The sequence below is a fragment of the Streptomyces sp. NBC_00464 genome, from assembly GCF_036013915.1.
Classification (GTDB): Bacteria; Actinomycetota; Actinomycetes; order Streptomycetales; family Streptomycetaceae; genus Streptomyces.
Window position 1 is genome coordinate 3767620 of the sequence record NZ_CP107899.1, and the last position, 53806, is coordinate 3821425.

Genomic DNA, 53806 nt, shown 5'->3' on the forward strand with positions numbered 1-53806 from the left:
GGCGGGTCTGCAGGGTGGCGTGCCCGGTCCCGAGGCGCTGCAGAGCGCCGGTCGTGGCGGCCTGGATGGCCGCGGTGCGCTTCATGCGGTCTGCCCGTTGGCGAGGTCGCGGGTCGCGGTTGCCCTTCCACCAGGGCCTGGCGTTGCCCCACATGATGCCGAGGGCGGTGGCGACCCCGGCGAGGCTGAGTGCGGTGGCGTTCATCGGTGGACTCCGGTGAGGATCGTGACGATGTCGAACGGGTCGATGGCGCCGACCAGGCCGGCCAGGGCGACGGTGATTCCCCACACGCGCAGGAGGGTTCCGCCGTGGCGGGCGGTGCGGGCGATGCCCCAGGCGAGCGGGAGCAGCGCCAGGACGTAGCCGTGGGTGGCTCCCCACTCGTCGCGGGCCTGGCCGAGGGCGTACGCCCATGTCGTGGCGGCGCTGAATCCGGTGCCGGGGATGGGGATGACGGCCAGGAGAGGCGCCCCGCAGACCTGCCACGGTTTGCCGATGCCGCGGACTCCGGCGACGAGGCGCTGCCACCGGGTGGGCTCGGGCTCCTCGTAGTAAGGCTCGGTCTGAACGGTGACGAACACTTGCAGCGGGCGCTGCTCAGGCTCCGGGGCCGGAGCCGGGGTGGGCGGGGGCGGCTGTGCGGGCGGGGCGGGCTGCTCCCACCACGGCGGGAGTTCGCCGGGCTCGGGCAGGCGGTCGGGCAGCGGCGCACCCGCCGGGATGATGCGCGTCGGGGTGATCGGGCGATCGGTCACGGGGTGGCCTCCTGATCGAGGAGTGCGCGCATCCGCTGGGCTCGGGCCTGGCCGATGCGCATCCCCGTCTGAAGTGCGCGCAGCCCGGCGGGCCGTCCGTGGCGGGTGCTGTGGGCGGAGTCGATGAGGCGTGCAGCGGGCAGGAGTGCACGGTCCGCATCCGCATCCGGGGCGTCCTCGCAGTCCGCATCCGGTTCGTCGTCGGGCGACTCCCCTGCGTCGGTGCCGTCCCACGTGGCGTGGACGGCGAACAGGTTCTGAGCTGCGGCGGATGCGCTGTTGAGTGCGCGCGGGTGCGCGGATGCACTGGCGCGGAGTCCGATGGAGACCTGTGTCTCGGAGACGATCACGCCGTGGTCGAGGAGGACCTGGCGCAGTTCGTCCGGCCCGAGGCTGGGGTGCGCACATGCCGCGGTGACGACCGCGTCGAGCGGCTGCATCTGGCGCAGCTGCTCGTACGCCACGACGGGGGCCGGCCGGGGCGGTGAGGCGGGCTCGCGCATCTCCCACGGAGAGGGCAGGTCGAGGCTCGCGAGTGCGGTCGAGTGCAGCCGGGCGGAGAGGAGTTGCAGGAGTGCGCGCCGCTGCTGCGGGTGCGCTCCGACCTGAGCGCGGCCGACCGCGCGGGAGAGGCGGCGTTCGAGGCGGGCGGTGTACCAGGCCCAGCCGGTGGGGCGGTGCGCGAGGCGGGCGGCGAGGTCGACGGCGCGGCCGGTCCAGCGGTCGCGGGTGATCTGCTCCGCGGTACGGTCCCGGGTCGCGAGGCCAAACCGGGACAGCAGGCGCTCGCGGAGCTCCCGGCCGATGATCGCGGGCAGTCCGGTGGACAGGGCTTCGGGTCGGGCGACGCGGATCTCCAGGCCCATGGCAAGGTGCCAGAGGAGTCCGGCCATGATGGGGCCGAAGAAGGCGCGGACGGTACCACCGACCGGGCCGGACTCGGTGAACGCGGGGATGACCTGGACGCCGGTAACGACCCAGACGAGGATGCCGGGCACCCCAGCGGTGCCGGTCGACCCGTCGATGGCGGTGGCGGCCTTGTTGCGGCGGGCCATCGCAGCGCAGGCGCCGAGGGCAATCTCTCCGGCGGCGAACATGAACGCCCGCTCAGTGCTGTCCGTCATGCCGAGGCGGTGCTCGGCGAACCGCCAGGAGGTGTCCGCGCTGTAGGCGGTGCACACCATCGCGCCGAGTCCGGCCATGAGGATCGAGCCAGGTGGGAGGGCGAGGCGTCGCGCGGCGCGGGCGGCGGCCCACGCTGTGGCGATGAGGGTGGTGAGGGCGGCCGCGGTAATGCCGGCGGTCGGCCACGGGTGGGCGACCGCCCAGGTGATGAGCTGGTCTGTGGTCACGCTGCTACTCCGGGTGAGTGCGGGTGGCCGGGCCTGCGATGGGGGCGCAGGCCCGGTGACGGAGTGGGGGTCAGCCGTTGCGGCGGCGGGTGCCGGTGCTCACCGGGTGCCGCCTGCCTCGTTCCCGTGGATGCGGGCGGTGGCCAGGGCGGTGCGGGCGCTGGACGTGGAGCGGCAGGCGTAGTCCGCGCGGGCCTGGCGGTGGAGCTCGGCGACCCGCTCGGTCGGGGTGGCGCGGCGGCCGGCGCGGCCGCGGAGGAGGAGCGCGTACTCGCCGCGGCTGATGTCGCGGTCGTCGACCTGCGGCATGTGGCGGAGGAGCTGCTGCTCGGCGGTGTTCGTCTCGGGGGTGTCGAAGCCGTGCTGCTCGGTAGCGAACCGGAGGGCGAGGGCGAGGCGAGTGACCTCGCGCATGGCGAGGCTGGGGCGCTCGGTGCTGAGGCGGGTGGCGATGCGGAGGAGCAGGGTTCGGGTGGTGGTGTCGGGCTCGGCCTGGGCCCGGCGAAGGCCTTCGTCGGGCTGGGTGCGGTCGGTAGGCTCGGACAGGGTCATACCTCCTGGTGACACAGGGGGGATGGCTGGCCTCGGCCGGAGTTCGTACCTCTGACCGGGGCCGTAGTGCATCTGACAGGAACGACCGTAGCGAATAGTTGCGTCCAACGCAACTATTCAGAGAGGATGGGGCATGCCCGAGAAGACGCCGCGGAGGGAGGAGCAGCGCACGATGCTGACGTTCGCGCAGGCAGCCGATCGGCTTGTGGACGAGGAGATCGTCCGGAGCATGACGCCGGAAGGTCTGCGAAAGCTGGCGCGTACAGACCCGGAATGGCCGGTGTCGGACGACGACTATGCCACGGTCGCTGGTGCGCGCACCCTCCCCTACGAGCTGCTCGTCACGTACATGGCGACGCGCAGCAAGCGGCGAGGACGCGGGCCTGATCGCGCACCCCGGACGGGGCGCCCCAAGGCTCAGGAGACGACTGATGGCGCGGGAGATGATCCAGGGCCCGATGCCCCAGCCGGGAACGCAGGCTAGGGGTGGCGAAGAAGTCGCGGTGTACCAGCTCTTCGACGCGGGCGGACGCCTGCTGTATGTCGGTCTGGGTCGAAACCCAATGGGCAGGTGGTCCTCTCAGGCGGATCAGCATGAGTGGTGGCCCAAAGTGACCTGGCATGCGACCCGCGGAGAAGCGGCGGCCGCGGAGAAGCAGGCGATCCGGAGCGAGGCACCGGTCCACAACATCCACAGCGCTGTGAGGCACGGGCTGGCCACGGGGGCGGGCGTACGTAGTGCGCTCGGCGGCCGTCGGAACTTCGCCGAACTCTCCAAGGGCGTTTCTGAGTAGCGCCAGCGCGTCGGGTCCCCGTTCTCCTGCCCGGTGGGCGGGGGCTTCATGCTGTGGGTTAAGTCGTCTGTTGTGGCGTATGGCGCTCTATCAGTAACAAGGTGTGTTCTAGCGGTCGTTGGACATGCGAGGTGCCTGGCGGCATGCTGATCGACCATGTCGAGCAGCGGTGAAACGCCCCCTCAATCCACCCAGCGCAGGTCTCTCCGCAGCACCGTGCGGCGTAGTTTCCTCGGCTTCGTTATCGGTGGCAGCGTCGTGATCGCAGTGATGCTGGGTGCCCTTGTGTACGGCGAAGTTAACGGCAATCCCCCGAGCGCCCTGGTGCTGCAAGCTCTGACGGCTGCGCTGGGCCTTGCCTACATGATCTGGGCCCGGCCGGAACGGCTGGAAGACGAAAGCATCGATGAGAGTCGGCGACGGTTGACTCGGGCCGAGGGAGACCTGGAGCGCGCTCTGCGTAACGACGTCGTTGCTACTCATGGCGTTGTGATCCACGGCACAGTGCAAGGCGACCTGGTGCTGGGGCCGCGACAAGCGGAGGGGGATGTGGATGCCGACGACGGCGGCTCGCGGGATGGATCGGCCGTACAGGGTGTCGGCACGCAGCACCTTGCCTTGGCGGAACTGTGGGCTGCCACGCATGCGCGGCTGGAGCTTTATCACAAGATCGCTACCAGCCAGGCTAAGCAGTCGTTTCTCAATGCGCAGGTGGCGATGGTGGTCGGGTTTGTGCTGCTCGTTGCGTTCGTTGTTGTGGCGCTGCAGGCGAGTACGACAGCAGGCAGCGTTATTGCTGGTGGCCTTGGCGCCGTCTCGGCTGCGCTTGCCGGTTTCGTAAGTAAGACCTTCGTGCGATCGCAAGAGGCGTCTGCGAGTCACCTGCGGTCGTACTTTGATCAGCCGCTGGAGCTATCCCGATTTCTGGCTGCAGAGCGGTTGATCGCTGACAGCAAGTTGAGCGACGAACAGCGAGCGGAAGTGTTGATGGTGTTGGTGCAGGCGATGGTCGCGGGTCCTCCGCAGCCTGGGGAAGCCGGCCCGGAGGTTCCAGCCGCGGCCGGGCGCTGATCCATGCGCAGCCTGCTGTGTCACCTCGCGGGCTCTGTGGCGGTCGTGTCCTGGCCGCCGGGCTTCGTGCTGCTCCCCCCGGTCGTACACTCGAACATGTGTCCGAAGATTTCTCGAAGGTTGAGCAGCTCCAGTTTCTGGTCCGTGTCCGGGAGCAGGACCTGACCCGGGCCCGTGGCTGGCTCGACGCTGAGGAGCGGCGCCTGGCGGAGCTTGCCGCGCGCCGGCTCCCGCCTCCGCCGCCGGACTGGGTGGTCGAGCAGGGCATCGGCGTCGGACGCCGAACAGTTGCTGTGCATCAGGGCTGGTGCACGATGGCCGGATCCCGGACGAAGGCGATCACACGGGACCAGGTACTGCGGCTGCTCGCGGAGGATGGCCGGCTCGCGTGCCAGCAGTGCCGGCCGGACACCGAGCTCGGCGTGCTGTGACCGCCTGGCCGACGCACGATGGAGACATGCGCTCCGCACCGATCGTCGTGCATCGGCCATCACCCAGCGGCGGCCGCCGTGTCACCGCGTACGGGACGATCCTCGGCCTGGCCCACGACGACCACGACCTGATCGAGTTCCTCCGCAGGGCCGGACTACCGGACTCGGAGACGCTGATCGACGACCCGCGGTGGGTTGAGTGGCGAGGCGGCCGCGCCCACCAATGGGACGCGGCCTGACGCAACTACGTCCCCCTCCGCGGTATCGCCGCGGAGGGGGACGTGGTCGTCTGGCGCTACTGCCCGCGAACCTTGCGCAGGGCGCGGCGCGTCAGTTCGACGGCCCACTTGATGGCCTCGTCCGAGGTGAGGGGGCAGTTGACCACGTACTTGTGGCCCTCACGTACGTCGCGGAAGTGGATGCAGTCCGTGCTGATGTCGGCGACGTCGTCTCGGTTCAGCCGGAGCGTGAGACCACCGTTCGCCGGCTTGACGTACGCGACTGCGCCGTAGCGGCGCTGTCCGGCATCACGAACCATGAGGTAGTCCGTCTGCCCGTCCTTCGTTCGTACGGATGTCCCGGTCACAATCTCAATTCTGCCGAGTTCGCGGACGGCCTTGAGGTACGCCAGCACTCCTCGGCTGGTGTCGGCGCTGCGTTCCCTGCTCTCGACGTAGAGCTCGATCTCGAACGTGTCCATGTCGGTGCCGGAGACCGGGGTGTCGGCCATTTCGGACTCGGATGCAGCCGAGTTCTCGGTGCTCTGTCCGCCTCCTTTCTCGGTGAGGCGGAGAAATTCTGCGATCTCCTCGGGCGGTCCTTCCAGGTGCGTGTACTTCATCACTAAGCCCCCTCGTCAGATGGCACGCTCATGCGTGCACATCCTGACTGTAGTGACACTTGCGCGTGAACACCAACACTCACGCGCGTGAGGGTTCTACTCACGCGTGAGTCCGAGGTGTGCACTCATCGGGTCCAGGTGCGGCCGCAGTTGTTGCAGTGGCGGTGGGTGCTGTGTCGGCACTGCGTTGGAGGTCGAGGGGGCCACCGCGGATCGAGGCGGTGGAGATGCCTGTCGTTGCTGCATCGGACCTGCCATCCGTAGGACGCAGCCTGACTGCTGCTCGTAGTCTCCCGCCATGAGATGGGGAGACGTGGGCCGGACGGTATGGGCGTGGCCATGGGCAAACATCGGCGCTGGGCTGGCTGTTGTGTTCGCCGGAGCGGCCCTGATAGTCAGCTGGCGAGCGGCACGGGATGGGAAGCGGTCAGCGGACGCATCCGTGAAGTCGGCGGACGCCGCAGTCGCCTCCGTCGAGGAGGCTCGGCTGTCACGAAGGTTGGCGGAGCAGGCTCTTCTCGACCAGCGACAGGAAGCTGCTGAGCGCCGGATGGCTGAGGCTGAGGCCAACCGGCCCAAGCCGTTCTTCGTCATTGAGCGCTCATCCGCTCAGATCTTCTACCTCCGCAATACAGGGACGGGGCGGGCGACGGGCGTGACGCTGAGCGCGAGAGAGGCGCCCTACATCTTTCAGGGCGTCACGGATGAAGACATGGCCCCGAACGTAGGCGTGAAGTTCAGCATGGTGGGTGCCGCCGGTAGGCCCATTCCGGCAACGCTGTATCTGACTTGGGACGGCCAGAGCGAGGAAGAGGCCGTGGCCGTCCCAAGGTGATCCATTAGCTCGGTGGCTGGGTCCAGGTGCGGCCGCACTTGGCACAGCGGACGACAGGGGCGGCGCCGGCTCCGCCGTGGAGGTCGAGGGGGCCGTCGCAGATCGGGCATCGGATGTCGAGGCGGGCTCGGTTGTCGCCGATGTCGAGAGCACGCTCGACCAGGCGGGCGGACATGGCGGCGACGACGTCGATGCGGTGCTGCTCCTCGTCGGTGAGGGGTCGCCACGGTCCACGGACGCCTTGCGTGCGGGCGAGGAGCCAGAGCGCGGCCAGGGGCGCGGTGCGCTGGCCGGTGTAGCGCCAGCGGCGGGGGTCCTTTGCTTGGCGGAGGGCGAGCTGGTTGCGGCGGCGGTCGTCTGATTCGGCGGTGCGGCGGGCGCGCGGATCGTCGGGCCAGGAGCGGCGGGCCGGGGCGGGGGTGATCGGGGCGTGCTGGATGGCGGCCGCGGTCTGGTCGGCGAGCTCGATGAGCCCGGCCTCGACGGTTCGGATGGTGTCGAGGACGTCGATGCGGAGGGGGGCGGCGGTCCAGCCGACTTGGTCGGGGGAGCGTTCGAGGGCGCGGAGGGCAGCGGCGCGGTAGCCGGCGGCCTCGCGTTCTTCGTCGGTCTGGGCGCGGGCGGAGATGATGCCGATGCCCATGGTGGGGGGCCAGGTGGTGGGGCGGGTGGCGAGGGCGTCGTTGAGGTCGCGCCAGTGGTAGACGACGGTGAAGAGGTGCTGGTCGGTGCGGGTGTTCTGGGTGGTGTTCATCGTGCGCTCCGTGGCGGGGTGGGGCGTAGGGTGATCAACACCTGGGGGCGCACCCGGTCTTGGCGGACGGTGGGTGCGCCCCTACTGCATGCTCAGCTCGGGGCGGGGTCTGCGCCGGATGCGCGGCGGCAGTCGGGGTAGTCGCGGGACAGGTGGTAGCGCGGGACCAGGTACTCGTCCTCCCCGGGCGTCGGCATGGGGCCGGTCCAGGTGATGCCGGTGCTGGTGATCGGCTGGCCGCAGTGGGCACAGGCGCGCGGGCGGCTGTCGATGTCGGCGATCCACGCGGCGCAGACGGCGGCAACCTGAATCAGCTCGGCGCGGAGCTTGGCCGGGTCGGACTCGGCAAACGCCTCCATGACCTCTTCGATGAGGACGTGCATCCAAGTGCCGTCGCCGCGCGCGAACGCTGCCTGGCACCCCTCGCGGGCCTTGTCGGCTTCCAGCGCGAGCGGCAGGCTTCCGGTGCCGTCGGGATGGTGCTGGTCGCCCCACTTGGCGAGCTGCGCCTGGCGCTCGGTGTCGATGAGGCGGGCGAAGCGGAGCAGGCGGGGAGTGGCGAAGCGGAGAGGGTGGTACGTCGTCGATGCCGGGTCGGTGTCGTCCACGTGGTGCTCCTCGAAGGTGAGTTGGTCGGGGCCTGTGGTGCGGCGGCCGCGGGGCAGGTGGAACTTCTCGGTGCAGAAGGGGCCGATGCCGGCCGCCCTCGACTCGGGGTCGAGGAGCGGCCGGTGGCACACCCCGCAGGTGTCCGTCATGGGGCGAGTGACCCCGTCCAGCTGGCGAGCTCCTCGGTGGTGGCGGTGTGCGCCTGGACCAGGTCCTCGCGCTCAAGGAGCAGGTCCTGCAGAGCGGTCCAGCTGGTGCGGGGGTCCGCGGTGGGCAGCAGCGCCCGGATCTCGGCGAGGCGGGCCTCGGTCAGCTCAGGCACCGGCGGTCTCCAGCTGCTGAGCGAGGTGGGCGGCGCGCTGTTCCGTCTTGCACTGGCCGCAGTAGGCCCGGCCGTCCGACTCGTACTTGCCGTGTTCGGCCTGGTCGTGGCCGTGGACGCATTCGGCCGGGCGCTTCTGTCCGCCGGCCAGGTAGCGCAGCTGCTCGCGGGTGAGCTGGCGGCCGGGCTCGTCGTCCACGTGGTCGGGTGAGACGCAGTGGAAGTAGCCGCACTCGGAGTAGGCGTACCCCTCCGGGGCTCGGCCGGTGCGCAGCCGGAAGGCGATGGCGGCCGCGGTGTGGCACTGGTCCTTGTAACGGAGGACTGGGGTTCGGGAGGTCGACCCGTGTTCTCCCGTCCACGCGAGGTGGCCGCCTTCGACGGGGCGCGTCTTGCTCCGCCACTTCTGTTCGAGGGTGAGCGGTTGCGGCTGGACGTTGGGGAGGCCGAGCTCGCGACGGATGCGGCCGACGCGGTGCTTGTCGACGCGGAGGGTACGGGCGATGCCGCTATTGGAGAGCTGGCCTCGGCGGAGAAGGGCGGTGATCTCGTCGTCGGTGGCGTTCATCGGCTGCCGTCCGGGTCTGCCTGGACGCTGGCACGGAGGACGTCGTCGACTGTGACAGAGACCGGTCCGTCCTCGGCTTCGTGGACCAGGCGCCAGCGCTTTGCGGTGCGGTCCCACTCGATGTGTTCGTCGCCGGTGCTGTTGCTGATGTGCCCGTCCGGCTCGATGTGGAAGAGCACGCCGGCGTCGACGAGGGCGTTGAGTCCTTCGACGGCGCGCTCCCAGGGGCCGGCGGGCGGGAGGCCGAGCTGGGTACGGGCGGCTGTGGGGTAGTGGCCGGTGGCGTCGAGCAGCTGCTCGGCCAGGAGGCGGGTGATGCGGCGCTCCTTGTCGAGGGCGTCCGTCGCGGTGTTCCTCGCGCGGATCGTCTCGATGTGGGAGTTGATCTCCTCGGTGAGCAGGTTCTCAGCTTCGAGGCGGGCGCGGATGGTGGTGAGGTGTGCTTCGACCTCGGCGGTGAGGCGGGCGTGGGTGGTGAGTCCGAACATGGTGGGTTGCTCCTGGCTGCGTGTGCCGGGGGCGGGCGCCCTATCGGCGCCCCAAGTCCGGTCGGTGTTGGTCAGGTGGTGGGTGGCGGGAGTTGATCGAGGGCGTCGCCGATGTCGTCGGAGATCTGGCGCCAGCGGTTGGCGAGGTCCGGGGCGGTGGCGTCGCGGACGGACGCGGCAACGAGAAGGGCTTTGACGATTTCGGATGCGTCGCGGGTGCCGCCGGGGAGGCGGAGGAGGGCGGCCATCAGAACGGGGGCTCGTCGCTGTATCCCTGGCCGCCGCGCTGGCCCTGGGGCTGGTTGGTGTAGCCCTTGGCGTTGTCGACGGCCCAGGGGTCGTCGGCCGGGGGCTGCTGTCCCTGGCGGGTCTGCGGGGGCCGGGTCTGCTGGGCCTGTCCGCGCGGCTGGCTGCCCGCCTGCGCCCCGTTCGTGCTGTTCGTGGCCTTGGTGACCTGGGCGGTGGCGAACGCCAGCGACGGGCCGATGCTGCGGATCATGAGCGCGGTCCGCTCGTGCTTGACCCCGTCCTTCTCCCACGTCTCCGTGCGCAGGTCGCCGGTGACCACGACCTCCATGCCCTTGGTCAGGGTCTCGGCGACGTTCTCCGCCAGGCGCTCCCACACGGTGCCGCGGACGTACATCACGTCGCCGTCCTCCCACTGCTGCGTCTGCTGGTTCAGGCGCCGGGAGTTGAAGGCGAGGGGGACGGAGGCGACGGCCTTCGAGGACTGGGTGAAGCGGAGCTCGGGGTCCGCGGTGAGGCGGCCGACGCCGGTCAGGGTGGGCAGTGCCATGAGCTGATCTCTCTTTCGTGAGGGGCTATCGGGGGTTGCTGACCGGAGTGGACTCGCCCGTGGGGGTGTCCTTCTCCGTCGCGATGGAAGTGGGGTCGGGCCCGTTGCATCCGAGCTGGGCCCGCAGGGGGCCGGTGTGCCGGGGGTTGGTGCAGGGCGGCTCGGCCGCGGCGCGACGCTGCTCGGCGCAGCTCTCGCAGAAGTCACCGCCGCTGTTGCACTGCCAGCGGAGCGCGGTGCGCACGTGGGCGCGGACGACCTCCAGGCGCTCGGCCTTGGTCATGGTGTCGGTGACGATGAAGTCGCCGCGGAACTCGGTGCCGCAGCTGTCGCAGAAGACGCCGAGTCCGCACGGGTACTTCTGGCCGGTCGGGGTGTCGCCCTCGACCGGGCCGCAGTCGGGGCCGGAGCAGTCCTCGCGGGCGCCTCGGTGAGTGGTGAGCCCGCCGTGAGATGGGTCGGGCCCCTCGTTCGCCTCGGCCGGGGAGTTGCATCCGGTGGCGCAGGCGTAGACGAGGGCGCCGAGCGGGGAACGGTGGCCGGTCGGGGTAAGGCCGTGGCCCGCCCCGCACCTGCCGCATGCGGGGCGGGGCAGGTCGGCGACGTGGTCCGGGCACGGTTCGCCAGTCGAGATGGCTCGGCCGCACATGGAGGGTGTCACCATCCGCTGCTCCTCGGTGAGCATGTGGCCGATGTGGTCAGCGGCCCATCGAACTCCGGCGCCGCGTTCGCTGCTCGGGTTGGCCACGGCCCGCAAGGCAGCGATGGCGTCACGGAATGCCGCGGAGCGGATGACCGGGGCTGCTGTGGCAAGAACGGCATCAGCGAGTGACTCGTACGGCGCCATGAATGTGGTGCTCGGGTGGTCCTTCACGGCCTGGATGGCGGCCGCGCGGGCGGCGGCGGGGACGTAGGTCATCGGTTCTTCCTTCTGCCGTGGTCGTCGAGTCGGGTGACTCCGACGGGGAGGGCCAACTGCTCGCGGCGGGCGGGGCAGGTGGCGATGTGCGGGAGGTGGAGGCGCTCCCACCCGTTCAGCGGGAGGTCGTCGGTCGGGCGGCGGGACCGGAGCGTGCCGGTGCCGTCCCGCCAGACCGCGGCGTTCCCGGCGGGGTCTGGGTCGGGATCGACGGCGAGGTTCCGGCCGGCCTCGGTGCGGGTCCAGCGGATCGGGTGGTGGCAGTCGGGGCAGTGCGCGGCTGGTGGGGCCATGGCTGTGTCCGGTTGTGGGTGCGGGTGTGTGCCCGGTCTGCGGCGGTGGTCCGCTCCGGGTGGGGGGCGGCCAGCGGGATACGGATCCCACCGATGACGGCGAAGCACTGGCTGCTTGGGGCGGCGGTGCAGGCCGGGCAGAGCGTCGTCTCGGTGATCCAGTCGATGCGGCGGACATCGTGGGTGGCAGTGCGGCGCACGGCCCCGGTGGCGGGGTTCGTGCACAGCTCACCGGCCGGGGCGTTGCACCAGGAGCAGACGACGTTGAGCTGGGGAAAGCGGGCGCTGGCAGCCATCAGGTGACGTCCTCGTAGGTCGGGGCCGGCTGCTCGGCGGAAGCGGCGAGCGCGGCGGCGGCATCGCGGATGCGCTGCTCGGCGGCCAGGTCCTCGGCCGGATCGGTCGGGGGCAGGCCGGCGGCGAGGCGGCGGGCGTCGTCGAGGCGGGCGGGGTGCACGTCCTGGCGACGGCGGCCGCGGGTCGTGCAGCTGGTGCCGGGCAAGGCCTGGCAGATGCGGCAGCTGATCACGCGGGGGTTCGTGACGCCGGTCGTCGCCTTCGGAATGGCTTGCCCAACGGCGGCGCGGACGGCTGCTGCCCGTCCGGTGTACGGGCCGGACTCGCCGGGCGGGAGAGCGAGGCGGGTGGCGGCGCCGAGGACGGCGGCCGGGGTACGGGGCGGCAGGATGCCGTCGCCTGCGGCCTTTGTCAGAGCGCGGATGGACCGGGCGGACTCAAGGCCGGTCTCGCCCGGGTCGCCGTCGTAGACCAGGCTCGCGGCCTCGATGCGATCGGCGCGGCGGGCCTTGATCTCGGTGATGATCTCGGCAGGGCTGATGAAGGGCTGGCGCGCGGCGACGACGGTGATGGCGGCGCGCGCCTCGATGACGTCGTACGGGGCGAGGATGTCGCCCCAGACGTCCGGGGTGTGTTCGTTGAAGCGCTGCTGCGGGCAGGCGGCGGCGACGTACTTCGCGATCAGGATCGCTTCCTGTGGTGTCACTGTCCCTCCAGCTGGGTGCGGGCGTTGGCTCGGGCCAGGGCGCGGTCGAAGATGTCGGTGCCCGTGTTCGGGTCGAAGCCGGGGGCGGTTGCAGCAGATGTGCGGGTGGGCGTCGGAGTGGTGTTCATGACCTGGTTCACCACGCTGGGGAGCGTTGAGGGGTGGAGACCCTTGGCCATCCAGTGGGCGATACCTCGACGGATGTCGTCGGGATCGATGCGGTCCTCATCGAGGAGGACTCGGATGTGCTTGGCGACTTGGCCGATGACGGAAGAGGGTGGGCGTTTCGCGGCACGGGCCAACCACTCGCCGACGACCGTCTGCGCGGTGACAGGTTCGGGGTTCGCGTCGTCTTCTGGGGCAGCTGTGGCGGCCGGTTCGTTGGCGACCTCTGGCCACGCAGAAGGTTCCTGGTGGTTGGACTGGTGGTTATTGGTGGTTAGGGGGGCACTGAGTGCGTGACATGCGGACGCAGAGTGCGTGACATCACGCATTTCAAGTGCGTGACTCACGGACTCAGAGTGCGTGACACACTCCTCTGTCACGTCGTCAGAGTGCGTGACATCTGGCTTCGTCACAGACTCTCCGTGTGTGACCGTCACGGACTCGGGAGGCGTGACGCGCCTCTGACGTGACCGGCGCTGTCGCTCCGCCGCCTGCTTCTTCGCGTCCTCCGCCTCGGCCTCCAGCTCCGCCCAGTCGAAGGCCGGCCGCTTTGCTGACAGCGCCAGCCGCCACTTCGTACGGCCACCAACCGACCCGTCCCGCTGGATCAGACCCGACTTCTCCAGACGACGCAGCGCACGCTGCACCGTCCGCTCGTCGTAGCCGGTGCGGTACTGGATTCGCAGAACGGACGGGTGGGTGTTGCTCCCGTCAGGGCGGGCGTGTTCGGCCAGCACCTGGAGGACATGACGTGCCGTGCTGTCTGGCCGACCCTTGCCGGTCCGCAGCATGGGGGCGTCGTCCATCGCCCAGGTCACAGCCTCTGTGCTCACAGCTCGCCTTCGGTTCGGGGGGTGGTGCGGCCGGCCGGGGAGACCAGCCGCACCAGGGGTGGATCAGCGGGAAGCCGAGGCGCCGTTCAGCACGGCCATCGGGACGTCCGAGTCGATAAGCGTTCGGATGTCGTTGAAGGCCGCGGTGAGGATGTCCTCGGGGCGCTCGATCTTGAAGCCGAGGCGAAGCTCGCCCTTCTGGCGGTCGAGGCGGTACTTGAACCGGGCGGTGACCTTGTACCGCTCGGTGCCCTCGAACGGGGCCAGGGCCAGGACCAGCGTGGCTGGGATGGTGATCTCGCCCTTGTGGCCGGCCTTCGCCTGGACCTCTTCGGCGTACGTGAAGGTCCGCTGCCCGGAGTCGAGGCGCTGCGAGCTCTGGAACTCGGCGGAGGTCGTGGCCTCGAAGGACTGGGCGAGCTCCAGCATCGTCGCGGAGTCCGGCTCGACCAGGTCGACGAGGTTGTCCTCAATGAACTCCGCGAACTGGCCCTGTGTCACCAGCTGGTTGTCCGCCGAAGTCCACGCCCGCCAGGCCGAAGTCTCGCGGAGGCGGAGCTCCAGGCGGTGGCTGCCCCAGCGGGCGTCCTCGGCGGTGTGCGCGTCGAGTACAGCGGTGATGGTGCGGCGCTCGACGTCCGCGTACACCTCGGTGTTGTTGTCGCCGTGCTTGTCGAAGTAGGCGAGGAAGCTGTCGACGTCGCGGACGACGGTGGTGCCCGTCTTCCGCGGGGGCTTCCCGGTGTGCTCCGGGGCGGTGAGGTCGATCTGACGGAACTCACCGCGGCCCAGGGCGATGACGTGGACCTTGCCGGGCTCCAGGATCTGGGGGGCGACGGCCGCCTGGGCGACATCGATGATGGCTTGGGCGCCGCCATCGGACTTGCTGTCGAGGGTGGTCGAGTACGTCATCAGTTCGCGCTCCTGAGCTGGGACTTCGGGGTGGTGGTGGGCTCGACCTCGCGGAGACCCGTGATGACGGGCTGGCGCGGGTCGGTGCGGGAGAGGTTGCCGTCGTCCGTCGCGAAGAAGATCGACTTCGGGCGTTCGGTCTTCGGGAGCCGGGCGGCGACGGTGTCCATGACGGTGAGCGTCCGGCCGTCCGTCCCGGCGATCGGCTTGATGTCGATCTTCAGCGAGAGCGAACCGGCCTTGCCGGTCTCCCGGATCGCCTCGATCAGCTCGTGCAGCCTCGTGCTGAGCTCGTCGTGCAGCTGGCCGCCGGACTGCTCCTGGAGGAACGAGGCGAACGGTCGGATGACCGGCTCGGTCTCCTCGGCGACGGGCTTCGTGGTTGTGCTCATGACTTCCTTTCGCGGACTGCGTGCTGTGCTGCGCGGTAGGTGGAGGCGGAGGCTCGGCGCTTGCCGGAGGCGACCGCCCGCTGGTCGAAGAGCGCGGACGCGCTCTGGGGTGACGGCGTGGACCAGGCGCCCGCCGGCCAGCCCGGCCCCGGCGGTGACTCCGCCCGGCCGCCGAGTGCGGCCGGTGTGTGGAGCGGGCACCGGGGACCGGTCAGGTACGGGCGGACCGCGTCGAGGGCGCGGCAGTATCGGCGGGCGTCGCCGATCCAGTGCCTGCACTCGGGCGGGGTCTCCGTCACCGGGGGTCCTCTCGGGGTGGTGGGTGAGTGGGTGGCCTGGTGCGCGGCCGGTGTGGGGTGGCACGGCCGCGCACCAGGAGTCAGGCGGCGCGCTGCTGTTTCGGCTGCGCGCCGGGGCGGCGTCGGGCCAGCGCGTACCGCTGTTTGCCGGAAAGGCCTCCGCGGATTCCGTACCGGCCGGACTCGCCTCGGCCGTTCTCCTCCGCCATGGCCGAGTCCAGGCAGCCGGAGCGGATCGGGCAGATCAGGCAGGTCTGCTTCGCTGCACGCCGGTCAGCGTTGGAGGTGGAGTCGGTTCCCTCGACGAACCACAGCTCGCGGTCGCAGCCCAGGCAGAGCGCCTTCGTCCAGTTGATGTCGGTCATCGGGTGCCGTCCTCTCCGGCGTGGGTGGGGGCGTCGGGCCAGATCGACCAGCAGTCAGTGAGGTCGGCGGACGGGTTGCCCGGGGCGGTCTCGATCCGGGCTTCAGCGATCGCTACGCGCAGCCGATCGAGGCCCTCGACGTACCCGGCGGCGAACAGCACCGGCTGCTCGTCGGCGTCGTCGTCCTGCATGGCGACGCGGCACAGACCGACGGCGCAGAACAGGGTCCCGGCCCAGCACACGGCGAGCACGATCCCGACCCACTCAGCGATGCTCATGCGGCCACCGCCGTGACGCTGTCGACCCAGGCCAGGGCCTCGCAGTCGAGGACCTGCCGGGCCCGGGTCACCGCGACGTACGCGAGGCGCCCCTCCTCCCGGGGGAGGAGCACGTGGCCGGTCTCCGGCTGCGGCTTCGGCGCCCGGAAGTCCGAGTGGATCCGCACCCGGTTCCACTCCCGGCCCTTCGCCTTGTGCGCGGTGGAGACGACCAGCTCGGCGCGGTCCTCCGCCACCAGCGCGTCGGCCGCGGTGAGGATCCGGCCGGTGCCGTGCTCATCGATGAGCCGGACCAACACCTTCAGCGAGCCGTCCTCCTCCTCGGCGTACTCGCGGACCGCGTCCCACGACGGGAAGCCGAGCAGCTCTGGGTGGTCGGTGGGCTGGCCGGACTGTAGGGATTCCGCAGCCCAGGCCAGGCGCTTGATGTCCGAACCGCCGCCGACCAGCGCGACGTTGCGCCCGGCAGCCAGGCCCTCCAGGACGATGCCCATCGCGCCGCCGTTGGTGCGGCAGAGGATCGCGTCGGGGTTCCCGACCGGGCCCACGGTGGAGTCGGCCTGGTCGTAGCCGGTGAGGCGGAGCGGGGCGCCGATGACGTGCAGCCACCGGTTCGCCTCGTCCGCGATCGCCGGACCGAAACGGAACGACTGGGAGAGCGTGAGCTCCGGGGCGCCGAGCTCCCGTACGAAGGTGGCCAGGGCGTCGTTCGCGCCGCGCCAGCTGTAGATCTGCTGGGCAGAGTCGCCGACCGCGATCCGTTGCGCGTGCTCCTGGTCCAGGAGCACGGCGGACAGGACATCGTTGGTGTCCTGTGCCTCGTCGAGCAGCACCACATTCGTGCTGAGCTTGGGCCCGGACAGCGCCCACATTTTCAGGTAGTGGTCGTGGCTGAGCTTGAGCACACCAACCTCGTCGCACAGGTCGGCCCACGCAGCGTGCGCTACCGGCAGGACCAGGCCGAGCAGGGCGCGGCGCGGCTCGTCGGTGGTCAGGCCGTCGTACTGCGGGACGTGCTTCGCGAGGATCTCGGGGTCAGAGCTGTGGCACCAGCGGGTGATCGTGTCGAGCACGACACGCATGATCAGCTTCGACGTCATCGCCTTCGGGGCGGTCCCGGCGTCGGTCGGGATCGCCGGGGGCGAGCCGATGATGCCGAGGATCTTTCTGACGTCGAGGGCCTGACCGGCCTGGTGCGCGGTCTGGCGCGGCATGTTGAGGCGGGGCAGGTGCCGGGCGTCGAAGGCCAGGCCGTGCCCGGTCTTGCACAGCACGGTCGACGGGAACGAACGGGCCGCGTCGGCGGCGATCGCCTTGTTGTACGCGACGTATGTCATCCGGCGGCGCGGGTCCGACCGGGCGATCATCTTCAGCGTGCTCGACTTGCCGCATCCGGCGCCGGCCTGGAGCACCAGGTCGATGCCGTCGCCGTACGTGTCGATGGCGTCGCGCTGTTCCGGGGTGGGGTCCACCACTGGGGGTCCTCCTCTCTGGGGTGGTGCGGGCCCGGCCGGGTGACGGCGGCCGGGCCCGCGGATCGTGGTGGATCAGGCGGTCTGAGGGGCGAGCCGGTCGCGCCCAGACTGCTGGGCGACGTCGTCCTCCAGGCCCTGGACCATGGCGGCGAACTCGGCGGCCGGGTTGTCCATGTCGCCGTAGGCGCTGAGCGTGTCGAGGAGCGTCGCGGCCTCGTCGAACGTCAGCTCGTTCGCGGACTCCACCTGGCGGCCGACGATGAGACCGGTCGCGTGCAGCCGCTCCTCGCGCTGGTCCTTCGCCCCGAGCCCGACCTTCGAGAAGCAGGCGTGCATCATTCGCATCTGCGGAGCTGAGACCGGCGACGTGCCAGACGGTGCAGCCGACTGCTCGGACTGTGCGGCGGGAGCAGCACTCGGCGCGGTCGGAGCCGGTGTCGGCGCAGGGGCGGGCTGCGGGCGGAGAGCCGCCCCGTACTCCGCGATCACCTCACCGAGCTTCGACGGCTCCCCCGATTTCGGGTGCAGGAGGTCAACCCCGAGGAGGTTCCGCGCCTTCGCCTGGCCGTGCAGCTCCAGCGCCCGGCTGTACGTCAGGCTCTCGCCGATCAGCTCATCCGTGATCGCCTGGACCGGGTCGACGCCTTGGCCCAGCTGCTCAAGGATCACATCGGCGAAGTCCTCGCCGGGGTGGTGCACGCTGACGTTGTAGAGCGGCTCGTACCGGGTCTTGGTGACGGTGCCCGTGCCCTCGATCATGTCGATCACGACATCGAACTCGTACTCCGAGCCCTCACGCTGGACGGTTTTCACGCCGACCTTCGTGACGGTCTTGCCTTCCATCGAGTAGTCGTTCTTCGTCCGCATCGTGACGATGACGTGCCCGGGGAAGTTCAACAGGGCGTCGAGCATGTCCTGTTCGAGGTCGTTGACCGGCGCCCAGGCGGTGAATTTGCCACCCCGGTTCGTGGACTTCTGGGACTCTGCCTCGACGCGAGCGAGGAGGCCGCCCTTCCCCGCCCAGAAGTGCGACCAGGAGTCGAGGACGAGAACGGCGAGCCGGGCTTCCTCGGCAGCGCGGACTGCCGCGATGAGGTTCTCCGGTGAGCAGAAGGCCATCGGCATGTGGCCGAACTCGTGCCCACCCAAGTCGGGGCGGCCGGGGACGACGGCGTACTTCTTCGCGGAGCCGCGCTCAGTGTCGACGACGCCGATGGTGCCGCCGTCCGCGAGCCGCTCCGCCATGCGGAGGGCGGTCTTGGTCTTGCCGGACCCGCCGGGGCCCTGGAGGGCGATGCGAGCCTTGGCAGTTTCGCGGGTGGCGGGGGCGAAGGTGAACGTGCTCATGCGGTGCTCCGGTTGTCGCGCTGCTGCGGGGTGGTGGTGAGACGGCCGGTCGTGGTGGCGGCGGTGATCCAGGCGGCGGCGTCCTTGGCGGCGCCAAACCGGGCGGTGCGGCGGCGGTTCACCGAATGGGAGTCGGTCGGCTTGGCGCCGTACTTCTCGGCGGAGCGAGCGATCAGGCCGGCGGCCAGCTCTTCGCCGAGCTCGCGGCGGAAGTCTGCGAGCAGGGCGGCCGCGTCGGGGGCGGGCATGCCGCCTGCGACGAGACCCCGGTAGGCCTTCGAGTACGCGCTCATCGGGCACCGCCAACGCGGAGCTCGGCGAGCGCGGACCCGTACGACGCACAATCCCAGGAGCAGAACAGCCGCTTCGGCTCGCTGCTCCCGACGACCTCGATCACGACCCAGCCCGGGATGCGGCGCACGCCGCCCGGCTGCGCACCGCAGCCGGCCGTCGCGCACCGGGCCGCGGTCTGAACCTGCTGGGGCGGCTTCGGCTCGCCGGTCATCCCCATGTTCCAGGCCTTCGCGGTCTTGCTGGCAGCCATTAGGCACCGTCCTTCTGGACGAGGAGGAAGTAGCGGCCGTCATGCGGGCCGTGGACGGTGAGGAGGTTGAGAGCGGCGAGCTCGTGCAGGCAGGCGCGGGCGCTCGTACGGCGGCCGCGCTTCGGGTAGCCGAGGTCGGCGTAGACCCGGTCCGCCTTGCCCGTCGACCACCGATGGGTGGGCAGAGTTCGGATGTGCGCGAGCAGCTGCTGCGCCTGGTAGCTCAGGCCGCTGCGGTCCAGCGCAGCCGCAATAGCCGATTTCGGGTTGAGGGGAGCAGGCAGATTCCCCGTCTCCCGCAGCGTCTCCAGCCACGTGGCCGGGTACGACAGATGCCGCCACTGGATCTTCATGAACCGCTGCGGACCGCCGTAGCCCTTCGTCTCGACGGTGACGTTCACCGCCTGCGCGACGTCGGGAATGCCCGGAAGGTCGGCGCGCACCATGTGGTTGGTGCCGTGCCCGATCGTCGGCTCCCAGCCCTGGGGCAGCCACCCGCCGATCTGCATGTAGCTGTGCCCGTAGTAGTCGGGCGCGAGTTCTGTCAGCGACCAGTCGGTGAGGGCCACCGTGCCGTCGATCAGCTCGACCATCGCGGTCGTGTCCATGGCGGTCATGCGCTCTCACCGCCCGCGACGGTCAGCAGCTCACGAACCGGCGACAGCGGACCGGAGAACTCGACGATGTTCGCGAGCGAGCACCGCTCCGGCCGACCGTCGACCGACAGCAACGGCATCCCCTCGGACGACTCGCCCTGGAAGTACCAGGTGTCCCCCTTGATGTCGCGGTACGGGAGCGCCAGGTCGTAGACGACACCGCCGTACCGGCACGGGCGCTTCGCCTGAGCGGCCGCCGCAATTTCGAGCTCGGGTACGTCGTACGCCAGGACGCTGAGCGGCACCCCGCCCCACGACGTCCGGCCGCACGACACGTAGTCGAGGCCCGTCACCTGCGCCTCGGTCAGCCCGAGCGTCTCCATCCACGCTGCCCACCGGGCGCGGTCGGTGATGTGGAGGCTCATGACCACGGTGTCGCCGTCGACCGTCACACCAGTGACGTCCGGCTCGGCCGCGTACTGGGAGCCCATCGCGGCCGCCAACTCACGGGCCCGGCCACACGCGTCGTCCCACGCACGAGCCTGGTCCTCCAGGCCGCTGGTCGGCTCGGCCGAGCTCGGGGCCGGCGGAGTCACCGGCACCCAGCCCTCCGGGCCCCGGCGAAGAACGGCACCGTACGTACGCTCCGGGTCGACAAGAAGATGCTGCTGATCGAGAGCGTGCGCGATCGCCTGCGCGACGTCGCCAGTACCGGCGAGCAGTTCGCGGACAACCTTGATCGTCTGAGGGAGGTTCTTGTTCACGCTGCGACCTCGTAGTTCTGGAGCGCGCGACGGAGGTTCGCCATAGCCCGGAAGCGGAGCATCTTCACGGCGCCCTCGCTCCGGTGCATCACCGCGGCGACCTCGCGGCACGACATGCCCGACCAGGACTGGAGGACGATGACCTGTCGGTGATCGGGCAGGAGGGTATCGAGCGCCTGGCGGACGGGCGCGCCGTCGAACGCGGCGAGCGCGGACACCTCGGCCGAACTCTCGGACTGGTCGAGGAAATCGATATCGTCCGTTGTGACCTCGGGGCGGCGGGCCTTCAACCGGACGTGGTCGACGACGATGTTGCGGGCGATCGTCACCAGCCAGGCGCCAATGTCGGTGCCCTGCCAGGCGAACGAGTCGATGCGGCGGTACGCGCGGAGGAACGTCTCGCTCGTGAGGTCCTCGGCGAGGTAGCTGTCCCGGACGCGGCTGAGGATGTAGCGGTAGACGGGGCCGCGGTGCTCGGTGTACAGGTCAATGAACGCGGTGGCGTTACCGGCACGGGCAGCGGACACGAGGGCGGGCTCCGCTCCCGGCGGGGCGATCTTGGGGCTAGCCTGTGTGGTCAAGGCCTGCCTCCGTTCTCTGTGATGAGGGTGGGTCTGGTGCGGGGTCGGTCCGGGTGCATCCGGTCGGCCCCGTTGTGCGTCAGGCGGGGATCTGCTCGCGGTGCTCGCGCATCGCGCTGAGTACGGCCCGGGGGTCGAACCGGCGGGAACGGCCGACGTAGATCAGGCCCGGCCAGTGCGGGTCGTCCTTGATCTGTCGGTCGATCCAGCTCATGGACTTCCGCAGGAACCCGGCGAGCTCGCGCTGGTCGAGCAGTCGCTCTGGCAGGTCGGAGGGAGCCGACTTCCGCGAAGCCCCGATACGCGGTACGCGTGTAGATGTAGATTCATTGAGCGTCAGAAAGACCGTCTCGAAGAACGCGCCGACCTCCTGGTCGAGCGCCTGGGCGATCAGGCCGGCGGCCCGGTCGCTCGTCTCTTCGCGGGCGGTCTTGCCGGTCCCGACGATGAAGCCGACGTAGGCCGGTGACAGGCCCTTGCCGGTGGGGTCGAGCTCCTTCGTCTGGGCGGCGAGGTGCGGGATGTCCAGCCCGGCCGCCCTTATGGCGGCGCGGAGCGGGGCTCCCTTATCCAGTCGTCGCATGTTGTCCTCCGGCGCATGGCCGAATAGGGGTGTCGCTGGTCGGGGTGACCTGCGATGTCTACAGTCTGCATGTAGATGCATATCGAGTCAAGGGGGCTTAGTGGGGGTGTCGCGACGCTGGGCGGGGGCGCACGGGGGTGATGTAGGTGCGCCGGTGCACTATCAAATACAGGTCACAGTGCCGCGATCTACTTGCGGATGTAGATGCGGATAGTCGACACTCACCGGTGTGACTACAGGCCCGAGCAACCCCGGCGACGACGCCGCCGAGGACCCCGCCCCCACCGGCGAGGACCTGGCAGCCATCCTCACCCGACTCCTTGAGGAGACGGGGCGTACGCAGAAAGAGCTGGCTGCTGAGGCCGGCATCAAATACCCGACGCTGAACGCATGGGTGAACCGGACGCGCGGTACCTCACGCATCGACGCGGACGACCTTCGCTCGATGACCGAGGTCCTCCGCCTCTGGCGGGCGGACGTGACCCCGGCCCAACTGTTCAAGGCGGCGGGGCGCAGGGTGCCCGGACCTACCAGCGAGGAGCGTGAACAGCGACTCCTCCGTATCTACCGCGACCTGCCAACCGAAGGGCAGAGAGCGCTCATTCAATCCGCCGAGGCGATGCGTGCTGCCAGCAGACGGTAGCTAAGGGTTGCCTAAGACAGAGGGGAATATCTTCTTCCGATTGCATATGCCGAAACCCCTCCACAAGTTCTAGACCCGAAGGTAGATTCGGCTACCCGCTGTCCTCCCGTAGCGGCTCAACGCAACTGCGCAGCCCTGGGGGATACCTGTGTGCACTCTCATCGCCGTGGCCGACTCCCAGTCGGAGACCGCCATTTGGGACCCGGACGAGATCACCATCTTCGTCCAAGGGGGCACCCACCCACACGACCTGATCAGAGACCTCGCGGCTCTCCTGGTCGACCTCGGCGCACCCACCACCACCGCCACCGGCGGCGGCCTCGCCTGCTTCTGCGGCGACCCCATCACCATCCCGCACGAAGCGATCGCCGCCGGCACGCTCTGATCAGGAGTCCGCCGTGCAGAAGAAGACGCTGCCCCGCAACCCGCGCCCCAACCCGTCCATGAGGTGCGGCTGTCCGCCGTGCCTCGCGAAGTACCCCGGAGACCGGCAGGCCGTCGACGAACACATCGGTTCGTGGGAGGCCCGGTACACCGACCCACACGGCAAGGGCCGCAGCAAGAACTGGCCGGACGAGACGAAGGCCATCGAGTTCCTGGAGCAGACCCGCACCGAGGTCCGGCAACGCACCTGGCTGGACCCGACCCGGTCCGAGATCACGCTCTGCGCGTGGCATCGGCTGTGGTGGCCGACGCAGACCGGTGAGGAAACCACCCTCGACCGGGACAGTCGCAGCTACCGGAACCACATTGAGCCCCACTGGGGTTCGCTCAAGCTGTACGAGTTCAGCTGGCTCGGGATCCAGACCTGGGTGAACCAGCTGCACGACGAGAACGGCGGGCCACTCGCCGCGAGCAGCGTGGTGAAAGTGTTCCAGATCCTCGACCGGATGCTCGAAGCAGCGAAGCGCGACCGGCGCCTGCCCTTCAACCCGGCCGAGGGAGTGAAGCTGCCGAAGGTGAAGAAGAAGCACCCCGAGGACCGCAGGCCTCCGTCGTACGCGCAGCTGTGGCTGATCCGCGCGCACCTGCCCGACTACATGCACACCCTCCAGATCGTTGCCCAGGAGACCGGCCTCCGCTGGGGTGAGCTGGCCGGCCTCCGCTGGTGCAACGTGGACTTCGCCCGCCGTGTCATCCACGTCCGCGAGGTCCTCACCGAAGTGAAGGGCCAGATTAAGCGCAAGATCTACCCCAAGTCTGATGCAGGCCTGCGCACCGTGCCGATCACCGGTCTTGCCCTGCGCGTTCTCCGCGAGCTCTTGGCCGACGAGCCCGACGCCAGCACGAACCGCTCCGAGGCTGACGCCGGACTGTGTCCGGCCGAGCTCGTCTTCCACGGGCGGAACAAGATCCGGCGCGGAACGAAGAAGAGTGGCTCGGACGGCGAGCCGTACCGGGCGCCACTCCGCCGCAGTGCATTCCGTCGGCTGTGGACCAAGGCCCTCCAGGACTCAGGCGTCGGCCGGACGAAGACGAAGAAGGTCATGGTCGAGGAGACGGACCCGCAGACCGGGCGTACGCGGAAGGTGGAGAAAGAGAGGACGGAGCACTGGCCAGCCTTCCATGACCAGCGCCACAGCTTCGCGTCCCGGTTGCACGACCGCGGTGTGCCAGAGGTGATCGCACAGGAGATCCTCGGACACGAGCGCGCCGGCAAAGTCACCTGGCTCTACACCCACGCCGCCGCCGACTACGCGGGCCAGGTCCTCGCGGCGCTGGAGGAGAAGAAGCCAGGCCGGACCGGTGCCAGGAAGCCGTTGCGCTTGGTCGCTTGATCCTGAAAGTCACTGCCTGAGATCAGGCCCTCCAACTACTGTCCAGATCATGAACAGGGAAGCGCAGCGGCTCGTGTACTCCTCTCGGAAATGGATGCATGCCGCATTCGTGGCATTCTCTGACGGTCCCATGTCGGAGGATATGGCCGTGCATCACGCTGGGGTCGCAGCCGAGCACCTGCTCAAGGCGTACCTGGCCCACTTGCACCCGGCACTCATAGTTGAAGCCAAGGACTTCAACTCAGTACTCCATGCCACCGGGAACGGCGGCCTGGCCTCGGCGCCGAAGAGTCAGGCCAAGACCATCGGGCTTATCGAGGCACATGCTCGCGTGTCGTCGATCATGAAGATGCCCGTCTCCCGGAGGGAGTTGCAGCCTGTCGCTGATGCCCGCAATGGTGTGGCTCACGCAGCCTTTCACGATCCGCCGCAGGTGAACCAGGTGTTCACGTCATGCCTTCGGGTGATCGATTCCCTGCTTCCTTCCCTGCCAGTACTCGACAGCTACTGGGGGCCGTACGAAGGGCTGCATGACAGGTTGCTTGACCAGCGAGTGGAAGATGCCCGCATCCGTTTGGAGGGCAACCTTGCCAGGGCACGCCGAGTCTTCATGGAGCGGTACGGGCACTTCAGCGACAAGGACCGCGAAATGGTGATCGCGGCGATCGCTACCGTTGGCGCGGCAGGCGCCGCGAGTGATTTTGAGAGGGGCGCTGCTTGCCCAGCCTGCGCGTCAAAGGGCCAGCTTCATGGGGAGCCATTCGTTGTTGACGCTAGGGACGACATCCCCGCGTCGGTCGTGTTCACTCCGTTCTTCTTCGACTGTGCAGTGTGCGAACTCCACCTTGAGAGCGAGCAGCTCAAGCAGGTCGGGCTCGGGCGTGACATTCCTACAGAGATGACACCCGCTGAGTACTTCGGGGGCGATGCGGAGCTGGACGAGGGCTATGAGCTTGGTGTGGACGGCCCTGGCGAGGTTGAGGAAAACTCGCCGCCCGAGTCACCCGGCCGGGGGTAGAGCTCCGTGCTGAGCTAGGCCGGTCTACCCCGTGGCTACCCCAGGACTACCCCAGTAGCCGAGTATGCCGAAGGAGGGTCTACGAATGCTTGCGGATGTAGATTCCTGTAGGGCCTGGTGGGGCGGGTACCGGTGGTGACCTGGGGGTCTCCTCTATATAGGGCCGGGTCCTGATAAGGATGAGGCCACAGGTTCAAATCCTGTTAGCCCCACTTGTACGAAGGCCTCTACCGTTCACGGTGGGGGCCTTCGTCGTACGCCGTCTCGCTACGCCCTCCGGGCAGGAGCCGGGCGCGACCGGGGCCGGACGCAGTACGCCGTGTGCACGGTGATCGTGCCGCCCGCCCCCGATGCCCCGTGGATCGTCAAGCGCTCCCCGTTCCTGGCGGCGATCGGCTTGCCGCAGCGGTCGCACATCATCGGTGGGCCTCCCAGCAGGGCCGGCAGCTGCGCGGGAACCAGCGGATCACCGAGCCGTGTGCCTTGAGCAGTCTCGGACCGAGGTCGCGGACCGCGCCCGTGTGCAGGGCGGTGCCGCAGAAGACGCAGTGCACGCCGCGCTGCTGCTGGGACGACAGCCCCATGACGGGCGGCAACGTGACGAGCCGCCTGTCGGGCGGGGCGCCCGGAGTGGAAGGATGGCGCATGGTCGGTCTCCTGGTGATCTCAGGGTTCTGACTGGCCCCGGCCATGCGGAGGTGCGAACTCCGGGCCGGGGCCGTTCTGTTGCTGGGTGGCGACGCCACTTGACGGCAAATTTATGGGACCCCCATAATCGAAGTCAAGCGGCACGCCCGATTCGAAGGAACGGGATGGCCGAGACAGAGCGTGAAGGGCTGGTCGAGCGGGAGGAGGTGCAACGTGTCTTCGATGGCCTGGACGCCGTCGAGTCGATGGAGGACTCACTGGTGAAGGCACAGATCATCAGCCGCCTGCTCAGAGATCAGACCGAGCGCACCAAGAGGCTGAAGGAGCATCGCCGGAGGATCGTGCTGCATCTGCGGTCGCAGAAGGTGACGTACCGAGAGATCGCCGAAAGCCTGGGGGTCTCGATCGGAACCGTGCAGGACATCGAGCGGGGCTACTCCGGGTCCGGGAAGAACCGCCCCAAGAAGAACACCCCGACGACCGGCGAGTAACAGAACGGCCGAGCGGTGTAGAGACCGCCCGGCCGCTGTGACCAGCGGGTCATCACCCCGCCGATCCGAAATCCACCCTGAAGAGAAGGATTCGCCTTCGATCGTAGGGCCAGTACGCGCGCAGTGACCACTCCCGCGCCCTGAACCGTCCGGAAACGGCCCCTCCTTCTGCGACCCCTGCGGCCCATCGGCCGCCCCTCACCCCACGGACTGTGATGCGCCACCCCACCGGCGCGGCTTCGTGCTGCGCTTCTCCGTCATGCCCGGATCCGGCATGGGTTCCCGTTCCCCGCCCCCTTCAGGAGCTCGACGCGACGGCCTCCAGGCGCGCCCTGCCGCGTGCGTGGCTGCGGGCGGTGGTGTGGCTCGTCGAGGCGGGCCTGCATCGCCGGGCAGGGGCGACGACGCTGGCCGTCGCGCGCGATCTGGCCGGGCGGATGGACTACCGGCTCGGCTCCGTGCTGTACGACCTGGAGGGCACCGCTGCCCGGTGCGGGGTGTCGGCGGCGACGGTGAAGCGGCACGTCCGGGTGTTACGCGAGCTGGGCGCGCTGGTGTGGCAGCGGCACGGGACGAAACGGAACCTGCACCTGCCCGGCCGCCGGTACGCGGGCACGGCGACGGTCTATGCCGCCACGATCCCGGCCGTGTACGACTCCGCGATGGGCCACCGCCTGGAGGGCGCCGGATACGAGGCGCGGGTGTGCGGGGTGACGGACGCGGGCCGGGACCGTGCGGTGGAGGATGCACAGGCGAGGCTCCGGCGTGTGGATAACTCACCTGTGGGAACCGGCAGCTCAGGCGGGTGTGCGCCCCATTCTTCCGGGCGGCACCACGACGTACCCGAAGTTGATGTGGAGGGGAAGGGGAACTGCACCCCGCGCAGGCGGGCGACGCCCGGCCGTGCGGCGCGGCGGTCCCCGCTCCAGGTCGCACGGGACATCGCCATGGCGCGGCAGGTGCGGCCGCTCGTCGGCTGGACCCAGCACGAGGGCCTGCGCCGCCTCGCGTACGCCCTGCGCCCGCTCATCGACCGGGGTCTCGACGCCCGTGACATTGCGGCGGAGCTCTACGGCCTGGCGATCGGATGGCGGCCGGCCCGCCCGGCGGCCTGGATCACCGCGGCTCTGGCGCGCGACCGGGAGGTGTCCGTGGGGCATGCGGGTACGGAGCCGCCGGAGGCGTTCCGTCGAGCTGTGACCGGTGCACGGGAGTCGGCGGCCGGGCCTGCCGGGGGCGCGGCGTACGGAATCGAGGGGCTGACGCGTGCGGAGGTCGTCCAGTTGCGCTCGGCCGCCGCGACGGACCCGGGCCTGGTACTCGTCGCCCTGGAGAACCTCGGTGAGCGGGATGCCCGGCGTCTGTACACGAACCGGCTCGTCGACGAGGTGCTGCTGTACGCGTTCACCGGGGCGCGGCCCGCAGGTGTACGGGCATGAAGAAGGCCCCCGCCGGGGATTCCCGGGCCAGGGGCCTCGCAGTGTCAGGTGCGCCGCTCTCAGGGCGGGAGGAGGGATGCGTCCCCCGCCGGGGCACCGTGCGAGGCGCGGGCGGTACCGGTGGTGTTCGTGGTGTCCTTCGTGTCCGCGGACAGTTGCCGGGTGGCGGGTGAGGAGCCGTGTGCCTCGGCGCGGATGCGCTGCTTCATCGTGGGCGGCAGCGCCCGGTCACGCGGGAGGGTCCATCGCACCGACGGGGCGGTCGGAGTTGCCGCGGTCGCGCTCCTGTGCTCGTGGCTCGTGTTCGCCGGCTCCGTGACCGTGGCTTCCGTGGCCGCGGCGGCGGTGCTTGCGAGGCCCAGCGATGCGAGCAGTGCGAAGAACGCGGTGATGAAGGCGGTCCAGATGCTCTTGGCCTTGAAGGTGCTCATGGCCCCTCACTTTCAGGTGGTCCGGTTTGCTTACCTTTCTGATGATGTGGATCCGGCTCGCGATTTCGTGGACCGACGCCACCGATTTGCGGTTCTTCAGATGAACACCACTCGTATGGTGCAACCGGCTCTGAAGTGTGGTGTCCGGGCGGTCTTCCGGGAGCCGTTCGCACCCCGGCCGCCGCCGATGCACAATCTGCGGACGATCGCTCTTCCGTAGGCGCCAGTTGGGTTGCGGGGAGGTCACCGGTCGATATCGGCCGATGTGTATAGTCGGGCAGCAGAACTCCCCAATGCCAAGGAAAGACGAGGTCGCGCGGTGAAGAAGCTTCTCCTGGTCGCACTGGCCGCCATCGGCGGGCTCCTCGTGTACCGCCAGATCCAGGCGGATCGCGCCGAGCAGGATCTGTGGACGGAGGCGACTGACTCCGTGCCCGCAGGTTCGGGTGTGTGAGACAGAACAGCCTGTCGCGAGCCCCGGTCGCAGTTGCGGCCGGGGCTTCGTGCTGTTGCGGGACCGTGACGCCTGTGCCCTTGAGTTCCCTCAAGCAAATCAATAGGTTGCTTGAGCAAAGAAGCCGGGATTTCGGTCGAGGGGGCACGCGTGAGGGCACGCAATCACCACCGCACTGCGCGGTCGGCACGGTCGTGGACGGCCTCCCCGACGGATATCCCACCGGTCTGCGTGTGTACGGAGCCGATCAGCCGCAGGGCTGCACGGACACCCGGCTCGTACGCCCGGTGCAGAAGCTCGACCGGGCCGCGATGAAGCAGGCCGTGGCGGCCGTACGTCCCCGGGGGGACACCCCCATCGGCCTGTCGCTCCGGAAGGCCGCGCAGGACCTGCCGCAGCCCGCGGACGGGGCCATCGGTACGCGCACGATCCTGCTGATCTCCGACGGTGAGGACAACTGCGGTACGCCGCAGCCCTGCGAGGTCGCCGAGCAGCTCGGCAAGGAGGGGGTCGGGCTGCGGATCGACACCGTCGGCTTCCAGGTGAAGGGCGCGGCCCGCAAGCAGCTGGAGTGCATCGCGAACGCGGGCAACGGCCGCTACTACGACGCACCGGACGCCAAGGCGCTGGCCCGTCAGCTCCAGCGTGCCTCCCAGCTGTCCGCCGACGGCTACCGGCTCCGGGGCGAGCGGGTGGCGGGCGCGGCCACTGCCGACCGGGCGCCCGCGCTCGTACCCGGGCAGTATCTGGACACCATCGGGCCGGGCGAGAAGCGGTACTACGCGGTCGATCTGGACGACGTGTCCACGGTGGACTTCGCGGCGACGGCGGTGCCTCAGCCCGGGGCGGCCGTGGACACGTTCGACGCGCTGAGCACCACGATCGAGTACGACGCCTACGGATCCTGCGGGACGCACACCGCGCGCTTCCTGCAGAAGGAGGGCGCGGTTCCGCTGACTTCGGCGGTCGCCCGCATCCGTTCGGAGCAGGGCACCCGGACCTGTGACCGGGCGGGCCGGTACCGGCTGGTGGTGGAGCGTGAGAGCAAGAAGGGTTCCGACGCCGCGCGTTGGCCCCTTGAGCTGGTGTACGGGGTCGAGGCGCCGCTGGCGAAGGGCGTGACGCCCGCCCAGTCGCAGACGGAGTACGGGACGGGCGGCAAGGAGGCCACGCTGCCGACGGGTGACCCCCGTGACGTGCGCGGCGGCACCGGGTTCAACGACGCCGAGACGATCGGGCAGGGCGTGTGGCGCGACCGGATCCTGCCGTCCCAGACGCTCTGGTACAAGGTTCCGGCGGGCTGGGGCCAGCAGGTGCGCTACGACGTGGAGTTCGCGAACGAGCCCACGGTGGACCGCTCCACGGTCACGTACTCCTACGGGGCGACCCAGCTCTACACGCCGGCGCGCTACCCGCTCACCGGGGGAGGCGAGTTCAACCCGCACGCGATGTACAGCGGCCGTCCTTCGGCGGTGGCGATGGGCGGGGTTCCGGTCGCCTGGACCAACCGCTACGAGAACCGGACCGACGTCCAGCCCGTGCACACCGGGGGCGGCTTCTACATCTCGGTGACGCTGGGCGCGCAGGCCGCCGAGATCGCGGAGAATCCGCAGATCGGTCTGGTGCTGAGGGTTTCGGTGCTCGGCGACGAACGGACCGGTCCGGAGCACGGCGCTCCCGCGGCGGCGAAGAAGTCCGGCGGTGAGGCCGCGCAGAATGCGGACAAGAAGGGTGATTCGATCGCGTCCGAAGACAGCAGTGGTGCGGGAGGGGCAGGATGGACCGGCATCGCGGCTGCTGCCGGGGCGGCCGTCATGGCCGTGCTGGTCGCCGTGTTCGTATATGTACGCAGCCGCCGCGGGGCAGCCGCACGGACGACGAGGGGAAGCGCGTGATGAGGCAGCGCAGCAGGGGCCGGGTGACGCTGGCCGCGGTCGCGGCGATGTGCGCGGTGGCGGCGCTGCCGGGACAGGCGTACGCGTCCGGTGAGGCAGCTCCGTACACCTTCGACCCGGAGGCGAAGACGGTGAACGGCGCGGAGGTGAACACCGACGCGACGGAGCTCAAGGCCGGTTCGGTCTACAAGAGTTCGATCAAGGTCGGCGAGAAGCTGTACTACCGCCTGAACCTGGACGCGACGACGAACGCGTACGTCTCGGCCGTCGTCGTGCCCAAGGGCGGCGGCAAGGTCGCCTACGGGGACGGCATCACGGTCAGCATCAGGGACAGTTCGGATCTGCAGTGCAGCTCCGAGGACGCACTCTTCGAGTCCGCGGAGTTCCCCCGTCCGATCACCGCGTACGCCTACCGGATGGTGGAGAAGGACGGCAGCAGCTGCCAGGGCGCCGGTACGTACAACGTCCTGGTCGAGAGGGAGAGCAAGGCCACCTCGGGGCCGGAGGACTGGGAGCTGGAACTGCGGTACGCGTCGGAGCCGCAGCTCGCCGGTGACGCCGCGATGCCGACCGACGCGCCGGAGGACTGGCCGTCCGCGTCGCCCGTGCCGCCCACGCCCGCCTCCGACAACCGCAGGCACGGCGGCACCAGTTACTACGACGCCACGAGTCTGGACACGGGCGAGTGGAAGGACGAGGTCAAGCCGGGGCAGACCCTCTTCTACCGCGTTCCGGTGGACTGGGGGCAGCAGATCTTCGCCACGGCCCGCCTCGGCAACAGCCCCGCCTCCGACGAGTACATCGGCAACGCGCTCGCCCTGTCCCTGGACAACCCGGCCCAGGGCCATGTCGACGACGCGTCGCCGATGTCGTACTCGGGCAAGCCGGCCTCCGTCTCGCTGGATCCGGTGCCTCCGGTCGCGTACCGGAACAGGTTCGACTCCAGCAGCAGCGTCAGCGCCATGCGCTTCGCGGGCTGGTACTACCTGTCCGTCTCGCTGAGCCCCGAGGTCGCCAAGGACTACGGCACCAAGCCGTTCCCGCTGACGCTGTCCGTCAAGGTCGAAGGAAAGGCCGGGAAGACGCCGTACGCGGGCGATGCCGGGATCTTCGCGGTCACGGACAACGACAAGGACCTGGCCAAGAGCGGCAGGAGCGGCCCGCAGGCCGCCGAGAGCAAGAGCAACAACATGAAGCTGGTCGGAGCGGCAGGGATCGGCGCGGGCGCCGTGCTGGTCCTCGCGCTGGGCGCGTGGATGCTGATCGCGCGTCGCCGCGCGGCCGCCGCCGTCGGTCAGCCTCCGTACGGAGGGCCGCCGCAGGCCTGGTAGCCGGCCGGCGGGCCCGGACCGGGCCCGCCTTCCGCTCAGGCCTGGGTCAGCGCCCAGATACCCACGGCGAAGCAGATCAGCGCCACCAGCAGTACCGGGACCGCCACCTTCGGGGACGGTCCCGGACGCGTTTGCGGGGCGTGCGGAGCCGCGTGCGGCGTGGGCGAGGGCGCGTGGGCCGCCACCGGGGCCTGCGCGTGCTGGGCGGTGTAGGCGCGGGTGAGCGGCTGTTCGTGCGGCACCGCGGAGGTGGGGGTCTGCGAGGGATCCGGTACGGGGGCGGGGAAGGGGGCCGCCGGGTGCGGGGTGAGGGGATGAGCGGCCTGGGGCGCGGGGGCGGCGTGCTGCGGGGCCTGCGGGGGCGGCGGGAGGTGGAAGCTGCCCGTCTCCGACATCGCGGCCGGGGGCTGTGCGTACGACTGCTGTGCGTACGACTGTTGCCCGGTGGCTTGCTGCCCTGGGGCCTGCTGTCCGGTCGGCTGCTGTCCGGTCGGCTGGGGGGCCTGCGGTGTCTGCGGGGCCTGGACGGGGGCCTGGACAGAGGCCTGTACGGGGCCGGTGGGGCCGAATCCCGTGGGCAGCGGGCCGATCTGGTCGAATACCTCCACCGGCTCCTCGTCGGTCCCGGGCTCCGGAAGCATCTCGACGGCGGCCGTCAGGGCCTTGCGCGCACCCGTGGCGGTACGGAAGCGGGCCTGCGGATCCGGCTGCAGCAGCCCCGCGAGGACCTGCCAGAGCGGCTCGGGAATGCCCTGCGGGGCGCTGGGTGTGCCGTACGAGGCGAAGTGCTCGACGATTGCCTGGGAGTCGGGCTTCTTGCCCTGGAGCAGATACAGGGCGACGAGGCCGACCGCGAAGAGGTCCGCGGGGAAGTCCGGCTCCGCGCCCATCATCTGCTCGGGTGCGAAGTAACCCGGCGTCCCCACCACGTAGTTCGTCTCGGTGAGGCGGGGCTCGCCCTTCCGCATGGAGATGCCGAAGTCGGACAGCCGCAGATGCGGCCGGCCCGTGCCGGTGGCCTCCATAAGGATGTTGGCGGGCTTGATGTCCCGGTGCACGACCCCCTCGGCGTGCACCGTCGACAACCCGGAAAGCAGCTGGTCGAGCAGCGTGCAGACGAATCTCGGGGGCAACGGGCCGTAGTCGCCTATGACATGGGCCAGCGAACCGCCGCTGACCAGGTCCATGGTGAACAGGACCTTGTCGTCGTCGGCCGCCCAGCTCGCCGGGGCGAGCACATGTGGATGCTCGATCCGCAGCGCCTGCTCACGCACGAAGCGCAACAGCGTGTGCGCGTCGCTCTGCTGGAGGACCTTGGCCGCCACATAACGGCGGCGCCGGTGGTCCCAGGCACGCCAGACAGCACCGACCCCACCACGTCCGATCGGATCGATCAGTTCGTACCGACCAGCGAAGACCTCACCCATTGCGCTGCGCCCGCTCCCCGTTCCTGTCTCGGTCCGTGCGCCCTTGTGCCTGCGCCCGGACCCGGATGCTCCGGTTGCCGGGCGGGTGCCCGGTCTGTCGTGTCTAGTTCTGGTGCCCCTCGTAGTGCGCCACCGCGTCCGCGGTGCGCCCTGCGCCGTACACCCTGAGGAACTCTGCCAGTTCCGGGTGGGTCGGGGCGAGGGAGTCGGCGGCATCGATGATGTCACCGGCGGCCGCGACGGACCGCAGCAGTGACTGGATCTCGCGGACCACGCGGCGCACGGTGGGGGCGCCGCCTTGCGTCGTGGTCTGGCCGGTACCGGTGAGCACGGAGCCTCCCTGGGACTTCTTGATCTCTTCCATGCGCGCGGTGGCCTCTCCCGCGCTGACGCTGCCGTCCGCGACCTGACTGGCCAGTTCCTGGAGCGCCTGGACGCGCTGGACGACCGCCGGATTGCCGATCTTGGCCCGCTGGCCGCTCATGAGCTGGGAGAGCATGGGAGCGGACAGCCCGAGCACCGCGGCCAGCCGGGCCTGGTTCAGGCCGAGATCATCTATCAGCCGTCGGAAGAGCGCGCCCAGCGGCTCCCCGTACCAACTGCGCTGGAGATCCCTGGCTCTGGCCGTTGCCTCTTGCTGCGCTGCATCCATGGCGTCTCCCCTTCGCTGCGGCTTCGCTGCTGCGAACCTTGACGAGCATCTTACGGAGAGTGGTTGCCGACCGGGAGTCCCTATCTTTTTGGAGGATTCAGGGGGTCACCCGGTACTCTGGTCTGCGGCGGTGGCCCACGACACCTGGTGTCGGATGCTGCCTGCTGTTCGGGGCCTTAGCTCAGTTGGTAGAGCGCTGCCTTTGCAAGGCAGATGTCAGGAGTTCGAATCTCCTAGGCTCCACATGCCAGATGCCCTCTGAACTGCGGAAACGCAGTTCGGAGGGCATTTTTCGTGCTCATCGGTGGGCACCTGGGTGACGGCCGGGCCGTCGAGAGCCCAGGGCCCGCAGGGGATGCGAAGAAGTTCCCGCTCAGCCGCCCCGACGACCTCCTCACGGACTTGACCGCCGACTCGGCCTCGGCGGGCCACTCATCGATTTCATCGACGGCCTCGCCGCGGGTCAGCGGTTACGCACGGGCTTCAGCAGGTAGTCCTTCTCGATCCACCAGCACTTGCTCATCCTGGACAGGGACGGCTGGGGCGTATCCGGACTGAACAGCCTTCCGCTCGCGCCACAGATGGAAGAGCGCGGTGGCGAAGATGGCGGTGCCGATCAGGTTGGCAACGAAATGCCACCACACACGGTAAGTCGTGAGCGCAGTTCCCGGAGGGAGGGCGCCGAACCAGGTGGACAGTCCGATGGCACGGCCGGCCCCCAGGGCCACGGACAGAGTGAGCACGACGTGTTCAAGGCCGTGGATGCCCTGCATCCAGACACCCATCTTCGCCCACTTGCGGGCCTTGAGGCTCCGGACGGCGCGATGGGTGATCACCATGATCCCGACCAGGCCCGCGAGAAAGTTGAAATTGCCCGTGAGGTGCAGGACTTCCATGCCGAGGGAAGGCTTCGACGAGTCGATCTGTCCCATGCCGCGCGCCAGGCTGTCACCCCAGGGGGTCATCCAGGCCGGCGCGTCGGGGTGGGCTATCCAGTAGGCGGCCTGTGCGATGTGTTCCTGGAAATGGCCGAGCTGGCCGACCGCGCCCAGGCCGATCACGACCACTGCGCCGCGGTACGACCAAGGGCGAACCGGCCTTCGGCCACCCCATGCGAGTAAGGCCACTGCCAGCCACATCGCGGCCGTCCAGAGAAGGAGGATGACGGCGGCGGCGGTGTCGACACCGCTCACGACCGCGTTCATGCCGTCCGTGTGTGATGTATGCGTTGAATGGTCCATGGGGCGCTTCCTTATGGCTGGTGGAGGCGGAGGGATCATCACGAGCGAGGGGCCACTCCTGCGCGGTGCTTCCGCACCCTTCTCCCGGAGCGTCATTGGGGTCTGTGAAGGGGGCTGTGATGCGTGGGACCGCGTACAGCTGCCCCTGGGCCCGGTCGGCCCGACCGGGCCCGGACAGAACGCGGGGAAGGCGCCCGGATCACGGTGTCCGGGCCACAACGGCGGTCGACGGCGGCCATCTTTCAGGGGGCCGTGCGATCTCTGCCTGCTCGGCCTGCTCGTCCCTGTCTCTGCGGTACGTGCCAGTTTTCGAGGCGGCGGCAATCCGCTCGGCAAGGTCGGCGGCCACGCCGGGGCTGAGCGGCGCGGGTCCTGCAGCCAGCTGGTCGCCCAGTAGTCCTTCAAGCAGATCGCCGACCTGGTCGAGTAAGGCGTCGACGAGGCCCACGGGTACGACCTGGTAAGTGACATGGGTAGAGCCCACGCCACCTGCGGTTGCTGCGTGGATCCAGCCGAGCGGGATGTACAGCACGTCGCCCGGTTCCAGCGTGATCTCGGCAGTGGGTCGGCCCAGACTGCCCGGATCCACTTGGGAGGCCTCCGTGGATTTCCGTGCCCAGAGCGACCAGGTCTTGCTTCCGGCCAGTTGGAGCAGGAAGTTGTCCTCGCCGTCGATATGCGGAACGAGGCCGGAGTGGTGAGCTCCTGTGCGGAAGATGTGCGCTTGGACCTCGCAGCCGACGTCCTCGCTCAGTCGGCTGCCGAGTTCCGTCGCCTCGGGCACCCAGTGCTCGGCATTGGCCAGGACGACCGTGGCACCGGAATCGAGGAGCCTGCGAACCTTCTCCCCGTCCACGAGATCTGCCACCGGCTGGTCGGCGATGGTGCGGACGTGGGTGAACTCGGCGGGGTGGTGAAGGCGCCCCGCCTTGGACACGGCAACCCGATCGGCGCGCAGCCCTTGCCGGAGAAGATCGTCCACCACCGTGGCGGAGAGGGCGCCGGGTATGCCGCCCTCTCCGGTGTGACCCACGGCGTACTCGTGCTGCCAGTGTCGTATCAAGAAATCTGAAGGCAGTCCCCAAGCGCTGAAGACCTTCTCAGTCTCCACGGGCCACCTCGTCGAGCTCCTCACGCCGGAACCAGGCGACGGCCAGGCAAGCGCGGACGGTGGGTGCCATGCGCTCGCCCAACGCGCGTACCACGGTGCTGTGCGCGCGAGCCCATGCTTCTCGCGGGGCACCCGAGCGAGGCGTTCCGTCGTCGGCTGCGGCCAGAGCCGCCCGATGCTCGCGCCAGTGCGCCGCCCCTGTGGCCACGGCCTCTTCGAACGAGATGTGAACGCCGCCTCGGTGCCACGCCTTGTCCACCAGCAGCATGGCCGTGCCCGGCTGCTCGGTGAGAGAGGCGGTACCCAGCACGGCCAGGATCCTGCGGGAGTCGAGGCCCATGAGGATCAGCCCGGCCTCCTCCACCGGATCGGCGCCCTGGTCGGGCAGGTCGAAGGTCGTGTACGGCTGCTCAAGCATGGATACGCTCCTTCTCGCCTGCCGCGATCTGGGCCAGGATGCTTCCGGCCACGCGGGATACACCCACACGGTGCCCGTCGATGTTGCGCGCGGCCGGCCCGAGGATCATGCAGGCGGCAGCTCCGAGAGCGTGTACGCGAGGCGCTGCCCGGTAGGCGAGGGTTGCCTCGTCGAGGTCCGGCCACCCGTCGCGCAGACCCACGATGTCCGGCGGTAGCAGCTCACTGCCGACGTTCGGCTGTGTTCCCAGAGCGAGGACGGCAAGGTCACCGGAGACCGCGGTGCCGTCGGCCAGGTCCACGCCCCCCGCGTGCAGGCCGGCGATCTCGACACCGCGGTGTACCGTCAGCCTCCCTTCGGCCTCGGCCTTCTCCAGCGTGGGCCGGAATTCGAACATCACCGAGGCCTTGCGGTGCCGGCGCATGAGTTCGAGCCGTTCTTCCCAGGTGGTGTTGTGGAACCGGGCTCGGCCCTCTGCCCGGAAGAACGACGCGTTGACGTCGGCGCACTGGTAGTGCTCGGACCCGTTGCGCAGCACCCAGTGCACATGCGAGCCGTTGGTGAGGCCGTTGGCCACGGCGTGGGCCCCGCTGAGTCCCGCCCCTACGACGACCGTGGTGTCGGTTCGGGCTGCCGGCTCGTCCCAGTACTGGACGCGATCGGGCAGCCGGCCCGGCCATGAAGCACGCTCCTCGCCTGTGCAGAGGACAACCGCGGAGGCAGTGATGTCACCGCGCGTCGTGCGGACCACGGTCTCGGTGCCGGCGGGAACCACTTCCCGTACTTCGCCCTGCCACAGCCGCTCGGTCAGGTCGTGAGCGTCAACCACGTGGTCGACGTAGGCCTCGAAGACGTCCAAAGGGACGACGGAGCGGTGCCCGGCCTGTGCCATGCGGACCTCGCGCTTCTCCACGGCGGTGAGAGACGACCACTGGAGTCGGGCAAAGTCGAGGAGTTCGCAGTCCCGGTACCCCTCCGCTCCCGGGTGGTGATCGTAGGGCGAGCGCAGCGTGCGCTGGCCGAGGGTGTCGGCGCGCCGGAGGAACTGGCCGCCGAGCCGCCCTTCGCGGTCCACGATCACGATGTCGCCGACCCCGGCGTGCCACAGGGCTCCGGCCAGGCTCAGGGCAGCAAGGCCACCGCCGACCAGGACGACATCGGCACGTGCGGGCAGCGAGTCGACTCGGGCTGCGGTCCGGGGGCGGCGGGTGAATCCACGGCCACGCGGTGACTGCAGCAGTTCGGGGGGAGGCAGGAAGACGGTCACGTCATCTCCGTTGCGGCTGAGTGGGGTTCGGTCGGATGGGTCGACCGGGACATGGCAAGCAGAAGAACGAACGGCAGCGCCAGGGCTGCGAGGACGACCATGACGGGGCGTGGGCCGACCAGGTCGATCAGCGCACCTGTGCTGACGGTGGCGACGAGACGAACGGTGGCGGTCGCCGCGGAGCTCGCGGCGAGGACTCTGCCGCGAACGGCGTCCGGTGTGATGCGCTGGCGAGTCGTGGCCACCACGATGAACGCGAGCGCCGAAGCGCCGTCGAGTACCAGGACCGCCGTGGCGAGCCAGAGCGGGGCGTCGAAGAGCGCGAGGAGGCCAACCGCGCCACCGTTGACCGCGAGGACGCTGGCCAGCAACTTCGGCCACCGGGGGGTGTCGCAGTACCGGGCGAGGACGAAACTGCTCACCAGGCCGCCGATGCCGGCCGCAGAGACGATGAGCCCTGTCGTCGAGGGGGCGAAGTCGAGTTCCTTCTCGGCTCGTACCATCAGGGGCAGGAAGGCTGTCGCGGCGAGCAGATGCATGTAGCAGGCGCCCGCAAGAAGAACGGTCTGCGCGCGATCTCGTCGGATGAGCCGTAGCCCGGCCAGGACGGACTCGTCCTCACCGGGTCCCTCCGCGGACGGTTTGTTCTTCGGGAGACGTGCGAGCAGCAGAGCCGAACCGAGGAAGCTGACCGTGTTCGTGGCAAACGCGATCATCGGACCGAACGCCTGCAGCAGCCAGCCGGCTGCAGCGGGGCCGGCCAGCGTGGCCGCGGCGTCCGAGCCCTCCACGTAGCCGTTGGCGCGCATCAGGTCCTGGCCGGACACGAGGCGCGGTATGTAGCTGCCTGCTGCGGTGTTGAACACGGCATCGGCGATCCCGGTGAGCAGCGAAAGCAGCACCAACGGGATCAGGCGTGCCCCGCCGAATGCGGCTTCGAGACCGATCGCGACGAAAGCGACCGCGCGGACGATGTCGGCGGCGACCATCAAGCTGCGGCGCTCGCGACGATCGACCAGCGCTCCGACGTGCAACGCCCCGATGACTTGCGGCAGTTGTCCTGCCGCACCGACCAGGCCGGCCGTGAATGCCGATCCGGAGGCAGCGAGTACGGCCAGTGGGAGGGCTACGTCGGCGACCCGGTCGCCGACGATGCTCAGGGCTCGTGCACCGATGAAGTACCGGAGCAGAGTGTGCGTGGGGGCCGCGGGAGCCGGCGGCGTGACGCCGCCGGCTCCCTGAGCCGTGGACTCAGCCAATGATCGTCACGGGAATGACGACCTCGATGACCGGCTTGGGCGGCATTCCGTTGGCCACGTACTCCTCGATGAGCCCCTTGACCTTCTTCGGGCTCTCGGTCGGCGGGGGCTGGAACCGTGCGTGGGAGGCGTTGCCGCGACGCTTGGCGCACTCGATGGTGAACATCTTGAGTACGGCCTCACCGGGCCGGACCTCACCGTCGTAGAACGTGATCCGGGTCTGGTCCGGGGTCATGAACGTCTTGGCGAACTGCCGAGACACGATCATCGCGTCGGCGTCGTTGACGAACCGAGTGCCTTCACCGGCGGTCATCTGCCAGGTCAGCCACGACTCGTCAGTCAGGTTGGTTTCGGACTTGATGACCTGCCAGCGTCCGGCTTCGGGAAGCTCGAAGGACACTGAGATGTCATGGTCCTTGGTGTCGATGGCACCAGAGATCATGAGGACACGGCGTTTGAGGTCGGCGCTTGCGGCCATCTGGATGTCGCGGGCCCGCACGCGGGACTGAACATCTAAGCCGGGAATTGCGAGTGACATTCAAAACTCCTGAGTCTCGACTCATGGAATGGGTGATGCAGCCGGCGATTCGAACGCCAGACCTCAACGAGGCTAACCAGAGGTTCGTGACGCTGGCAAGGGTGCATGGAAATCGTGAGGTCCTCTGGCGTGCACTTCCCGAACTTCCTATGATCGGAAAGATGTTGGGGATTAGGGATTCTGTCCGCTCGGGGCTTCGCGTGGTTCTTCATGTCGCGCCGGACTCCGAGGTCGTCAGTGCAGCTCTCGCGGTCCGGGTCGGGTCTCGCAGTGAAACGTCCGCATGGTCCGGGCTTGCGCACTTGGCCGAACATGTGGCATGTGGTGCGGATACTCCTGGTTCGCGTGCCTTGGCTGCGGCAGGGGGCATGTGCAACGCGGTGACGCAGCCGGATTTCACGGCGTACCACGGTTACGTCGCTGCGGGGGACGGGGCGCTCCTGCTGGATCGGCTGATGGAGGTTCTCGCGGTCGGGGAGGTGTCCATCGAGCGATTACACAATGAAGTCAGCATCGTTGCGGACGAGTTGTCGGCCGCAGTCGACGGGGCGGTGATGGGAGGGTTTCCCTGGCTCTGGCTGCCTGGTTCTCTTTACAGCGAACCGGAATTCGCACACAACGGGTACGGCGATATGGATTCGCTGAGCCGGGTCACACCTGAAGTGCTGGCCCGCTTCTTTGGCGAACATTATGTCGCCGATAACGCGGTGCTCGCGGTGTGCGGACCGGATCCGGAGACGCTGCTTGATCGCATTCCCGTATTGCGGCGTGGGGAACTGTCCATCCACAGCGGAAGACTGCCCATGGTCGAACCCGGTCCGGCAACTGTTCTGACAGCTCCACAGCAACCGCACCGGGCGACCGCTCTGGCCTGGTCGCTGCCGCATATGGCACTCACCGCCGGCCATCTGCGGGCGGCCGTGCTGGGTGATGTGCTCGTGAACCAGCACGGCGGCGTGCTGGAGGATGCACTACGCGGAGCCCTGGAGACGGCCGCATACGTGGGGCCGTTCGCAGACCCCTGGGACGTCGCCGCCCCGCTCCCCTTCGTGGTCGAGGTGCATCACGACACCCAGGAGGACGCCCACGAGGTGCCATCAGCAGTGTTGGCCGTACTCAAGAACTGGGACGTGGAAGAAGAGCTGGTCGTGGCGGCGACGCGACAGATGGCGACCGAGCTCAAACAGCGACTGGCGGACCCGGTTACCTTGCCCAAGTTGTCGGTGGCCGCGCAGGTGGTGCACGGAGGAGTGGAACGGCTGGCCGCGGTGCCGCAGCAGCTGGCCGCCGTATCTCCTGAACAAGTACGGATGGCAGCCCAGCAGTTGGCGAACGAGCCCTATCGGATCCTGACCCGGGGACCACACGCATGAGCGCCCTGCTGATCAGGCGAAACTCGCCCCTGGCCTGGATCCGGGTACGGCTGATGCCCTCCGGAGCCGCAGGTCCCCGCTTGGTGGCCGGCCGGGTCCTCGCGGAGCTGCTGCCGGGTCTGCCCGTCAGCGGAGTTCCCCTGTACCGCAGGCTCGCGCTCCTGGGCTCCGTACTGAACGTCGAGGCCGATGGGCAGGGCATGGTTGCCCACATCACCGCCGAGCCCGACCGGATCGTGCCCACCCTCGAAGCCCTTTCGTCGGCCTTGCACGTGACGCTCCCGGCCGGATCACTCGCGGAGGCAAGGAGCGAAGCGGAAGCCACTTGGCAGTGGGAACGCAACGACAGCGAGGCATTGGCCGACCTGCTGGCCGACCTGGCCCTTCACACACCGCCCGTCCAATGGTCCAACCTGGCGGGCACCCTCACGGCAGCCATGGAGGGCAGCACCCCGGACTGGTCCAGCCCTGCCGCGGTCGGCGAGCTGTCCGCCACATACGTCGGGCCCCACGATGCCGATGCGGAAGCACTTCTGCACGAGCTCGTAACGCAGCAGGCAACGCCTGCCCATCCCTTTCAGGAATCCGCGCCGGCAGCCTCACACGCACACACCAAGCTCGATGTGGTGAGCGACGGCAGTACTCTCATACGCTTGGGCTGGCACGCGCCACGTCGTGACCACGACGACTTCCCGGCACTCGCCATCGCAGCGCGCATCGTGGGTGGCCATCATCGGGCCTGGCTGACCCAGGAGTTCCGCACGGAACGCGGCTGGGCCTACTCGCCCTGGTCCCTGCTGCGCTCCGGCCCCACGCACGGCCTGTGGCAGGTTTCCCTTCGTGTTCCGCACGCCCACGTGAAAGAAGCCGTCGACCGCACGCGGACTCTCATACGCACCTGCGCTCCGACGCTCGCTGAACACCATGCTGCGACAGCCCACGCGCGCACCGAAATCCTGCAGCTGTGCTCCGCCGGCGACACACAGGTCTCGCTGCTCGGCTACTGGCAAGAGCTTGGCATCGACCCACGCCAGGAGAAGGAGCGCTGGCTCACCGCGCTCGCAGCCACCACTCCCGAAGACGTCGCGCGGGCAGTGGGCCGTTGGCTGGACGCCGCCCCCCACATCGCGCTGAGCCTTGGATGACCGCACGAGGCGACGAAGGGACCCCCCTGACCTGTGCTTCACAGGTCAGGGGGGTCCCTTTCGGCTCCACGTGCCGACAGCCGGTGGCCCATCATGGGCAGGTCAGCGGCAGGTCAGCGGCAGGTCAGGGGCGGTCGTCCGGGTCCGGTCCGTCCGGGGCGTCCAGTCCCTCCGCCTCCGCGTCGGACTGCTTGGCCCGGACCTCCGGGTCCAGGATCGTCCGGTCGCTGCCGTCGACCGAGGTCAGCGGGTCACGGTCGTCGACCTCGGTGGGGGCCGGGGGCTCGACCAGCCAGTCGGGGTTGGCCTGCTTGTCCCACCACCGCCAGACGGCATAGGCGGCGCCCGCAAGGAGTCCGGCCACGGCCAGGCCCTTGACCGCGCGGCCGCACCTGGCCCGCCGTTCGTGCTTGCGGGCCAGCTTCCGGATCTCCTTCGGCGTCACCTGCCCGCGCAGAGCGGCCAGTGCGGCCGCGCTGCGGGCCGTGGCCTCCTCGGCCACGGGCTGAGCGGCGGCGATGGCGTGCTCGACGCGGGGGACGGTGTAGTCCGCAGCGCTCCGGGCGGCCTGGCGGGTGCGCAGCGCGGCGCGCTGCGCTGCCTCGTCGACCTTGGGGGGCACGTGCGCGAGGGCGAGTTCGAGACGTGGTGCGAGGTGTGCGTCGTACTGGACACGGGCCTGATGAGCTGCCTTCGACACCTTCGGCGCGAGCAGTGTGCGGGCCTCGTGCGCATAGTGAACGGCCTGTTCCTTGGCCGAGTCGGCGTAGGGCGCCACCACTACCGCGGCGTGCTGCACGCTGTCCCTCGCCGAGTCGGTTGCGGCGCGCACGCTGTCGATGCGGGTCACGGGATCCTCCTCCTTGGTGGCGGGTAGATACTCCGCCTTTCCACCCAGTTCGAGATCATGCCTGCAGAGGACCTGTGCGGCACGTGGGGCGGGCATCCGGGTCATTCGGGCCATCAGGGATGCCTCGGGGCAAGCGGGTGCAAGGGGAGCCTGTCGACGACAATGCCACGGTTCGGCCCGTGATGCGCCGGTCGTCACACACTTGGCCGCATGTGTTCCCGCGCCGCTGCCGCCGGCCGGCGGGGGAAGCCGCAGGCGGGCGGGGTCGGAAGGGGGGCGGATCGGTGCACCGGGCCCGTGCCGCGCAGTCGGGCCGGGCGCCGGGCGGGGTGGTCCGTGCGAGGATCGGTTGACGTCAGAGCAGACTTACGGAAGGCAGATCGTGGCCGAGCAGCTTTACGCCACCTTGAAGACCAATCAGGGCGACATCGAGATCCGGCTTCTGCCGAACCACGCGCCCAAGACGGTCAAGAACTTCGTCGAGCTCGCCACCGGTGAGCGCGAGTGGACCCACCCCGCGACCGGAGCCAAGTCCAAGGACCGGCTCTACGACGGCACCGTCTTCCACCGGGTCATCAGCGGTTTCATGATCCAGGGCGGCGACCCCCTGGGCAACGGAACGGGCGGTCCCGGGTACGAGTTCGGTGACGAGTTCCACCCCGACCTCGCCTTCACCAAGCCGTACCTGCTGGCGATGGCCAACGCGGGTCCGGGCACCAATGGCTCGCAGTTCTTCGTGACGGTGTCGCCGACCGCGTGGCTGACCGGCAAGCACACCATCTTCGGTGAGGTCGTGGACCCGGCGAGCCAGAAGGTGGTGGACACCATCGTGGCCACCCCGACCAACGACCGCACCGACCGCCCGGTGCAGGACGTGGTCATCGAGTCGGTCGTCGTCGAGAAGCGCTGATCGCCCGACGTCACCGTCCGGTCACCCTCCGGTCCTTCCGTCGGGAACCAACCGCCCTGTCCGTCCGTACTTGTTATGAGAGCGGACGCGCAGGGCGGTGCCGTGCGTGCTCTGCCACGACGAGGACCGAGGGGACCGGGAGTGATGCGACCGATGGACCAGCAGCCGCCGGGCAGCCAGGACCCGACCTCACCCGGTGACGGCCCGGTCGGTCCGGTCAGCTGCTACCGCCACCCGGACCGTGGGACGGCGATTCGCTGCACCCGCTGCGACCGCCCGATCTGCCCCGACTGCATGGTCAGCGCCTCCGTCGGCTTCCAGTGCCCGGACTGTGTGCGCCAGGGGTCCGGTACGGGACACCACCCGGCCGCCAGCAGGCCGCGCACGATCGCCGGCGGCAGGATCGCTGCCGACCCCCGGCTGGTCACCAAGATCCTGCTGGGGATCAATGTCGCGGTGTTCCTCGCGGTGCTGGCCAATGACACGCTGGTCAACGATCTGGCGCTGCTGGGCCGGGCCGTCTACTACGACGGTGGCCCGCCCCAGGGCGTCGCGGAGGGCCAGTGGTACCGGCTGGTGACGTCGATGTTCCTGCACCAGGAGGTGTGGCACATCGCCTTCAACATGCTGGGGCTGTGGTGGCTCGGCGGCCCGCTGGAGGCGGCGCTCGGCCGCGCCCGATATCTGGCGCTCTATCTGCTCTCCGGGCTGGCGGGCAGCGCTCTGACCTACTGGCTTGCCGCGCCGAACCAGCCGTCGCTGGGTGCCTCGGGAGCGATCTTCGGTCTGCTGGGCGCCACCGTGGTGCTGATGCGCCGGCTGAACTACGACATGCGCCCGGTCTTCACGATCCTGGCGATCAACCTGGTCATCACCTTCAACCCCTGGGGCGGAATCGCCTGGCAGGCACATGTCGGAGGGCTGATCGCCGGCGCGCTGATCGCGATCGGCATGGTGCACGCCCCACGTGAGCGGCGGAATCTCGTGCAGTACGGCACCTGTGCCGTGGCCCTGATCGTGGTGGTCCTGATCGTGGTCGCCAGAACGGCCGCATTGGCATAAGTGGCGGCGCCACGCAAGCCGTAAGCCCGATATGGACCGTTTGTGATCGAAGTTGTCCACAGCGTGTACGCGATCTTGTGCATCCTGCGGATATAACTGCGCCCCTTGTCGCTGAGCCGGGTTTTCCAGCTTTCTCCAGCTAGGACAAGGGGCGTGCCGCCCACATCGGGGCTGGCTGCAGTCACACCGGCGTCAACGGCCGAGGAGTTATCCACAGATCGTCTGACCTTTTCCCCCGCCTGTGGATAACGCTGTGGGTAACTCAGGGCAGGGGTTGCGGGACGGGTGCCCGCTGTGGTCCTAGGCGGTCTTCGGAACTACTTCCACTGGGTCGAGACGCCGAAGCCGCCGGCGATGAAGCCGAAGCCGACGACGATGTTCCAGTTCCCCAGCGAATCGATCGGCAGGTCGCCGTCGGTCACGTAGAAAACGACGATCCAGGCCAGACCGATCAGGAACAGCGCCAGCATCACCGGCGCCACCCAACTGCGGTTGGTCAGCTTTATGTTGGTTGCCTGCTTCGCCGGAGGGGGCGTGAAGTCGGCCTTCTTGCGGATACGTGACTTCGGCACGAGGAACTCTCCTGTCGATGCGCTGCGTGACCGCGCAGGGAACTGTGGCTGGCGCCGGGGCTGGGCGCGAGGGGGAATGCTGCCTCCCCCGGGCGTCCGTTAGCGTAGTGCTTCCGTGGCGCCTAAGGAGATAAGGGTACGTTGAGCAATTCTGCCGACTCTCCCCCAGGGCCGGTCCGGCGCACCTTCCGGCATCCGGCCAAAGTGCTCACCGCTGCCGTTTTCGCCCTGGCCGGCCTCATCTTCGTCACCAGCGCCAATACGGCCAAGGGCACCAATATCCGTACGGACTCCTCGCTGCTGAAACTCTCCGATCTCATTCAGCAGCGCAGCGAGAAGAATGCCGCCCTGGACGAGTCCGCCGCCTCCGTCCGCGAGGAGATCGACACCCTCGCCCAGCGCGACGACGGCAGCACCAAGGCGGAGGACGCCAAGCTCAAGGGGCTGGAACGCGCCGCAGGCACCGCGAAGCTCTCCGGTCGCGCGGTCTCCGTCACGCTCGACGACGCCCCTCCGAACGCCACCGCGAGCCCCGGCTACCCCGATCCGCAACCCAATGACCTGGTCATTCACCAGCAGGACCTGCAGGCGGTCGTCAACGCCCTGTGGCAGGGCGGCGCCCGTGGCATCAAGGTCATGGACCAGCGGCTGATCTCCACCAGCGCGGTGCGCTGCGTCGGCAACACCCTGATCCTCCAGGGGCGGGTCTACTCGCCGCCGTACAAGATCACCGCCGTCGGTGATCCCGGAAAGCTGGAGGGGGCCCTCGACGCTTCCCCGGCGATCCAGAACTACCTGCTGTACGTGAAGGCGTACGGGCTCGGCTGGAAAGTCGACGAGCACGGGGCGGTGACTCTTCCCGGCTACTCGGGCACAGTGGATCTCCACTATGCGGAGCCGGTGAAGTAGCAAGCAGCTGCGGGGAGGCCGACCGGTGTCGGTGCGACTGATCGTCAGGACGTTCAGCGAGCTGTGCATCACCGCCGGCGCCCTGATCGTCCTCTTTGTGGTCTACGTCCTGTTCTGGACCGGGGTGAAGGCCGCAGGCGCGACCGAGGGACAGATCGACGACCTGCAGAAGCAGTGGGCGCAGGGGGCGGTCGCCGTGCCCGGTCCCGATCCCGCACCGTCCGCGTCCGCGTCCGCGTCGGCGTCACCGAAGTCGCCCGCTCCGAAGGCACCGGCCGCCAAGGCGTACCGCGACGGGAAGCCGTTCGCGATGCTCTACATACCCCGTTTCGGCAAGAACTGGGAGCGGCCTGTCCTGGAGAACACCGAGGTCAAGACCTTGCAGAAGGGTCTCGGTCACTACCGTGGCACCGCGGGACCCGGTGAGACCGGGAACTTCGCGGTGGCCGGCCACCGGCGTACGTACGGCGACCCGTTCAAGGACTTCCCGAAGCTGCGCCCCGGCGACGCGGTGCTGGTGACGGACGGGACGACATGGTTCACGTACCGCATCGACAAGAAGCCGTACCGCACCGTCCCGAGCGATGTCGGTGTCATCGACCCGGTCCCCCGCAAGTCCGGCTTCGACGGGCCCGGCCGCTATCTGACACTGACCACCTGCGAGCCCGAGTGGGGCAGCAGTCACCGGCTGATCGCCTGGGCGCACCTGGACGCGACCCAGCCCGTCACCGACGGGAAGCCCGCGGCTTTCCACAGCTGACCCACGGCCGTGCTCCGGCCCTTTAGTCTGGTCCCGTACCGAATGGAGGGGTCAGCATGTACGGCTGGATCTGGCGGCATCTGCCGGGCAACGCGTGGGTGCGAGGGTTCATTTCGCTCGTGCTCGCCCTGGCGGTCGTCTACGTCCTGTTCCAGTACGTCTTCCCGTGGGCGGAGCCACTGCTTCCGTTCGGCGATGTGACGGTGGACGGCGACGGCGCGAGCGCGATGGGGGCCCTTCGATGAGCGCCCGCATCCTGGTCGTGGACAACTACGACAGCTTCGTCTTCAACCTCGTCCAGTACCTCTACCAGTTGGGTGCCGAGTGCGAGGTGCTCCGCAACGACGAGGTGACCACGGCCCACGCCCAGGACGGCTTCGACGGCGTTCTGCTCTCGCCCGGACCGGGTACCCCCGAGCACGCGGGCGTCTGCATCGACATGGTGCGGCACTGTGCGGCGACCGGCGTCCCGGTCTTCGGCGTCTGTCTGGGCATGCAGTCGATGGCGGTGGCGTACGGCGGCGTGGTGGACCGCGCCCCCGAGCTGCTGCACGGCAAGACGTCCCCGGTGCTCCACGAGGGCAGGGGCGTGTTCGCCGGTCTGCCCTCACCCTTCACCGCGACCCGCTACCACTCGCTCGCCGCCGAGCCGGGCACGATCCCCGAGGAGCTCGAGGTCACCGCACGGACGGCCGACGGCATCATCATGGGGCTGCGCCACCGGGAGCTGGCGGTCGAAGGGGTGCAGTTCCATCCGGAGTCGGTGCTCACCGAGCACGGTCACCTGATGCTGGCGAACTGGCTGGCGCAGTGCGGTGACGCCGGAGCCGTCGAGAGGTCGGCGGGACTCGCGCCGGTGGTGGGCAAGGCCGTCGCGTGACCCCACCCCGCCACGGATCCGACGCCGGACAGGACGACCCGTACGAACCGGGTGGGTTCGAGGCGGCGGGTGCGTTCGAGGCGGCGGTGGACCACCTGGCGGACCCGCTGAACGACCCGCTGCCGGGGCGTCACGCATCGCCGTGGTTCCGCGCGGAACCCGTGCCGGCGGCGCAGGCGGTCACGGACACCGGCCCGGCGGGAGAGCCCGGCGCCGGGACGGCATCGACGCAGGCGTCACACGGGCCACAGGCGGCCCAGGACCCTCCGCGCGAGTGGTATGACCCCGAGGGCTACGAACGGGACTGGTACGGCCACCAGGAGCCCGCGCAGGCTTCACCCGTCACCGCCGCGTCGCCCGTCCCACCCGCCGAGCCGCAGCCCCGCCATGCCGAGCCACAGCCCCGCCACGACGAGACCGTCGCGCTGCGGAAGGCGGAGCCCCGGCGCATAGTCGTGGCCGACGAGGCGGTGACGGCGGTCCTGCCGCTGACGACGATCCGTCCGCACCCGGACCGCGATTCCGGCCCGGGGGACGCCGAGGAACCGGACACCTCCGCTCCGCCCACGGGCGGACGGGCCGAGCGGCGCCGGGCGGCGAAGGGCCGGGGACGCAGACGAGGCGACGTGCCGTCGGAGACCGCGTCGGCGGGGGCCGATGGCGCGGGCGCCACGCCCCCGAAGCCGATGTCGCGCGTCGAGGCGCGACGGGCGGCCAAGGCGGCCAAGGACAGCCCCGCGGTCGTCGTCAGCCGGGTGGTCGGTGAGCTGTTCATCTCGCTGGGCGTACTGATGCTGCTGTTCGTCACCTACCAGCTGTGGTGGACGAACGTGCGCGCCGACCAGATCGCCGGCCGGGAGACGAACAAGATCCAGGACGACTGGGCCCACGGTAAACGCAGCCCCGGAGTGTTCGCACCGGGTGAGGGCTTCGCCATCATCCACATCCCGAAACTCGACGTGGTCACGCCGATCGCCGAAGGCATCAGCAAGGAGAAGGTCCTCGACCGAGGGATGGTCGGGCACTACGGCGAGGCACCGCTGCGCACGGCGATGCCCGCGGACAAGCAGGGCAACTTCGCCTTGGCCGGCCACCGCAACACGCACGGCGAACCCTTCCGCTACGTCAACCGGCTGACCCCCGGCGACAAGATCGTGGTGGAGACGCAGGAGGCCTACTACACGTACGAGATGACGAGCGTCCTTCCCCAGACCTCACCCTCCAATGTGTCGGTCATCGGGGCGGTGCCGCCCCAGTCGGGGTTCAAGAAGCCCGGCCGCTACATCACCCTGACGACCTGTACGCCCGAATTCACGAGTACGTACCGTTTGATCGTCTGGGGCAAGATGGTCGACGAACGGCCGCGCAGCAAGGGAAAGCCCGACGCGCTCCTGGACTGAGCGGGCCGAACGACATCACGACAGGGGCGGTGCGGTGGCAGCGAGGACCGAGGACGAAGAGCAGATCGGCGAGTCCGCGCCGCCGGTACGGCCCAGGGGCCGCCATCCCGTCGCGACCACCATCAGTGTCTTCGGTGAACTGCTGATCACCGCCGGCCTGGTACTCGGCCTCTTCGTCGTCTACTCCCTCTGGTGGACGAACGTGCTCGCCGACCGCGAGGCCACCAAACAGAGCCACACCGTCCGCGACCGCTGGGCCGGCGGCCCGGGTGCGCTGGACACCAAGGACGGCATCGGCTTCCTGCACGTCCCCTCGATGAAGAACGGCGAGGTGCTCGTCAAGAAGGGCACCGACACCGAGAACCTCAACGACGGCATCGCCGGCTACTACACCGATCCGGTGAAGTCGGCGCTCCCCTCGGCCAAGGAGGGCAACTTCACCCTGGCCGCCCATCGTGACGGTCACGGGGCGAAGTTCCACAACATCGACAAGGTGCGGACCGGGGACGCGATCGTCTTCGAGACCAAGGACACCTGGTACGTCTACAAGGTCTTCAAGGAGCTTCCCGAGACGTCGAAGTACAACGTCGACGTGCTCCAGTCGATCCCGAAGGGCTCGGGTGCGAAGAAGGCCGGCCGCTACATCACGCTGACGACGTGCACGCCCGTCTTCACGTCGAAGTACCGCTACATCGTGTGGGGCGAGCTGGTGCGTACGGAGAAGGTCGACCGCGACCGTACGCAGCCGGCGGAGCTGCGCTGACCGGTACGGCGACGCACAGAGGGCCCCGGTCACCGCTGAGGTGACCGGGGCCCTGTGCGCTGTGCCGGGAGTGCTACTGGCCGTTGTGCCCGCCGAGCAGGCCGTTCCCGTTTCCGTTCCCGCCCACTGTGGTGAGCGTGATGACGGTGGTGGCCGGGTCGGCCTGGGTGTTCGGCTGGGGGTCGATGTTGGCGACCAGGGCGTTGCCGTCCTGCGAGCTGCCCTCGGCGAACTGGATCTGCGTGAAGCCGGCATCGGCCAGCTTCTGCTGGGCGTCGGACACCTTCCCGCCCCTGACCTCAGGGACGGGGACCGTCGGGGGCTGCGTCGGGCCCTTGGAGACCTTGAGGAGGATCGCGGTGTCCTTGCCGACCTTCTCGTTGGGTCCCGGGGTCTGGCCGACGACGATGCCCGCTTCCTTCTCGGCGTTGTCGACCTCGGACTTGCCGACATTGGTGAAGCCGAGCTGCGTGAGCTGGGCCAGCGCGGCGTCGTACGTACGGTCAGTCACCGGGGGCACCGTGAGCAGCTTCTCCGTGGCCACCGAGAGCTTCACCTCGGAGTTCTTCTCGGCCTTCGCGTTGCCCTTCGGCGTCTGATCCAGGACGGTCCCCGGATCCGCGTCGGCGGACTCGACCGAATCGACGGTGACCGTGAATCCCTGGTCTTCGAGGACCTTGCGCGCGTTCGCCTCGGACTTCTCCGTGACGTCCGGGACGCTGACCTTCGGCGCACCGCTGGAGACGAAGACGGTGATGGTGTCGCCTTCCGAGACCGTCTGGTCCTTCGCCGGCGTCTGTCGGCAGATCTTGCCCGCGGGTTGCTCCTCGCACTCCTCCTTCGGGCCCTGCTTGAGGATGGTGCCGGTGTTGTCCGCGAGCAGCTTCGCTTCCTTGACGGTCGAACCGACCATGTTCGGCGCCTTGAACGTGCCGTCGCCGCTGTCGCCGTCGCCGCCGAAGACCGCCTTGCCGATGAGGATCGCGCCGACCAGCACCAGGATGCCCGCGATGACCAGCAGGATCGTCGAGGTGTTGCCCTTCTTCTGCCGGCGGCGGTCGGGGCGGTCGTCGTAGCCGTAGCCGCCGTCGTCCGGGTTGACCGGCGGCAGCATCGACGTGCGGTCGCCGTGCTGGTCCGCGGCCCGCAGGGCGGTGGTGGGCTGGTCGTTGTCGTAACCGCCGTAGCCGCCGTAACCGGCCGCGCCCATCGCTGCGGTCGCCGCGACCGGCTGACCGTCGAGGCAGGCCTCGATGTCGGCGCGCATCTCGTCGGCCGACTGGTAGCGGTAGTCGGGGTCCTTGGTGAGGGCCTTCAGCACGATCGCGTCCATCTCGGGCGTGATCTCGGGGTCGAAGTTGCTGGGCGGCTGAGGCTCTTCCCGTACGTGCTGGTAGGCCACCGCGACGGGTGAGTCCCCGACGAACGGCGGTCTGACGGCCAGCAGCTCGTAGAGCAGGCAGCCGGTGGAGTACAGGTCGGAGCGCGCGTCGACCTGCTCGCCCTTGGCCTGCTCCGGGGAGAGGTACTGGGCGGTGCCGATGACGGCCGCGGTCTGGGTCATCGTCATGCCGGAGTCGCCCATGGCGCGGGCGATGCCGAAGTCCATGACCTTGACCTGGCCGGTGCGTGTCAGCATGACGTTCGCCGGCTTGATGTCGCGGTGGACGATCTGGGCGCGGTGCGAGTACTCCAGCGCCTGGAGGATCCCGACGGTCATTTCGAGGGTGCGCTCGGGCAGCAGTCTGCGACCGGAGTGCAGCAGCTCCCTGAGCGTCGACCCGTCGACGTACTCCATGACGATGTACGGGATCGAGACCCCGTCGACATAGTCCTCACCGGTGTCGTAGACCGCGACGATCGCCGGGTGGTTGAGCGAGGCGGCGGACTGGGCCTCACGGCGGAACCGGGCCTGGAAGGACGGATCGCGGGCGAGGTCCGCCCGGAGCGTCTTCACAGCTACGGTGCGGCCGAGCCGGGTGTCGTGAGCGAGGTAGACCTCGGCCATGCCACCACGGCCGAGCACCGAGCCCAGCTCGTACCGGCCGCCGAGGCGACGCGGCTCTTCCATAACTGTTCCAGCCCTCTCCGTCAGTCCTGACCGCACCGGTGTGCGGTCCGGCGGTGTGCTGTTCGCGCATACGCTACCGGCCGCGCACTACCTGATCAGCCCGCAGGCAATACCTGATATCCGACCGGTATCCCAATGTGCAGATATGGTGCCCGGTGTGATCGCCGTCACTTCTCGCTGTCGATGACTGCCTTCATGACGGCCTGTGCGATGGGGGCGGCCAGGCCACCACCGGAGATGTTGTCGCGCAGCGCCTTGCTGTCCTCGACGACCACGGCCACGGCTACGGGGGAGCCGCTGTCGGTCTTCGCGTACGAGATGAACCAGGCGTACGGCTTCTCGCTGTTGTTGAGGCCGTGCTGTGCGGTACCCGTCTTGCCGCCGACGGTGGCACCCGGGACCTTGGCGTTCGTACCCGTACCGGAGGAGACGACGGTCTCCATCATCTGCTGGAGCTTCTGGGCGTTCTCACCCGAGAGCGGCTGGCTGAGCTGCTCCGGTTCGTGGGTGTAGATGTCGTCCAGGCCGGGCGACTGACGCTTGGCGACCATGTACGGCTGCATCAGCTTGCCGTCGTTGGCGACCGCGGCCGCCACCATGGCCATCTGGAGCGGGGTGGCGCGGTTGGACGCCTGGCCGATGCCCGCCATGGCGTTCTGCGGGCGGTTGTCCTTGGGGTAGATGCTCGCGGCGGAGCGGACCGGGGAGAAGATCTCCTTGTTGAAGCCGAACTTGTCGGCCTCGTCGATCATCTTCTGGTTGCCGAGGTCATCGCTGATCTTGCCGAAGACGGTGTTGCAGGACATCCGCAGCGCTTCCCGGAGCGAGGCGTTCTCGCACGGGATGTTGCCCTCGTTGGCCAGGGGCTTCCCGGTGGTCAGCGGAAGCCGCCACGGCAGCGGCGACTTCGTGTCCGCGTCGATGTCCGTGTAGAGCCCGTTCTCCAGAGCGGCGGCCGCGGTGACGACCTTGAAGGTCGAGCCGGGCGGGTAGGTCTCGCGCAATGCCCTGTTGAGCATCGGCTTGTCCTTGTCCTTCTGGAGCTTCTGCCAGGCCTCGGAGTCCTTGTCGGAGTTGCCCGCGAAGGTCGAGGGGTCGTACGAGGGTGTGCTCGCGAGGGCCAGGATGGCGCCCGTCTTCGGGTCGAGGGCGGCGACGGCGCCCTTCTTGTTGCCGAGTCCCTCGAAGGCGGCCTTCTGGGCGGCGCTGTTGAGCGTCGTGACGACGTTGCCGCCCTGCTTCTTGTCACCGGTGAACATCGACATCGTGCGGTCGAAGAAGAGCTGGTCGTCGTTGCCGGTGAGGATGCCGTCCTCGATGCTTTCGAGCTGGGTGGCACCGAAGGCCTGCGAGGAGTAGCCGGTGACGGGGGCCCACAGGGGGCCGTTCTCCCAGACTCGCTTGTACTTGAAGTCGCCGCTCTTGGTCTCGACGGACCCCGTGACCGACTTGCCGCCGTCCACGATGATGTTGCCGCGCTCGTGGGCGTACCGCTCGATGCGGACGCGGCGGTTCTCGTCGCGGGTGCTGAGCTCGTCGGCCTTCACGTACT

The 53806-nt window shown here is 69.1% G+C and carries 68 protein-coding genes, 1 tRNA gene and 1 pseudogene (2 of these 70 running past the window's edge); 26 read left to right on the forward strand and 44 right to left on the reverse strand.

Annotation, left to right across the window (positions count from 1 at the left end):
• From OG912_RS16875 to OG912_RS16890, 4 genes are all read right to left on the reverse strand, one after another.
• Window positions 1-205 carry the 5' portion of a hypothetical protein gene (locus tag OG912_RS16875; RefSeq protein WP_327710049.1) on the reverse strand. It extends 536 nt beyond the left edge of the window, so 205 of the gene's 741 nt are visible here — the first part of the coding sequence; it begins with the start codon at window positions 203-205; its stop codon lies beyond the left edge, outside the window.
• The gene (locus OG912_RS16880; RefSeq protein WP_327710050.1) at window positions 202-756 is read right to left on the reverse strand and encodes a hypothetical protein; all 555 of its coding nucleotides are present in this window, start codon (window positions 754-756) and stop codon (window positions 202-204) included. Before OG912_RS16880 ends, OG912_RS16875 begins: the two co-directional genes overlap by 4 nt.
• Window positions 753-2108, reverse strand: coding sequence for a hypothetical protein (locus OG912_RS16885; protein ID WP_327710051.1), 1356 nt, complete (start codon window positions 2106-2108; stop codon window positions 753-755). The genes OG912_RS16880 and OG912_RS16885 overlap by 4 nt, the downstream gene beginning before the upstream one ends.
• 99 nt (window positions 2109-2207) lie before the next feature.
• Entirely contained in the window at window positions 2208-2660 is a 453-nt protein-coding gene (locus OG912_RS16890) for a hypothetical protein (protein WP_327710052.1), read from the reverse strand.
• Window positions 2661-2793: 133 nt separating this feature from the next.
• On the opposite strand from OG912_RS16890, the gene OG912_RS16895 reads away from it, so the two are divergent.
• From OG912_RS16895 to OG912_RS16915, 5 genes are all read left to right on the forward strand, one after another.
• Entirely contained in the window at window positions 2794-3144 is a 351-nt protein-coding gene (locus OG912_RS16895) for a hypothetical protein (RefSeq protein WP_327710053.1), read from the forward strand.
• Between the two features lie 127 nt (window positions 3145-3271).
• Complete coding sequence (locus OG912_RS16900) at window positions 3272-3454, forward strand: hypothetical protein (RefSeq protein ID WP_327710054.1); 183 nt, start codon at window positions 3272-3274, stop codon at window positions 3452-3454.
• 156 nt (window positions 3455-3610) lie between these two features.
• Window positions 3611-4525 (forward strand): hypothetical protein, encoded by a 915-nt coding sequence (locus OG912_RS16905; protein ID WP_327710055.1) that lies wholly within the window; start codon window positions 3611-3613, stop codon window positions 4523-4525.
• A 98-nt stretch (window positions 4526-4623) separates the two neighbouring features.
• Window positions 4624-4956, forward strand: a complete 333-nt coding sequence (locus OG912_RS16910; RefSeq protein WP_327710056.1) for a DUF6233 domain-containing protein — start codon at window positions 4624-4626, stop codon at window positions 4954-4956.
• 26 nt (window positions 4957-4982) lie between these two features.
• Window positions 4983-5195 carry a hypothetical protein gene (locus OG912_RS16915; protein WP_327710057.1) on the forward strand — a complete coding sequence of 71 codons (213 nt, stop codon included), beginning with the start codon at window positions 4983-4985 and terminating at the stop codon, window positions 5193-5195.
• Window positions 5196-5251: 56 nt separating this feature from the next.
• On the opposite strand, the gene OG912_RS16920 is transcribed toward OG912_RS16915, so the two are convergent.
• A complete protein-coding gene (locus OG912_RS16920) occupies window positions 5252-5797 on the reverse strand; it encodes a hypothetical protein (RefSeq protein ID WP_327710058.1) in 546 nt (181 codons plus the stop codon).
• Between the two features lie 298 nt (window positions 5798-6095).
• Here OG912_RS16920 and OG912_RS16925 point away from each other — a divergent pair, with 298 nt between their 5' ends.
• On the forward strand, window positions 6096-6632 hold the full coding sequence (locus OG912_RS16925) for a hypothetical protein (protein ID WP_327710060.1): 537 nt from the start codon (window positions 6096-6098) through the stop codon (window positions 6630-6632).
• Window positions 6633-6636: 4 nt separating this feature from the next.
• Here the strand turns inward: OG912_RS16925 and OG912_RS16930 are convergent, their stop codons facing one another.
• From OG912_RS16930 to OG912_RS17050, 25 genes and pseudogenes are all read right to left on the reverse strand, one after another.
• Complete coding sequence (locus tag OG912_RS16930) at window positions 6637-7386, reverse strand: hypothetical protein (protein WP_327710061.1); 750 nt, start codon at window positions 7384-7386, stop codon at window positions 6637-6639.
• A gap of 92 nt (window positions 7387-7478) precedes the next feature.
• Complete coding sequence (locus tag OG912_RS16935) at window positions 7479-8144, reverse strand: DUF6011 domain-containing protein (RefSeq protein WP_327710062.1); 666 nt, start codon at window positions 8142-8144, stop codon at window positions 7479-7481.
• Window positions 8141-8317, reverse strand: coding sequence for a hypothetical protein (locus OG912_RS16940; RefSeq protein ID WP_327710063.1), 177 nt, complete (start codon window positions 8315-8317; stop codon window positions 8141-8143). Before OG912_RS16940 ends, OG912_RS16935 begins: the two co-directional genes overlap by 4 nt.
• A complete protein-coding gene (locus OG912_RS16945) occupies window positions 8310-8885 on the reverse strand; it encodes a hypothetical protein (RefSeq protein WP_327710064.1) in 576 nt (191 codons plus the stop codon). Before OG912_RS16945 ends, OG912_RS16940 begins: the two co-directional genes overlap by 8 nt.
• Entirely contained in the window at window positions 8882-9373 is a 492-nt protein-coding gene (locus OG912_RS16950) for a hypothetical protein (protein ID WP_327710065.1), read from the reverse strand. Before OG912_RS16950 ends, OG912_RS16945 begins: the two co-directional genes overlap by 4 nt.
• Window positions 9374-9444: 71 nt before the next feature.
• Entirely contained in the window at window positions 9445-9621 is a 177-nt protein-coding gene (locus OG912_RS16955; protein WP_327710066.1) for a hypothetical protein, read from the reverse strand.
• Complete coding sequence (gene ssb / locus OG912_RS16960; RefSeq protein ID WP_327710067.1) at window positions 9621-10169, reverse strand: single-stranded DNA-binding protein; 549 nt, start codon at window positions 10167-10169, stop codon at window positions 9621-9623. The genes OG912_RS16955 and ssb overlap by 1 nt, the downstream gene beginning before the upstream one ends.
• A 25-nt stretch (window positions 10170-10194) precedes the next feature.
• A complete protein-coding gene (locus tag OG912_RS16965) occupies window positions 10195-11088 on the reverse strand; it encodes a hypothetical protein (RefSeq protein WP_327710068.1) in 894 nt (297 codons plus the stop codon).
• Window positions 11085-11381, reverse strand: a complete 297-nt coding sequence (locus OG912_RS16970) for a hypothetical protein (RefSeq protein ID WP_327710069.1) — start codon at window positions 11379-11381, stop codon at window positions 11085-11087. The genes OG912_RS16965 and OG912_RS16970 overlap by 4 nt, the downstream gene beginning before the upstream one ends.
• A gap of 215 nt (window positions 11382-11596) precedes the next feature.
• Window positions 11597-11677: pseudogene (locus OG912_RS40065) on the reverse strand (zinc finger domain-containing protein); the annotation flags it as partial.
• Window positions 11677-12384 carry a zinc finger domain-containing protein gene (locus OG912_RS16980; RefSeq protein WP_327710071.1) on the reverse strand — a complete coding sequence of 236 codons (708 nt, stop codon included), beginning with the start codon at window positions 12382-12384 and terminating at the stop codon, window positions 11677-11679. The gene OG912_RS16980 and the pseudogene OG912_RS40065, both read right to left, overlap by 1 nt.
• Window positions 12381-13340, reverse strand: coding sequence for a helix-turn-helix domain-containing protein (locus tag OG912_RS16985; RefSeq protein ID WP_327710072.1), 960 nt, complete (start codon window positions 13338-13340; stop codon window positions 12381-12383). The genes OG912_RS16980 and OG912_RS16985 overlap by 4 nt, the downstream gene beginning before the upstream one ends.
• Before the next feature lie 105 nt (window positions 13341-13445).
• The gene (locus tag OG912_RS16990) at window positions 13446-14294 is read right to left on the reverse strand and encodes a DUF2303 family protein (RefSeq protein ID WP_327710073.1); all 849 of its coding nucleotides are present in this window, start codon (window positions 14292-14294) and stop codon (window positions 13446-13448) included.
• Window positions 14294-14686: a hypothetical protein gene (locus OG912_RS16995; RefSeq protein WP_327710074.1), complete on the reverse strand. Its 393-nt coding sequence runs from the start codon at window positions 14684-14686 to the stop codon at window positions 14294-14296. Before OG912_RS16995 ends, OG912_RS16990 begins: the two co-directional genes overlap by 1 nt.
• Entirely contained in the window at window positions 14683-14985 is a 303-nt protein-coding gene (locus tag OG912_RS17000; RefSeq protein ID WP_327710075.1) for a hypothetical protein, read from the reverse strand. Before OG912_RS17000 ends, OG912_RS16995 begins: the two co-directional genes overlap by 4 nt.
• A gap of 80 nt (window positions 14986-15065) precedes the next feature.
• Complete coding sequence (locus OG912_RS17005) at window positions 15066-15350, reverse strand: WhiB family transcriptional regulator (RefSeq protein ID WP_327710076.1); 285 nt, start codon at window positions 15348-15350, stop codon at window positions 15066-15068.
• Entirely contained in the window at window positions 15347-15628 is a 282-nt protein-coding gene (locus OG912_RS17010; protein WP_327710077.1) for a hypothetical protein, read from the reverse strand. The genes OG912_RS17005 and OG912_RS17010 overlap by 4 nt, the downstream gene beginning before the upstream one ends.
• Window positions 15625-17100, reverse strand: coding sequence for a UvrD-helicase domain-containing protein (locus tag OG912_RS17015; protein ID WP_327710078.1), 1476 nt, complete (start codon window positions 17098-17100; stop codon window positions 15625-15627). The genes OG912_RS17010 and OG912_RS17015 overlap by 4 nt, the downstream gene beginning before the upstream one ends.
• A gap of 75 nt (window positions 17101-17175) precedes the next feature.
• Window positions 17176-18450 (reverse strand): AAA family ATPase, encoded by a 1275-nt coding sequence (locus tag OG912_RS17020; protein ID WP_327710079.1) that lies wholly within the window; start codon window positions 18448-18450, stop codon window positions 17176-17178.
• Window positions 18447-18743: a hypothetical protein gene (locus OG912_RS17025; protein WP_327710080.1), complete on the reverse strand. Its 297-nt coding sequence runs from the start codon at window positions 18741-18743 to the stop codon at window positions 18447-18449. Before OG912_RS17025 ends, OG912_RS17020 begins: the two co-directional genes overlap by 4 nt.
• On the reverse strand, window positions 18740-18994 hold the full coding sequence (locus tag OG912_RS17030; protein ID WP_327710081.1) for a hypothetical protein: 255 nt from the start codon (window positions 18992-18994) through the stop codon (window positions 18740-18742). Before OG912_RS17030 ends, OG912_RS17025 begins: the two co-directional genes overlap by 4 nt.
• A complete protein-coding gene (locus OG912_RS17035; protein ID WP_327710082.1) occupies window positions 18994-19611 on the reverse strand; it encodes a hypothetical protein in 618 nt (205 codons plus the stop codon). The genes OG912_RS17030 and OG912_RS17035 overlap by 1 nt, the downstream gene beginning before the upstream one ends.
• Window positions 19608-20354 (reverse strand): BN159_2729 family protein, encoded by a 747-nt coding sequence (locus OG912_RS17040; protein WP_327710084.1) that lies wholly within the window; start codon window positions 20352-20354, stop codon window positions 19608-19610. Before OG912_RS17040 ends, OG912_RS17035 begins: the two co-directional genes overlap by 4 nt.
• On the reverse strand, window positions 20351-20935 hold the full coding sequence (locus tag OG912_RS17045) for a sigma-70 family RNA polymerase sigma factor (protein ID WP_327710085.1): 585 nt from the start codon (window positions 20933-20935) through the stop codon (window positions 20351-20353). Before OG912_RS17045 ends, OG912_RS17040 begins: the two co-directional genes overlap by 4 nt.
• Before the next feature lie 79 nt (window positions 20936-21014).
• Window positions 21015-21518, reverse strand: a complete 504-nt coding sequence (locus OG912_RS17050) for a hypothetical protein (protein WP_327710087.1) — start codon at window positions 21516-21518, stop codon at window positions 21015-21017.
• Window positions 21519-21747: 229 nt separating this feature from the next.
• Between OG912_RS17050 and OG912_RS17055 the strand changes: the two genes are divergently transcribed.
• From OG912_RS17055 to OG912_RS17070, 4 genes are all read left to right on the forward strand, one after another.
• Window positions 21748-22161: a helix-turn-helix domain-containing protein gene (locus OG912_RS17055; RefSeq protein ID WP_327710088.1), complete on the forward strand. Its 414-nt coding sequence runs from the start codon at window positions 21748-21750 to the stop codon at window positions 22159-22161.
• A 166-nt stretch (window positions 22162-22327) separates the two neighbouring features.
• Entirely contained in the window at window positions 22328-22546 is a 219-nt protein-coding gene (locus OG912_RS17060) for a hypothetical protein (RefSeq protein ID WP_327710090.1), read from the forward strand.
• Between the two features lie 13 nt (window positions 22547-22559).
• On the forward strand, window positions 22560-23939 hold the full coding sequence (locus OG912_RS17065; protein ID WP_327710091.1) for a tyrosine-type recombinase/integrase: 1380 nt from the start codon (window positions 22560-22562) through the stop codon (window positions 23937-23939).
• 49 nt (window positions 23940-23988) lie between these two features.
• Window positions 23989-24957 (forward strand): hypothetical protein, encoded by a 969-nt coding sequence (locus OG912_RS17070; protein ID WP_327710093.1) that lies wholly within the window; start codon window positions 23989-23991, stop codon window positions 24955-24957.
• A 416-nt stretch (window positions 24958-25373) separates the two neighbouring features.
• On the opposite strand, the gene OG912_RS17075 is transcribed toward OG912_RS17070, so the two are convergent.
• On the reverse strand, window positions 25374-25604 hold the full coding sequence (locus OG912_RS17075; protein ID WP_326737404.1) for a hypothetical protein: 231 nt from the start codon (window positions 25602-25604) through the stop codon (window positions 25374-25376).
• Window positions 25605-25769: 165 nt separating this feature from the next.
• Here OG912_RS17075 and OG912_RS17080 point away from each other — a divergent pair, with 165 nt between their 5' ends.
• Both OG912_RS17080 and OG912_RS17085 read left to right on the forward strand, forming a co-directional pair.
• Window positions 25770-26096, forward strand: coding sequence for a helix-turn-helix domain-containing protein (locus OG912_RS17080; RefSeq protein ID WP_327710094.1), 327 nt, complete (start codon window positions 25770-25772; stop codon window positions 26094-26096).
• 356 nt (window positions 26097-26452) lie between these two features.
• Complete coding sequence (locus tag OG912_RS17085; protein ID WP_326737402.1) at window positions 26453-27535, forward strand: cell wall protein; 1083 nt, start codon at window positions 26453-26455, stop codon at window positions 27533-27535.
• 59 nt (window positions 27536-27594) lie between these two features.
• Here OG912_RS17085 and OG912_RS17090 read toward each other — a convergent pair whose 3' ends face one another.
• Complete coding sequence (locus tag OG912_RS17090; protein WP_327710095.1) at window positions 27595-27966, reverse strand: DUF6344 domain-containing protein; 372 nt, start codon at window positions 27964-27966, stop codon at window positions 27595-27597.
• Between the two features lie 319 nt (window positions 27967-28285).
• Here OG912_RS17090 and OG912_RS17095 point away from each other — a divergent pair, with 319 nt between their 5' ends.
• From OG912_RS17095 to OG912_RS17105, 3 genes are all read left to right on the forward strand, one after another.
• Window positions 28286-28420: a DLW-39 family protein gene (locus OG912_RS17095; protein WP_003958712.1), complete on the forward strand. Its 135-nt coding sequence runs from the start codon at window positions 28286-28288 to the stop codon at window positions 28418-28420.
• A 74-nt stretch (window positions 28421-28494) separates the two neighbouring features.
• Window positions 28495-30315, forward strand: a complete 1821-nt coding sequence (locus tag OG912_RS17100) for a vWA domain-containing protein (protein ID WP_443060985.1) — start codon at window positions 28495-28497, stop codon at window positions 30313-30315.
• On the forward strand, window positions 30315-31646 hold the full coding sequence (locus OG912_RS17105; RefSeq protein ID WP_327710097.1) for a hypothetical protein: 1332 nt from the start codon (window positions 30315-30317) through the stop codon (window positions 31644-31646). The genes OG912_RS17100 and OG912_RS17105 overlap by 1 nt, the downstream gene beginning before the upstream one ends.
• 35 nt (window positions 31647-31681) lie before the next feature.
• Here OG912_RS17105 and OG912_RS17110 read toward each other — a convergent pair whose 3' ends face one another.
• Entirely contained in the window at window positions 31682-33073 is a 1392-nt protein-coding gene (locus tag OG912_RS17110; protein ID WP_327710098.1) for a serine/threonine protein kinase, read from the reverse strand.
• 103 nt (window positions 33074-33176) lie between these two features.
• Window positions 33177-33725 (reverse strand): helix-turn-helix domain-containing protein, encoded by a 549-nt coding sequence (locus OG912_RS17115; RefSeq protein WP_327710099.1) that lies wholly within the window; start codon window positions 33723-33725, stop codon window positions 33177-33179.
• A 170-nt stretch (window positions 33726-33895) separates the two neighbouring features.
• On the opposite strand from OG912_RS17115, the gene OG912_RS17120 reads away from it, so the two are divergent.
• Window positions 33896-33968 (forward strand) — tRNA-Ala (locus tag OG912_RS17120).
• Window positions 33969-34195: 227 nt separating this feature from the next.
• Here the strand turns inward: OG912_RS17120 and OG912_RS17125 are convergent.
• The 6 genes from OG912_RS17125 to OG912_RS17150 all read right to left on the reverse strand — a co-directional run bounded on the left by OG912_RS17125 (window position 34196) and on the right by OG912_RS17150 (window position 39559).
• Window positions 34196-34930 (reverse strand): DUF6008 family protein, encoded by a 735-nt coding sequence (locus OG912_RS17125; protein WP_327710100.1) that lies wholly within the window; start codon window positions 34928-34930, stop codon window positions 34196-34198.
• Between the two features lie 235 nt (window positions 34931-35165).
• Complete coding sequence (locus tag OG912_RS17130) at window positions 35166-35999, reverse strand: JmjC domain-containing protein (RefSeq protein ID WP_327710101.1); 834 nt, start codon at window positions 35997-35999, stop codon at window positions 35166-35168.
• A 67-nt stretch (window positions 36000-36066) separates the two neighbouring features.
• Window positions 36067-36495 (reverse strand): DUF6187 family protein, encoded by a 429-nt coding sequence (locus OG912_RS17135; RefSeq protein WP_327710102.1) that lies wholly within the window; start codon window positions 36493-36495, stop codon window positions 36067-36069.
• Window positions 36488-37762 (reverse strand): NAD(P)-binding domain-containing protein, encoded by a 1275-nt coding sequence (locus tag OG912_RS17140; protein WP_327710103.1) that lies wholly within the window; start codon window positions 37760-37762, stop codon window positions 36488-36490. The genes OG912_RS17135 and OG912_RS17140 overlap by 8 nt, the downstream gene beginning before the upstream one ends.
• Window positions 37759-39021: an MFS transporter gene (locus OG912_RS17145; protein ID WP_327710105.1), complete on the reverse strand. Its 1263-nt coding sequence runs from the start codon at window positions 39019-39021 to the stop codon at window positions 37759-37761. The genes OG912_RS17140 and OG912_RS17145 overlap by 4 nt, the downstream gene beginning before the upstream one ends.
• Window positions 39014-39559: a DUF6423 family protein gene (locus OG912_RS17150; RefSeq protein ID WP_327710106.1), complete on the reverse strand. Its 546-nt coding sequence runs from the start codon at window positions 39557-39559 to the stop codon at window positions 39014-39016. Before OG912_RS17150 ends, OG912_RS17145 begins: the two co-directional genes overlap by 8 nt.
• Window positions 39560-39582: 23 nt before the next feature.
• Between OG912_RS17150 and OG912_RS17155 the strand changes: the two genes are divergently transcribed.
• Together OG912_RS17155 and OG912_RS17160 are read left to right on the forward strand one after the other, a co-directional pair.
• Window positions 39583-40932: a M16 family metallopeptidase gene (locus OG912_RS17155; RefSeq protein WP_327710107.1), complete on the forward strand. Its 1350-nt coding sequence runs from the start codon at window positions 39583-39585 to the stop codon at window positions 40930-40932.
• Window positions 40929-42077 carry an insulinase family protein gene (locus OG912_RS17160; RefSeq protein WP_327710108.1) on the forward strand — a complete coding sequence of 383 codons (1149 nt, stop codon included), beginning with the start codon at window positions 40929-40931 and terminating at the stop codon, window positions 42075-42077. Before OG912_RS17155 ends, OG912_RS17160 begins: the two co-directional genes overlap by 4 nt.
• Before the next feature lie 124 nt (window positions 42078-42201).
• Here the strand turns inward: OG912_RS17160 and OG912_RS17165 are convergent, their stop codons facing one another.
• Entirely contained in the window at window positions 42202-42927 is a 726-nt protein-coding gene (locus tag OG912_RS17165) for a DUF5324 family protein (protein ID WP_326737396.1), read from the reverse strand.
• Window positions 42928-43309: 382 nt separating this feature from the next.
• On the opposite strand from OG912_RS17165, the gene OG912_RS17170 reads away from it, so the two are divergent.
• Both OG912_RS17170 and OG912_RS17175 read left to right on the forward strand, forming a co-directional pair.
• Window positions 43310-43837, forward strand: coding sequence for a peptidylprolyl isomerase (locus tag OG912_RS17170; RefSeq protein ID WP_326737395.1), 528 nt, complete (start codon window positions 43310-43312; stop codon window positions 43835-43837).
• Window positions 43838-43990: 153 nt separating this feature from the next.
• Complete coding sequence (locus OG912_RS17175; protein WP_327710109.1) at window positions 43991-44899, forward strand: rhomboid family intramembrane serine protease; 909 nt, start codon at window positions 43991-43993, stop codon at window positions 44897-44899.
• Window positions 44900-45216: 317 nt separating this feature from the next.
• Here the strand turns inward: OG912_RS17175 and crgA are convergent, their stop codons facing one another.
• Window positions 45217-45471 carry a cell division protein CrgA gene (crgA, locus tag OG912_RS17180; RefSeq protein ID WP_136326732.1) on the reverse strand — a complete coding sequence of 85 codons (255 nt, stop codon included), beginning with the start codon at window positions 45469-45471 and terminating at the stop codon, window positions 45217-45219.
• A 141-nt stretch (window positions 45472-45612) separates the two neighbouring features.
• Between crgA and OG912_RS17185 the strand changes: the two genes are divergently transcribed.
• Genes OG912_RS17185 through OG912_RS17210 form a run of 6 tightly spaced genes read left to right on the forward strand, consistent with a single transcriptional unit; the run spans window position 45613 to window position 50183 of the window.
• A complete protein-coding gene (locus tag OG912_RS17185; RefSeq protein ID WP_327710110.1) occupies window positions 45613-46380 on the forward strand; it encodes a DUF881 domain-containing protein in 768 nt (255 codons plus the stop codon).
• A 25-nt stretch (window positions 46381-46405) separates the two neighbouring features.
• Entirely contained in the window at window positions 46406-47140 is a 735-nt protein-coding gene (locus tag OG912_RS17190) for a class E sortase (protein WP_327710111.1), read from the forward strand.
• Window positions 47141-47196: 56 nt separating this feature from the next.
• Complete coding sequence (locus tag OG912_RS17195) at window positions 47197-47385, forward strand: hypothetical protein (RefSeq protein WP_326737391.1); 189 nt, start codon at window positions 47197-47199, stop codon at window positions 47383-47385.
• Window positions 47382-48020, forward strand: coding sequence for an aminodeoxychorismate/anthranilate synthase component II (locus OG912_RS17200; protein WP_326737390.1), 639 nt, complete (start codon window positions 47382-47384; stop codon window positions 48018-48020). Before OG912_RS17195 ends, OG912_RS17200 begins: the two co-directional genes overlap by 4 nt.
• On the forward strand, window positions 48017-49420 hold the full coding sequence (locus OG912_RS17205) for a class E sortase (RefSeq protein WP_327710112.1): 1404 nt from the start codon (window positions 48017-48019) through the stop codon (window positions 49418-49420). Before OG912_RS17200 ends, OG912_RS17205 begins: the two co-directional genes overlap by 4 nt.
• Window positions 49421-49454: 34 nt before the next feature.
• Window positions 49455-50183: a class E sortase gene (locus OG912_RS17210; protein WP_327710113.1), complete on the forward strand. Its 729-nt coding sequence runs from the start codon at window positions 49455-49457 to the stop codon at window positions 50181-50183.
• 73 nt (window positions 50184-50256) lie between these two features.
• Here the strand turns inward: OG912_RS17210 and pknB are convergent, their stop codons facing one another.
• Window positions 50257-52254, reverse strand: coding sequence for a Stk1 family PASTA domain-containing Ser/Thr kinase (pknB, locus tag OG912_RS17215; protein WP_327710114.1), 1998 nt, complete (start codon window positions 52252-52254; stop codon window positions 50257-50259).
• Between the two features lie 167 nt (window positions 52255-52421).
• Window positions 52422-53806, reverse strand: partial view of a peptidoglycan D,D-transpeptidase FtsI family protein gene (locus tag OG912_RS17220; RefSeq protein ID WP_327710115.1) — the 3' portion only. Its footprint extends 79 nt past the window's final position; 1385 of the gene's 1464 nt are visible here — the last part of the coding sequence; its start codon lies off the right edge, out of view; it ends in the stop codon at window positions 52422-52424.

Bases quoted from the DNA above. Each gene is read 5' to 3' on its own strand.
- OG912_RS17005 (WP_327710076.1), bottom strand. From the start codon at position 15,350: ATGACCGACATCAACTGGACGAAGGCGCTCTGCCTGGGCTGCGACCGC.
- OG912_RS17150 (WP_327710106.1), bottom strand. From the start codon at position 39,559: ATGTCACTCGCAATTCCCGGCTTAGATGTTCAGTCCCGCGTGCGGGCC.
- OG912_RS17125 (WP_327710100.1), bottom strand. From the start codon at position 34,930: ATGAACGCGGTCGTGAGCGGTGTCGACACCGCCGCCGCCGTCATCCTC.
- OG912_RS16985 (WP_327710072.1), bottom strand. From the start codon at position 13,340: ATGCTGCGGACCGGCAAGGGTCGGCCAGACAGCACGGCACGTCATGTC.
- OG912_RS16965 (WP_327710068.1), bottom strand. From the start codon at position 11,088: ATGACCTACGTCCCCGCCGCCGCCCGCGCGGCCGCCATCCAGGCCGTG.
- OG912_RS17035 (WP_327710082.1), bottom strand. From the start codon at position 19,611: ATGACCGCCATGGACACGACCGCGATGGTCGAGCTGATCGACGGCACG.
- OG912_RS16995 (WP_327710074.1), bottom strand. From the start codon at position 14,686: ATGAGCACAACCACGAAGCCCGTCGCCGAGGAGACCGAGCCGGTCATC.
- OG912_RS17115 (WP_327710099.1), bottom strand. From the start codon at position 33,725: ATGGATGCAGCGCAGCAAGAGGCAACGGCCAGAGCCAGGGATCTCCAG.
- OG912_RS16925 (WP_327710060.1), top strand. From the start codon at position 6,096: ATGAGATGGGGAGACGTGGGCCGGACGGTATGGGCGTGGCCATGGGCA.
- ssb (WP_327710067.1), bottom strand. From the start codon at position 10,169: ATGGCACTGCCCACCCTGACCGGCGTCGGCCGCCTCACCGCGGACCCC.
- OG912_RS17090 (WP_327710095.1), bottom strand. From the start codon at position 27,966: ATGAGCACCTTCAAGGCCAAGAGCATCTGGACCGCCTTCATCACCGCG.
- OG912_RS17070 (WP_327710093.1), top strand. From the start codon at position 23,989: ATGAACAGGGAAGCGCAGCGGCTCGTGTACTCCTCTCGGAAATGGATG.
- OG912_RS17020 (WP_327710079.1), bottom strand. From the start codon at position 18,450: ATGAGCACGTTCACCTTCGCCCCCGCCACCCGCGAAACTGCCAAGGCT.
- OG912_RS17080 (WP_327710094.1), top strand. From the start codon at position 25,770: ATGGCCGAGACAGAGCGTGAAGGGCTGGTCGAGCGGGAGGAGGTGCAA.
- OG912_RS16890 (WP_327710052.1), bottom strand. From the start codon at position 2,660: ATGACCCTGTCCGAGCCTACCGACCGCACCCAGCCCGACGAAGGCCTT.
- OG912_RS17075 (WP_326737404.1), bottom strand. From the start codon at position 25,604: ATGCGCCATCCTTCCACTCCGGGCGCCCCGCCCGACAGGCGGCTCGTC.
- OG912_RS17160 (WP_327710108.1), top strand. From the start codon at position 40,929: ATGAGCGCCCTGCTGATCAGGCGAAACTCGCCCCTGGCCTGGATCCGG.
- OG912_RS17030 (WP_327710081.1), bottom strand. From the start codon at position 18,994: ATGGCTGCCAGCAAGACCGCGAAGGCCTGGAACATGGGGATGACCGGC.
- OG912_RS16955 (WP_327710066.1), bottom strand. From the start codon at position 9,621: ATGGCCGCCCTCCTCCGCCTCCCCGGCGGCACCCGCGACGCATCCGAA.
- OG912_RS16905 (WP_327710055.1), top strand. From the start codon at position 3,611: ATGTCGAGCAGCGGTGAAACGCCCCCTCAATCCACCCAGCGCAGGTCT.
- OG912_RS17175 (WP_327710109.1), top strand. From the start codon at position 43,991: ATGGACCAGCAGCCGCCGGGCAGCCAGGACCCGACCTCACCCGGTGAC.
- OG912_RS16915 (WP_327710057.1), top strand. From the start codon at position 4,983: ATGCGCTCCGCACCGATCGTCGTGCATCGGCCATCACCCAGCGGCGGC.
- pknB (WP_327710114.1), bottom strand. From the start codon at position 52,254: ATGGAAGAGCCGCGTCGCCTCGGCGGCCGGTACGAGCTGGGCTCGGTG.
- OG912_RS16970 (WP_327710069.1), bottom strand. From the start codon at position 11,381: ATGGCCCCACCAGCCGCGCACTGCCCCGACTGCCACCACCCGATCCGC.
- OG912_RS16920 (WP_327710058.1), bottom strand. From the start codon at position 5,797: ATGAAGTACACGCACCTGGAAGGACCGCCCGAGGAGATCGCAGAATTT.
- OG912_RS17155 (WP_327710107.1), top strand. From the start codon at position 39,583: ATGGAATGGGTGATGCAGCCGGCGATTCGAACGCCAGACCTCAACGAG.
- OG912_RS17200 (WP_326737390.1), top strand. From the start codon at position 47,382: ATGAGCGCCCGCATCCTGGTCGTGGACAACTACGACAGCTTCGTCTTC.
- OG912_RS16950 (WP_327710065.1), bottom strand. From the start codon at position 9,373: ATGTTCGGACTCACCACCCACGCCCGCCTCACCGCCGAGGTCGAAGCA.
- OG912_RS17135 (WP_327710102.1), bottom strand. From the start codon at position 36,495: ATGCTTGAGCAGCCGTACACGACCTTCGACCTGCCCGACCAGGGCGCC.
- OG912_RS16945 (WP_327710064.1), bottom strand. From the start codon at position 8,885: ATGAACGCCACCGACGACGAGATCACCGCCCTTCTCCGCCGAGGCCAG.
- OG912_RS16895 (WP_327710053.1), top strand. From the start codon at position 2,794: ATGCCCGAGAAGACGCCGCGGAGGGAGGAGCAGCGCACGATGCTGACG.
- OG912_RS17025 (WP_327710080.1), bottom strand. From the start codon at position 18,743: ATGAGCGCGTACTCGAAGGCCTACCGGGGTCTCGTCGCAGGCGGCATG.
- OG912_RS17050 (WP_327710087.1), bottom strand. From the start codon at position 21,518: ATGCGACGACTGGATAAGGGAGCCCCGCTCCGCGCCGCCATAAGGGCG.
- OG912_RS16935 (WP_327710062.1), bottom strand. From the start codon at position 8,144: ATGACGGACACCTGCGGGGTGTGCCACCGGCCGCTCCTCGACCCCGAG.
- OG912_RS17110 (WP_327710098.1), bottom strand. From the start codon at position 33,073: ATGGGTGAGGTCTTCGCTGGTCGGTACGAACTGATCGATCCGATCGGA.
- OG912_RS17195 (WP_326737391.1), top strand. From the start codon at position 47,197: ATGTACGGCTGGATCTGGCGGCATCTGCCGGGCAACGCGTGGGTGCGA.
- OG912_RS17105 (WP_327710097.1), top strand. From the start codon at position 30,315: ATGAGGCAGCGCAGCAGGGGCCGGGTGACGCTGGCCGCGGTCGCGGCG.
- OG912_RS16990 (WP_327710073.1), bottom strand. From the start codon at position 14,294: ATGACGTACTCGACCACCCTCGACAGCAAGTCCGATGGCGGCGCCCAA.
- OG912_RS16930 (WP_327710061.1), bottom strand. From the start codon at position 7,386: ATGAACACCACCCAGAACACCCGCACCGACCAGCACCTCTTCACCGTC.
- OG912_RS17010 (WP_327710077.1), bottom strand. From the start codon at position 15,628: ATGAGCATCGCTGAGTGGGTCGGGATCGTGCTCGCCGTGTGCTGGGCC.